Annotated in this window: 55 protein-coding genes, 1 pseudogene and 1 riboswitch (2 of these 57 running past the window's edge); of the genes and pseudogenes, 28 read left to right on the forward strand and 28 right to left on the reverse strand. The window is 66.8% G+C overall.

Translation table 11 applies throughout. The features are described from left to right. Positions 1-1,205, reverse strand: partial view of a DUF1329 domain-containing protein gene (locus NAV27_RS06740; RefSeq protein ID WP_102827556.1) — the 5' portion only. The gene continues 157 nt to the left of window position 1, outside the view; only the first 1,205 of its 1,362 coding nucleotides appear in the window; its start codon is at positions 1,203-1,205; its stop codon lies beyond the left edge, outside the window. Positions 1,206-1,504: 299 nt separating this feature from the next. Further along, positions 1,505-2,671: a 1-acyl-sn-glycerol-3-phosphate acyltransferase gene (locus NAV27_RS06745; protein WP_102827555.1), complete on the reverse strand. Its 1,167-nt coding sequence runs from the start codon at positions 2,669-2,671 to the stop codon at positions 1,505-1,507. A 214-nt stretch (positions 2,672-2,885) separates the two neighbouring features. Between NAV27_RS06745 and NAV27_RS06750 the strand changes: the two genes are divergently transcribed. From NAV27_RS06750 to NAV27_RS06765, 4 genes are all read left to right on the forward strand, one after another. Further along, positions 2,886-3,068, forward strand: coding sequence for a CPXCG motif-containing cysteine-rich protein (locus tag NAV27_RS06750; RefSeq protein ID WP_102827554.1), 183 nt, complete (start codon positions 2,886-2,888; stop codon positions 3,066-3,068). Next, entirely contained in the window at positions 3,068-3,328 is a 261-nt protein-coding gene (locus tag NAV27_RS06755) for a putative signal transducing protein (protein ID WP_003287235.1), read from the forward strand. Before NAV27_RS06750 ends, NAV27_RS06755 begins: the two co-directional genes overlap by 1 nt. A gap of 11 nt (positions 3,329-3,339) precedes the next feature. Beyond that, positions 3,340-3,960, forward strand: a complete 621-nt coding sequence (locus NAV27_RS06760) for an SOS response-associated peptidase (RefSeq protein ID WP_102827553.1) — start codon at positions 3,340-3,342, stop codon at positions 3,958-3,960. A 119-nt stretch (positions 3,961-4,079) separates the two neighbouring features. Further along, positions 4,080-4,892, forward strand: coding sequence for a M48 family metallopeptidase (locus NAV27_RS06765; protein WP_102827552.1), 813 nt, complete (start codon positions 4,080-4,082; stop codon positions 4,890-4,892). A gap of 18 nt (positions 4,893-4,910) precedes the next feature. Here NAV27_RS06765 and NAV27_RS06770 read toward each other — a convergent pair whose 3' ends face one another. From NAV27_RS06770 to NAV27_RS06785, 4 genes are all read right to left on the reverse strand, one after another. Next, a complete protein-coding gene (locus tag NAV27_RS06770) occupies positions 4,911-5,354 on the reverse strand; it encodes an ester cyclase (protein ID WP_037019936.1) in 444 nt (147 codons plus the stop codon). Positions 5,355-5,434: 80 nt separating this feature from the next. Then, on the reverse strand, positions 5,435-6,022 hold the full coding sequence (locus tag NAV27_RS06775; RefSeq protein WP_102827742.1) for a TMEM165/GDT1 family protein: 588 nt from the start codon (positions 6,020-6,022) through the stop codon (positions 5,435-5,437). Between the two features lie 27 nt (positions 6,023-6,049). Continuing rightward, positions 6,050-6,231, reverse strand: a riboswitch (yybP-ykoY riboswitch). A gap of 41 nt (positions 6,232-6,272) precedes the next feature. Further along, positions 6,273-7,277, reverse strand: coding sequence for a methyltransferase (locus NAV27_RS06780; RefSeq protein ID WP_102827551.1), 1,005 nt, complete (start codon positions 7,275-7,277; stop codon positions 6,273-6,275). 63 nt (positions 7,278-7,340) lie between these two features. Continuing rightward, positions 7,341-8,303: a 2-hydroxyacid dehydrogenase gene (locus NAV27_RS06785; RefSeq protein ID WP_102827550.1), complete on the reverse strand. Its 963-nt coding sequence runs from the start codon at positions 8,301-8,303 to the stop codon at positions 7,341-7,343. A gap of 71 nt (positions 8,304-8,374) precedes the next feature. Here NAV27_RS06785 and NAV27_RS06790 point away from each other — a divergent pair, with 71 nt between their 5' ends. The 6 genes from NAV27_RS06790 to NAV27_RS06815 all read left to right on the forward strand — a co-directional run bounded on the left by NAV27_RS06790 (position 8,375) and on the right by NAV27_RS06815 (position 19,085). Then, the gene (locus NAV27_RS06790) at positions 8,375-9,001 is read left to right on the forward strand and encodes a LysE family translocator (RefSeq protein ID WP_043295861.1); all 627 of its coding nucleotides are present in this window, start codon (positions 8,375-8,377) and stop codon (positions 8,999-9,001) included. A 102-nt stretch (positions 9,002-9,103) separates the two neighbouring features. Next, the gene (locus NAV27_RS06795) at positions 9,104-10,786 is read left to right on the forward strand and encodes a fatty acid--CoA ligase (RefSeq protein WP_102827549.1); all 1,683 of its coding nucleotides are present in this window, start codon (positions 9,104-9,106) and stop codon (positions 10,784-10,786) included. 67 nt (positions 10,787-10,853) lie between these two features. Continuing rightward, the gene (gene dsdA, locus NAV27_RS06800) at positions 10,854-12,203 is read left to right on the forward strand and encodes a D-serine ammonia-lyase (protein WP_102827548.1); all 1,350 of its coding nucleotides are present in this window, start codon (positions 10,854-10,856) and stop codon (positions 12,201-12,203) included. 138 nt (positions 12,204-12,341) lie between these two features. Further along, positions 12,342-12,995 (forward strand): YiaD family glycine zipper/OmpA-like lipoprotein, encoded by a 654-nt coding sequence (locus tag NAV27_RS06805; protein WP_102827547.1) that lies wholly within the window; start codon positions 12,342-12,344, stop codon positions 12,993-12,995. Positions 12,996-13,149: 154 nt separating this feature from the next. Further along, entirely contained in the window at positions 13,150-16,857 is a 3,708-nt protein-coding gene (locus tag NAV27_RS06810) for a CHASE domain-containing protein (protein ID WP_102827546.1), read from the forward strand. A gap of 104 nt (positions 16,858-16,961) precedes the next feature. Further along, positions 16,962-19,085, forward strand: a complete 2,124-nt coding sequence (locus NAV27_RS06815; protein ID WP_043295866.1) for a two-component system response regulator — start codon at positions 16,962-16,964, stop codon at positions 19,083-19,085. 7 nt (positions 19,086-19,092) lie between these two features. Here the strand turns inward: NAV27_RS06815 and yihG are convergent, their stop codons facing one another. The 3 genes from yihG to NAV27_RS06830 all read right to left on the reverse strand — a co-directional run bounded on the left by yihG (position 19,093) and on the right by NAV27_RS06830 (position 23,540). Beyond that, positions 19,093-19,998 (reverse strand): 1-acylglycerol-3-phosphate O-acyltransferase, YihG family, encoded by a 906-nt coding sequence (gene yihG, locus NAV27_RS06820; protein WP_054093618.1) that lies wholly within the window; start codon positions 19,996-19,998, stop codon positions 19,093-19,095. A 129-nt stretch (positions 19,999-20,127) separates the two neighbouring features. Further along, positions 20,128-22,224 carry a phosphate acetyltransferase gene (gene pta, locus NAV27_RS06825; protein WP_102827545.1) on the reverse strand — a complete coding sequence of 699 codons (2,097 nt, stop codon included), beginning with the start codon at positions 22,222-22,224 and terminating at the stop codon, positions 20,128-20,130. 128 nt (positions 22,225-22,352) lie between these two features. Next, positions 22,353-23,540, reverse strand: a complete 1,188-nt coding sequence (locus NAV27_RS06830; protein WP_043295869.1) for an acetate kinase — start codon at positions 23,538-23,540, stop codon at positions 22,353-22,355. Positions 23,541-23,782: 242 nt separating this feature from the next. On the opposite strand from NAV27_RS06830, the gene NAV27_RS06835 reads away from it, so the two are divergent. From NAV27_RS06835 to NAV27_RS06850, 4 genes are all read left to right on the forward strand, one after another. Then, a complete protein-coding gene (locus NAV27_RS06835; protein ID WP_043295870.1) occupies positions 23,783-24,268 on the forward strand; it encodes an FKBP-type peptidyl-prolyl cis-trans isomerase in 486 nt (161 codons plus the stop codon). Between the two features lie 106 nt (positions 24,269-24,374). Continuing rightward, positions 24,375-24,857, forward strand: a complete 483-nt coding sequence (locus NAV27_RS06840; RefSeq protein WP_043295871.1) for a glutathione peroxidase — start codon at positions 24,375-24,377, stop codon at positions 24,855-24,857. A 141-nt stretch (positions 24,858-24,998) separates the two neighbouring features. Next, on the forward strand, positions 24,999-25,595 hold the full coding sequence (locus NAV27_RS06845; RefSeq protein ID WP_102827544.1) for a TetR/AcrR family transcriptional regulator: 597 nt from the start codon (positions 24,999-25,001) through the stop codon (positions 25,593-25,595). A 44-nt stretch (positions 25,596-25,639) separates the two neighbouring features. Then, positions 25,640-26,749 carry an NADH:flavin oxidoreductase gene (locus NAV27_RS06850; protein ID WP_102827543.1) on the forward strand — a complete coding sequence of 370 codons (1,110 nt, stop codon included), beginning with the start codon at positions 25,640-25,642 and terminating at the stop codon, positions 26,747-26,749. Positions 26,750-26,818: 69 nt separating this feature from the next. On the opposite strand, the gene cysZ is transcribed toward NAV27_RS06850, so the two are convergent. From cysZ to NAV27_RS06880, 6 genes are all read right to left on the reverse strand, one after another. Next, positions 26,819-27,577, reverse strand: a complete 759-nt coding sequence (cysZ, locus tag NAV27_RS06855; protein WP_102827542.1) for a sulfate transporter CysZ — start codon at positions 27,575-27,577, stop codon at positions 26,819-26,821. Positions 27,578-27,807: 230 nt separating this feature from the next. Further along, on the reverse strand, positions 27,808-28,146 hold the full coding sequence (locus NAV27_RS06860; protein ID WP_009867883.1) for a HopJ type III effector protein: 339 nt from the start codon (positions 28,144-28,146) through the stop codon (positions 27,808-27,810). After that, entirely contained in the window at positions 28,143-28,436 is a 294-nt protein-coding gene (locus NAV27_RS06865) for a DUF1244 domain-containing protein (RefSeq protein WP_102827541.1), read from the reverse strand. The genes NAV27_RS06860 and NAV27_RS06865 overlap by 4 nt, the downstream gene beginning before the upstream one ends. A 105-nt stretch (positions 28,437-28,541) precedes the next feature. Beyond that, positions 28,542-28,916 carry a dihydroneopterin triphosphate 2'-epimerase gene (gene folX / locus NAV27_RS06870; RefSeq protein ID WP_003287200.1) on the reverse strand — a complete coding sequence of 125 codons (375 nt, stop codon included), beginning with the start codon at positions 28,914-28,916 and terminating at the stop codon, positions 28,542-28,544. A 20-nt stretch (positions 28,917-28,936) separates the two neighbouring features. Further along, entirely contained in the window at positions 28,937-29,647 is a 711-nt protein-coding gene (gene folM / locus NAV27_RS06875) for a dihydromonapterin reductase (RefSeq protein WP_102827540.1), read from the reverse strand. 60 nt (positions 29,648-29,707) lie between these two features. After that, a complete protein-coding gene (locus NAV27_RS06880) occupies positions 29,708-30,322 on the reverse strand; it encodes a PilZ domain-containing protein (protein ID WP_009867878.1) in 615 nt (204 codons plus the stop codon). A 204-nt stretch (positions 30,323-30,526) separates the two neighbouring features. On the opposite strand from NAV27_RS06880, the gene NAV27_RS06885 reads away from it, so the two are divergent. Then, positions 30,527-30,979, forward strand: coding sequence for a flavodoxin (locus tag NAV27_RS06885; protein WP_009867876.1), 453 nt, complete (start codon positions 30,527-30,529; stop codon positions 30,977-30,979). Between the two features lie 9 nt (positions 30,980-30,988). Here NAV27_RS06885 and NAV27_RS06890 read toward each other — a convergent pair whose 3' ends face one another. The 3 genes from NAV27_RS06890 to olsB are packed head-to-tail and all read right to left on the reverse strand — an operon-like array spanning position 30,989 to position 33,114. Next, on the reverse strand, positions 30,989-31,564 hold the full coding sequence (locus NAV27_RS06890; RefSeq protein WP_003287194.1) for an acyl carrier protein phosphodiesterase: 576 nt from the start codon (positions 31,562-31,564) through the stop codon (positions 30,989-30,991). A gap of 33 nt (positions 31,565-31,597) precedes the next feature. Continuing rightward, complete coding sequence (locus tag NAV27_RS06895; RefSeq protein WP_102827539.1) at positions 31,598-32,368, reverse strand: lysophospholipid acyltransferase family protein; 771 nt, start codon at positions 32,366-32,368, stop codon at positions 31,598-31,600. Then, positions 32,368-33,114: an L-ornithine N(alpha)-acyltransferase gene (olsB, locus tag NAV27_RS06900; protein ID WP_102827538.1), complete on the reverse strand. Its 747-nt coding sequence runs from the start codon at positions 33,112-33,114 to the stop codon at positions 32,368-32,370. The genes NAV27_RS06895 and olsB overlap by 1 nt, the downstream gene beginning before the upstream one ends. A 175-nt stretch (positions 33,115-33,289) precedes the next feature. On the opposite strand from olsB, the gene NAV27_RS06905 reads away from it, so the two are divergent. From NAV27_RS06905 to NAV27_RS06920, 4 genes are all read left to right on the forward strand, one after another. After that, the gene (locus NAV27_RS06905; RefSeq protein WP_102827537.1) at positions 33,290-34,228 is read left to right on the forward strand and encodes an acyl-CoA dehydrogenase middle domain-containing protein; all 939 of its coding nucleotides are present in this window, start codon (positions 33,290-33,292) and stop codon (positions 34,226-34,228) included. Between the two features lie 210 nt (positions 34,229-34,438). Beyond that, positions 34,439-35,596 (forward strand): phospholipase D-like domain-containing protein, encoded by a 1,158-nt coding sequence (locus NAV27_RS06910; protein ID WP_178099744.1) that lies wholly within the window; start codon positions 34,439-34,441, stop codon positions 35,594-35,596. A gap of 60 nt (positions 35,597-35,656) precedes the next feature. Continuing rightward, complete coding sequence (locus tag NAV27_RS06915; RefSeq protein ID WP_009867865.1) at positions 35,657-36,238, forward strand: DJ-1/PfpI family protein; 582 nt, start codon at positions 35,657-35,659, stop codon at positions 36,236-36,238. A 59-nt stretch (positions 36,239-36,297) separates the two neighbouring features. Continuing rightward, a complete protein-coding gene (locus NAV27_RS06920) occupies positions 36,298-36,519 on the forward strand; it encodes a VF530 family protein (RefSeq protein WP_009867864.1) in 222 nt (73 codons plus the stop codon). Between the two features lie 63 nt (positions 36,520-36,582). Here the strand turns inward: NAV27_RS06920 and NAV27_RS06925 are convergent, their stop codons facing one another. After that, positions 36,583-38,106, reverse strand: a complete 1,524-nt coding sequence (locus tag NAV27_RS06925; protein WP_003287184.1) for a fumarate hydratase — start codon at positions 38,104-38,106, stop codon at positions 36,583-36,585. Positions 38,107-38,302: 196 nt separating this feature from the next. Here NAV27_RS06925 and NAV27_RS06930 point away from each other — a divergent pair, with 196 nt between their 5' ends. Together NAV27_RS06930 and NAV27_RS06935 are read left to right on the forward strand one after the other, a co-directional pair. Then, positions 38,303-39,430 (forward strand): GGDEF domain-containing protein, encoded by a 1,128-nt coding sequence (locus NAV27_RS06930; RefSeq protein WP_054093630.1) that lies wholly within the window; start codon positions 38,303-38,305, stop codon positions 39,428-39,430. Continuing rightward, a complete protein-coding gene (locus NAV27_RS06935) occupies positions 39,423-40,373 on the forward strand; it encodes an iron-sulfur-binding ferredoxin reductase (protein ID WP_102827535.1) in 951 nt (316 codons plus the stop codon). Before NAV27_RS06930 ends, NAV27_RS06935 begins: the two co-directional genes overlap by 8 nt. Positions 40,374-40,453: 80 nt before the next feature. Here the strand turns inward: NAV27_RS06935 and pyk are convergent, their stop codons facing one another. Then, positions 40,454-41,908, reverse strand: coding sequence for a pyruvate kinase (gene pyk, locus NAV27_RS06940; protein ID WP_102827534.1), 1,455 nt, complete (start codon positions 41,906-41,908; stop codon positions 40,454-40,456). A 156-nt stretch (positions 41,909-42,064) separates the two neighbouring features. Between pyk and NAV27_RS06945 the strand changes: the two genes are divergently transcribed. From NAV27_RS06945 to NAV27_RS06955, 3 genes are read left to right on the forward strand one after another with little or no spacing between them, the layout of a single operon-like run. Then, entirely contained in the window at positions 42,065-42,442 is a 378-nt protein-coding gene (locus tag NAV27_RS06945; RefSeq protein ID WP_102827533.1) for a tetratricopeptide repeat protein, read from the forward strand. Between the two features lie 35 nt (positions 42,443-42,477). Next, complete coding sequence (locus NAV27_RS06950; RefSeq protein WP_102827532.1) at positions 42,478-42,900, forward strand: DUF4124 domain-containing protein; 423 nt, start codon at positions 42,478-42,480, stop codon at positions 42,898-42,900. 48 nt (positions 42,901-42,948) lie between these two features. Next, entirely contained in the window at positions 42,949-43,377 is a 429-nt protein-coding gene (locus NAV27_RS06955; RefSeq protein WP_102827531.1) for a PilZ domain-containing protein, read from the forward strand. Between the two features lie 9 nt (positions 43,378-43,386). Here NAV27_RS06955 and NAV27_RS06960 read toward each other — a convergent pair whose 3' ends face one another. The 6 genes and pseudogenes from NAV27_RS06960 to NAV27_RS06985 all read right to left on the reverse strand — a co-directional run. Next, positions 43,387-44,718, reverse strand: a complete 1,332-nt coding sequence (locus tag NAV27_RS06960) for a DUF58 domain-containing protein (protein WP_102827530.1) — start codon at positions 44,716-44,718, stop codon at positions 43,387-43,389. Positions 44,719-44,749: 31 nt separating this feature from the next. Beyond that, positions 44,750-45,751: an AAA family ATPase gene (locus tag NAV27_RS06965; protein WP_102827529.1), complete on the reverse strand. Its 1,002-nt coding sequence runs from the start codon at positions 45,749-45,751 to the stop codon at positions 44,750-44,752. Beyond that, positions 45,748-46,905, reverse strand: coding sequence for a DUF4350 domain-containing protein (locus NAV27_RS06970; RefSeq protein WP_102827528.1), 1,158 nt, complete (start codon positions 46,903-46,905; stop codon positions 45,748-45,750). The genes NAV27_RS06965 and NAV27_RS06970 overlap by 4 nt, the downstream gene beginning before the upstream one ends. Beyond that, on the reverse strand, positions 46,902-48,425 hold the full coding sequence (locus NAV27_RS06975; protein ID WP_102827527.1) for a DUF4129 domain-containing protein: 1,524 nt from the start codon (positions 48,423-48,425) through the stop codon (positions 46,902-46,904). The genes NAV27_RS06970 and NAV27_RS06975 overlap by 4 nt, the downstream gene beginning before the upstream one ends. Continuing rightward, positions 48,412-49,392 (reverse strand): stage II sporulation protein M, encoded by a 981-nt coding sequence (locus NAV27_RS06980; protein WP_232249177.1) that lies wholly within the window; start codon positions 49,390-49,392, stop codon positions 48,412-48,414. The genes NAV27_RS06975 and NAV27_RS06980 overlap by 14 nt, the downstream gene beginning before the upstream one ends. 9 nt (positions 49,393-49,401) lie before the next feature. Beyond that, a pseudogene (locus NAV27_RS06985) lies at positions 49,402-50,094 on the reverse strand (RDD family protein); the annotation flags it as partial. Between the two features lie 133 nt (positions 50,095-50,227). On the opposite strand from NAV27_RS06985, the gene sbcB reads away from it, so the two are divergent. Continuing rightward, a complete protein-coding gene (gene sbcB / locus NAV27_RS06990) occupies positions 50,228-51,664 on the forward strand; it encodes an exodeoxyribonuclease I (protein ID WP_102827525.1) in 1,437 nt (478 codons plus the stop codon). Between the two features lie 74 nt (positions 51,665-51,738). On the opposite strand, the gene mvaT is transcribed toward sbcB, so the two are convergent. Further along, entirely contained in the window at positions 51,739-52,119 is a 381-nt protein-coding gene (mvaT, locus tag NAV27_RS06995; RefSeq protein WP_054093637.1) for a histone-like nucleoid-structuring protein MvaT, read from the reverse strand. Between the two features lie 372 nt (positions 52,120-52,491). Between mvaT and purU the strand changes: the two genes are divergently transcribed. Genes purU through NAV27_RS07010 form a run of 3 tightly spaced genes read left to right on the forward strand, consistent with a single transcriptional unit; the run spans position 52,492 to position 55,089 of the window. After that, positions 52,492-53,343: a formyltetrahydrofolate deformylase gene (gene purU, locus NAV27_RS07000; protein WP_102827524.1), complete on the forward strand. Its 852-nt coding sequence runs from the start codon at positions 52,492-52,494 to the stop codon at positions 53,341-53,343. A gap of 13 nt (positions 53,344-53,356) precedes the next feature. Further along, on the forward strand, positions 53,357-53,581 hold the full coding sequence (locus tag NAV27_RS07005; protein WP_102827523.1) for a hypothetical protein: 225 nt from the start codon (positions 53,357-53,359) through the stop codon (positions 53,579-53,581). Positions 53,582-53,613: 32 nt separating this feature from the next. Then, positions 53,614-55,089, forward strand: coding sequence for a helicase HerA-like domain-containing protein (locus NAV27_RS07010; RefSeq protein WP_102827522.1), 1,476 nt, complete (start codon positions 53,614-53,616; stop codon positions 55,087-55,089). Between the two features lie 94 nt (positions 55,090-55,183). On the opposite strand, the gene NAV27_RS07015 is transcribed toward NAV27_RS07010, so the two are convergent. Beyond that, positions 55,184-55,256, reverse strand: the 3' end of a protein-coding gene (locus tag NAV27_RS07015) for a hypothetical protein (protein WP_009867834.1). It continues 140 nt past the right edge of the window; only the last 73 of its 213 coding nucleotides appear in the window; its start codon lies off the right edge, out of view — the gene reads right to left on this strand; the stop codon is at positions 55,184-55,186.

The following is a 55,256-nucleotide window of genomic DNA, read 5'->3' on the forward strand; positions in this document are numbered from 1 at the left end:
ACCTGCACGTTGTAGACCTGCTGCGCATGCGCCTCGGCAACGCGCCACAGCTGGTTGCGGCCGTCGTAGTGGTCGATCACCGCGGCCTGCCAGGTGTCCTCGTCGATGAACAGGTGGCGCTTGGCGTAGATGTGGCGGTCGCCCGGCTTGAGCGTCGCCTCGACTTCCCAGACGCGGTGCAGCTCGTAGCGCGTCAGGTCCTGATTGATATGGCCGGGCTTGACGATGTCGTCGTACTTCAGCTGCGGCGAGTCCAGGCGGTAGGAGTTGTAGGGAATGTACAGCTCGCGCTTGCCGACCAGCTTCCATTCGTAGCGATCCGGCGCGCCGTTGAACATGTCCAGATTGTCCGCGGTGCGCAGTCCGTCGGCCGCCGTGCCGGGGCCGTCGTAGGCCACCTGCGGAGCGCGGCGCACACGGCGCTGGCCGGCGTTGTAGATCCAGGCCATGCGCGGTTCTTTCACCTGATCGAGGGTCTCGTGCACCAGTAGCACATTGCCCGCCAGGCGCGAGGGCTCGGTCACCTGCTGCTTGAAGTAGAACAGCACGTTGCCATGCTTTTCGGCGTTGTAGTCGGTCAGGGTATTGGCGTAGACCACCTCGTCGATGAATTTGACGAGGCTGTAACTACCGTTGACCTGCGGTGTGGCCTGTGCGATCACGCGGCGCACGGAGGCACCGCGATAGCGGGTGATGTGGTTCCAGACCACCTGCAGGCCGTCCTGCGGGATCGGGAAGGCCAGTGCCGTGTCGAAGTTCTCCAGGCCGTTGCCGCCACGCACCAGCGTGGTGTTGCGCGCGTTGCGCGCCGCGGCATCGTAGATGTGCTGCGGCAGCGCGGCGCTGCGGCGGGTTTCGTATACCGGCAGGCGATAGGTTTGCGGATAGCGCTTGAGCATGGCGATCTGGCCGGGGCTCAGGTTGTCCTGATACTGCTCGTAATTCTGTGCGGTGATGGTGAACTTCGGCTGGTCGGCGGCGAACGGATCGCCGACGAAACCCTCGGCGCTCACCGGCGCGGCATCCACGGAAAGACCGCCGGTCCAGACCGGAATGGTGCCGGCGGCATTGCCGGCGCGCTCGGCGCCCACCGGGGTCAGGCTGTCGCCGAGCTTGGCGGCGTCCGCCTCGGATACCGCCGCGCTGGCGCTGCCGGCCAACAGGGCGAGTGAAAGAGTCCCCAATTTGAAAAGTGTCGTGCGCATCGTTGTGGTCCTGTGATCCTTGTTGTTGTGTCCCGGCGAAATGCCTGCGCAGTGCCGCATGCGAACCCTCATCGCGCGCGGCGCAGGCTGGTGGCGGGCCCCTCGAATTGCCTTCGCCGCCTGGGCGGAGGCTCTAGTTCGCCGCTTCGGGGGTATTCGGAGGGTGAGGGTGGGGAGCCCCCCACGTCAAGCCGATCCGGCGAAGGGCGGAGCATCAGCGGCATCAATAATGCAGCCGTGCCTCTTGCCAATTGGCACGGCACGGCATGGACAGCGGGAGCGCCGGCGCGGCGCCCCCTTCAGAGGGGCAGGCCGGCGTTCAGACGGTACTGGTTGCGGACCGGGTTGGCGTACTGCTGGATCAGGTAGGGTTGCTGCTCGGGCGGGCAGGCGGCCAGGCGCGCGCCCCACTGCGCCTCGGCGCGTTGCAGCTCGGCCGGTTCGAACAGCTCGGCCGCGCTTGGCACGCTGATCGCGGGATCCTGCGCGTCCCACATGCGGTACGCCAAGTAGTGCACCGGAAACAGCCGGTAGCCGCAGAGAATTTCGCGGTCGAGGGCGGCGGCCAGCTCCTTCGGATCATCCGCCACCTGGCTCATCGGTGCGCCGAAGTGCACGTGTACCCGGCCCTTGTAGCCGGTGATGCCGAGCGCGATGCTGGCGTCGTCCTCGCCCGGCGCCTTGGTGTAACTGCCGGTGGTGGCGCGGGTGTAGAGCTCGCGCGCCTTGGCCAGGTCGCAGGGGTCGTATTCGTAGCTGATCGCCACTGGCGTCGGTTGCAGCGCCGCCAGCACCTCGGCGAAGGGCTGGTCCTTGCGGCTCATGTGCACCATCTTGAGGATGGCCGAGTCGGTGCGATCATCACCGTCCTTGGCGCGTCCCTCGGCCTGGGCGATCCATACCGACTCGCCGTCCTCGCGGATGGAGTGGTTGATGTATGCCGAGAGCACCTGGTAAGCCGCGAGCTTCTCGCGTCGCGTGGTGATCGAGCGGCGCACGATGAAGCTCTTGTTCAGCCGCATCAGATCGCTGACGAAGGGGCGTTGCAGCAGGTTGTCGCCGATGGCGATGCGCGGGGTGCGGATGCCGGCGTGATAGACCGCGTAGTTGACGAAGGCCGGGTCCATCACGATGTCGCGGTGATTGGCGAGAAACAGGTAGGCGCGTCCGGGCTGCAGGTGCTGCACGCCCGAATAGGTCACCCCGTCGGTGGCCCGTTCGATGGTCCGGTCGACGTAGGCTTCGATCTTGTGCTGCAGCGCGTCGACCGAATCGATCGTGGCGAATTCCCGGCGCAGACGATGGGCGATGATCGGCTTGAGCAGCCAGCCGAAGGTGTTGGCCAGCCGCGGGAAGCGAAAGCGCAGCAGGATGTCGAGGAAGTCCCGATCGGTGAACAGGCGGGACATGACTGCCGGTACTTCGGCGTCGGCATAGGGTCGGATGGCTTCGAATTCGTCCATCATGCTCTCTGGTTGGAAGGAAACGGCGCAAGACCGCGCGACCTCACTGCGACACGGACGCGCTATACAGTAGGAAGGCGACGGCGCATGACCCGCGCCAACGCGGATGCGCCCCGAGCCTGCTGTCCGGCCGTGCCTGCCGGATTGTCACGGCGAGTTGCGGTAGTGGGCTGAAACTGGACGGCGATTATAGCGGCAAGTCACGAGGGAGACGTCCATGCTGGAATCACAGCTTTACCAATGTCCGTACTGCGGCGAATCGGCCGAGGCGCTGCTCGATCTGAGCGGCGGCGATCAGCAGTACGTCGAGGATTGTCCGGTGTGCTGCCGGCCGGCGGTATTCGATCTGAGCGTCGATGGCGAAGACTGGCAGCTGCAGGTTCGCCGGGAGGACGAGTGATGCAGCGCATCTACGAGCCGCGCGACCTGCTGGAGGCGCAGATGCTCACCGGCATGCTGGCCGATGAGGGCGTCGAGGCGTTTCTTGCCGGCGGCCATCTGGTCGGGGCGGTGGGCGAGCTGCCGGCGATCGGCCTGCTCGGGCTGATGGTGGCGGACCGTGACGCCGCGAGGGCGCAGCAGCTGATCGCCGCGTACAATGGCGCGCTGCCGCTGCCGGACGATGAACCGCAGAGTTATCCCGGCGAACTGATCTGCTGACGAGTGCCGTTATGTGTGGCCGCTATGCCTTTTTCCGCTGGAGCCCGGCGTTTGCCGCGTTGCCCGGGTTTCCCGCCGAGCAGGCGCCGCACTGGAACCTTGCGCCGGGCGCACAGGTGCTGCTGTTGCGTAGGTGTGAGGACGGCCTCAGGCTCGATCGCGTGCGCTGGGGGCTGACGCCTGCCTGGCTCAGCGATCTGACCCGCACGCCCGCGCAGGCGCGTGCCGAGACGCTGGCCGAACAGCCGATGTTCCGCGAAGCCTTCCGCCTGCGCCGCGGGCTGCTGCCGGCCAACGGCTTCTATGAATGGCGCGGCACGGCGCGCAAGCGGCCGTACTGGATGACCGCCGAAGGCTCGCTGATGTACTTCGCGGCGCTGTGGGAGGCCTATCCGGTGGAGGGTTACACCTACCTCAGCGCCGCGGTGGTCACCGTCGCGGCCGCCAACCAGCGGCGACCGCTGATTCTCGACGAGGCCGCGCAGGCTGCCTGGCTCGACCCGCAGGCTTCGCCGCAGACCCTGCAGGCACTGCTCGGTCAGGTGCAGCCAGCGCTGCGCGAGCGCCCGCTGGCGACGTTGGTCAACGACCCGCAACTCGATGCGCCCGAGTGCCTGACGCCGGCCAACTGAGGCAGTCGAACGATCGTCAGCCGGTTGTCGAACCGCCGCCGGCGGCCGCCCAACAGCCTCGGTTGCCTGAGCGTCGACGCCGCTCTAATCTACCGCGCAGTTTCCCCGGAGAACGCTCCATGCCCAAGCTGCAACCCTTGTCCGTGCTGATCGCCGCCGCGCTGCTGGCCGGCTGCCAGGCCGTCAACACCACCAGCGGCGGTGCCGTCGGCGTCGACCGCAAGCAGTACATGTTCAGCATGCTGTCGACCGAACAGGTCAACCAGATGTATGCCCAGTCGTATCAGCAGACGCTGAGCGAAGCCTCCAGCAAGGGCGTGCTGGCCAAGAGCGGGCCAATGACGCGGCGCGTCGACGCCATCGCCCAGCGCCTGATCGCCAAGGTCCCGGTTTTCCGCCCGGATGCGGCGCAGTGGGACTGGGCGGTCAATGTCATCGACAGCCCGGAACTCAACGCCAACTGCGGCCCGGGCGGCAAAATCATCTTCTACACCGGGCTGATCGAGAAGCTTCAGCTCAGCGACGACGAGATCGCCGCGGTGATGGGCCACGAGATCGCCCACGCCTTGCGCGAGCACGGCCGCGAGGCGATGTCCAAGGCCTATGGCGTGCAGATGGCCACCCAGCTCGGTTCGGCGATGGGTGTCGGTAGCGGCAGCCTGCAGCTGGCGAACATGGGCGTCGAATATCTGATGACGCTGCCCAACAGCCGGGGCAACGAGAACGAGGCGGATCTGATCGGTCTGGAGCTGGCCGCGCGCGCCGGCTACAACCCCAACGCGGCGCTGACCCTGTGGGAGAAAATGGCCTCGGCGGGCGGTTCGGCGCCGCCTGAGTTCATGAGCACCCACCCGTCCTCCAGCACGCGTACCGCGACGCTCAAGGCCAATATCCCGAAAGTGATGCCGCTATACGAGCAGGCGCGTCGCTGACTAGCGCCCGGCCGGCGCTCAGCTGGCCGGCAGAAAACCGGAGAGCGCGCTATGCAGCCCGAGCTGCAGGCGCGCATTTTCCAGATCGATCAGCGTGCTGATTTCCTCGATGTCGCCGGCGCTGTTCAGCGTCCAGGTGCTGACCGCCGCGATGGCGAGAATCTTGTCGCTCGCCGGCCAGCCCAGCAACGGTTGAGTCAGGGTGCCCATCACCGTGCTGGTGGTGATGACCTTGTGGCCTTCGCAGAGACACTCATCGACCATCACTTCCAGGTCCGGCATCGCGCCGCGAACCGCGCGCACCAGCTCAGCGAAGCCGGCCGCGTTCAGCGGCTGGCTGAGCAGCGAGCTCTTGTAGCTGAAATAGCGGCTCTGCAATTGCTCGGAAAGGGCCAGTCGGCCCTTGTTCCAGCTCAGATCGATATGAGTGCAGACTCGTTTCTTGCGTCCATCCGCTGACATGCAGCCGGTCTCCTCGGGGTGCTGGGTGCTGCGGCTGAGCACTCTAGCAGCTCCCCCGATTCGCGGATTTGCGCTGCGTATCAGCCTGAGAGCATGCCGCTGAGCTTCAGCGCCTCGTACACGGCATACAGCGCCAGCAGACCGAAGCCGGCGGCGGCCACGCGGCGGATCAGCGTCAGCGGCAGGCGGTCGGCGGCGAAGTGGCTGACCAGCACCACCGGCACGTTGGCGATCAGCATGCCGGCGGTGGTGCCGAGAATGACCAGCAGGAAATCCGGGTACTGGGCGGCGAGCATCACGGTGGCGATCTGCGTCTTGTCGCCCATCTCTGCAATGAAGAAGGCAATCACCGTGGCGACGAAGGGGCCATAGGGTCGGCCCAGCTTGGCTTCGTCTTCATCCAGCTTGTCTGGCATCAGCGTCCACAGCGCGACGGCGGCGAAGCAGGCGGCGAGAATCCAGCTCAGTGCGGCGGGCGAGAACAGCCCCGAAACCCAGCTGCCCACAGCACCGGCAGCCGCGTGATTGGCCAGCGTGGCGACCACGATACCCCAGATGATCGGCCACGGGCGCCGATAGCGGGCGGCGAGCAGAAGGGCAAGCAGCTGCGTCTTGTCGCCGATCTCGGCGAGCGCAACGATCAGTGTGGGGATGAAGAACGATTCCAAGCGATATTCCTCAGGGCGGGTCGACATGAACACCATGACATGCACGACCTGCCCGCCCCGGGCCAGGTGTTCATGTCATGGGTCTTGTCAAACCGACGGCGAAACGTGGTGGTCACGATCGCGCGGGTCGCATGCGCCATGATCTGCCGATCAAGTGTGTTGACGCATGCCAGGCGGGCTGGCGCTCGCCCGAGACTACTCCCCCAGGGACGGGCGCGAGTTTGCCCAAGCGCTACGGGTTTCGCAACCGCTACGGCTGATGTACGGCGCGGTAGATGCGAAAGCCGTCGGCCTCGGCGAGGGTCTGGCAGTGGCCCAGATGGGTCTCGATCAGCGGCGGATAGCGCAGAAAGGCGTTGGCCACCAGACGCAGCTCGCCACCAGCGGCCAGGTGCCGCGCGGCGCGTTCGAGCAGCGCTTCGCTGGCCTCGTAACTGGTGTGCACGCCGTGGTGGAACGGCGGATTGCTGACGATGGCGCTCAGCTCGAACGGCGCCGCGTCGATGCCGTCGCCGGCGATCAGCGTCGCCTCCAGACCGTTGGCGGCCAGGGTCAGGCGGCTGCTCTCGAGGGCGAAGGCATCCACGTCCAGCAGGAACAGCTCGCTCTGCGGATAGCGCCGCTTCAGGGTGGCACCGAGCACGCCGGCGCCGCAGCCGAAGTCCAGCAGTCGGCCGGTCGCGGGCAGGTCGTCGAGGTGTTCGAGCAGCAGGGCGCTGCCGCGATCCAGCCGGCCGTGGCTGAACACCCCGGGCAGACTGACCACCTGCAGCGGACCGTCCGCCAGCTCCAGCTGGAAGCGTTCGGCCAGCGCGCTCAGCTCGGGGTGGGCCGGGGTCTGCTCGACCTGCACCTGCCAGAGCTGGCAATGCCGCGCGCTGTCGAGCTTGCGTGCATGGCCGAAGGCGGCCAGCTGGCGCGCGGCGCGCTCCACGCCGGCGCGTTTCTCGCCGACCAGATACAGCGGGCGGCCGGCGAGGCGCGCGGCCAGCGTCTGCAGCAGGTACTCGGTCAGCTCGCGGGATTTGGGCAGGAACAGCACGGCGGCCTCGAAGTTGCCGGCCGGCGCATCGACGCCGAAGCTGCAGCGTCCGGCAAAACGCCGCTGCAGACGCTGCTGCTCGCCCGCATGCCAGCTCCAGCCGGACGCCTGCGGCAGCTGACCGAGCAGGTCGTCGGCCGGCAATCCGGCCAGCAGCAGCTTGCCGTCGAACAGCTGCGCCTGCCGCAGCATTACTTCGCTTCGCGGGTCCATGAGGCCTCCGGAAAAAGCGGCGAGCTTAACAGCCTTTACCCACCGCCATCAGCGCCCGTCGCTTCAGTTCACCTGCCGCGTCGGCGTGCCGGCGGCGAATGCCGTGGCGTTCTCCGCCAGCTGGCCGACGATGCGCTGGCGTGCCTCGCGGCTGCCCCACGCGCTGTGCGGCGTGACGATCAGCCGTGGCACATCGGCGGCCAGCAGCGGATTGTCATCGCTGGGTGGTTCGCTGGTCAGCACGTCGGTGGCCGCGCCGCCCAGGTGGCCACGGCGCAGGGCGTCGGCCAGCGCCTGTTCGTCGACCAGCCCGCCGCGCGCCGCGTTGATCAGAAATGCGCTGGGCTTCATCAGCTGCAGTTCGCGCGCGCCGATCAGGTTGCGGGTCTGCTCGGTCAGCGGGCAATGCAGTGTCAGCGCATCGACCTGCGGCAACAGCTCCTCCAGATCCAGGCGTCCCGGACGTGGCGGACGCCCCGGCAGGTTGCCGGTCAGGACGCGCATGCCGAAGGCTTCGGCCAGGCGCGCCACGGCGCTGCCGAGTTCGCCGTGACCAAGCAGGCCGAGCGTTTTCCCCTCCAGCTCGACGATTGGGTAATCCAGCAGACAGAACTGCCCGCTCTGCTGCCAGCGCCCGCGGGCGACGGCGGCCTGGTAGTCCGGCAGGCGGGTAGCCAGTGCCAGCAGCAGCATCAGCGTGTGCTGGGCCACGGTCGGCGTGCCGTACGCCTGGCAGTTGCAGACGGTGATGCCGCGCCGGCGCGCCGATTCCAGGTCGACATTGTTGGTGCCGGTGGCGGCGATCAGGATCAGCTTGAGGTCGGCGCAGCGGGCGAGCGTTTCGTCGGTCAGGGCGAGCTTGTTGACGATCGCCACCTGCGCGCCCTGCAGGCGCTCGACGATCTCCTGCGGCGCGCTCTGCGTGTGGCAGATCAGCTCGTCGAAGGCGGTCCGCAGCGGGGCGAGATCGAGATCACCCTGGTCAAGCGGGGCGAGATCGAGGAAAACGGCGCGATAAAGGGTCATCAACTGTACCTTTCGAAGTGGCACGGACTGGTCGAAAATACAGCCCGAGACGAATGAGCGAGGGATAGATCGTGTACTGGATGGAGTTTCTGACCGTAGCGCTGGTGCATCTGCTCGCCGTGGCCAGCCCCGGACCGGATTTCGCGGTGGTGGTGCGCGAGAGCGTGACGCAGGGGCATCGGATCGGCAGCTGGACGGCGCTGGGCGTCGGCTGCGGCATCTTCCTGCATGTCGCCTACTCGCTGCTCGGGATCGGCCTGATCGTCTCGCAGTCGATCGTCCTGTTCAACCTCTTCAAATGGCTGGCGGCCGCCTATCTGCTCTATCTGGGCTGGCGTGCGCTGCGTGCCCGGCCGCAGGCGCCGACCGACGTGACGGCTGCCGGTGGAACGGTACGTTCGGCCGGCAGCGCCTTCGCCATGGGCTTCGTCACCAACGGCCTGAATCCCAAGGCCACGCTGTTCTTCCTGTCGCTATTCACGGTGGTGATCAACCACGATACGCCGCTGCTGGTGCAGGCCGGCTACGGTGCCTATCTGGCGATCGCGACGATCTGCTGGTTCCTGCTGGTGGCCTGGCTGTTCAGCCGGGCCCGCGTGCGCGCTGGCTTTGCGCGCATGGGGCACTGGTTCGATCGTGCCACCGGAGCGGTGCTGATCGCGCTCGGCGCACGGCTGGCGCTCAGCGAAATTGGCTGAAGCGCCATGGCCGCTCGACGGAAAAATCCTACTTTGGACTGATTTTGCCCCGCTTGCGACGCTCTAGAGTGCACCTACAACTCCAAGAAAAAGGATGCCCTCATGCTGCAGACCCGCGTGATCAAGCCCGCCGCGACCGCCTATCAGTACCCTCTGTTGATCAAGCGCCTGCTGCTGTCGGGGCTGCGTTACGAGCGCAGCCGCGAGATCGTCTACCGCGACCAGCTGCGTTTCGACTACCGCACGCTCAACCAGCGCATCGCGCGACTGGCCAACGTGCTGACCGCTGCTGGCGTCAAACCGGGTGATACGGTGGCGGTGATGGACTGGGACAGCCACCGCTACCTCGAATGCATGTTCGCCATTCCGATGATCGGCGCGGTGGTCCACACCATCAACGTGCGCCTGTCGCCGGACCAGATCCTCTACACCATGAATCACGCCGAGGACCGCTTCGTGCTGGTCAACAGCGAGTTCGTGCCGCTCTACCAGGCCATCGCCGGGCAGCTGAGCACCGTGGAGAAGACCCTGCTGCTCACCGACGGCGAGGCCGTCACGACTGATCTGCCGGGCTGCGTAGGCGAATATGAAAGCCTGCTGGCGGCGGCCGAGCCGCATTACGACTTCCCCGACTTCGACGAGGATTCGGTCGCCACCACCTTCTACACCACCGGCACCACCGGTAATCCGAAGGGCGTGTACTTCACCCATCGTCAGCTGGTGCTGCATACGCTGGCGGCGGCGGTGACTGTCGGCTGTCGCGAGAATCCGCAGCTGATGGGCGCCGGCGACGTCTACATGCCGATCACGCCGATGTTCCACGTGCACGCCTGGGGCCTGCCATACGTCGCCACCATGCTCGGGCTCAAGCAGGTGTATCCGGGGCGCTACGACCCGGATTTCCTCATCGAGCTGTGGCGCCGCGAGCAGGTGACCTTCTCCCACTGCGTGCCGACCATCGTGCAGATGCTGCTCAATGCCAAGGCCGCGCAGGACGTGGACTTTGCCGGCTGGAAGATCACCATCGGCGGCAGTGCGCTGACGCGCGGGCTCTACGACGCGGCCCGTGCCCGCGGGATGAACCTGATCGCCGCCTATGGCATGTCGGAGACCTGCCCGCTGATCTCCGGTGCGCACATTAACGACGAGCTGCTCGCCGCCGATGACGAGACCCGTATCGCCTATCAGCTCAAGGCCGGCGTGCCGGTGGTGCTGGTGGACGCCGCGATCCAGACGCCGGATGGCCGCTTCCTGCCCGCCGACGGCGAAGCGCAAGGCGAACTGGTGCTGCGCGCGCCCTGGCTGACCCAGGGCTATTTCAACGAGCCGGAGAAGAGCGAGGAGCTCTGGGCGGGCGGCTGGCTGCACACCGGCGATGTGGCGGTGATCGACGAGATGGGCAACATCGATATCCGCGACCGCCTCAAGGACGTGATCAAGACCGGCGGCGAGTGGGTTTCCTCGCTGGCGCTCGAAGGGCTGATCAGCCAGCACGCGGCGGTCCGCGAAGTGGCGGTGGTGGGCGTGCCGGACGAGCGTTGGGGCGAGCGGCCGTTCGCCCTGCTGGTGCTGCGCGAAGGACAGACGCTGACTGCCCAGGCGCTGAAGACCTTCCTCGAGCCCGCCGTGGCGCAGGGGCATATCAACAAGTGGGCGGTGCCGCAGCAGATCGCGGTGGTCGGCGAGATTCCCAAAACCAGCGTCGGCAAGCTGGACAAGAAGCGCATCCGCCTGGATATCGCCCGCTGGCTGGAGGAGGGGCACGCGGCGATCTCGGCGCTCTGACGCTGCGGCTGACGCTGGTGGGTGGCTCCTGTTAGGGTCGGTACACACCGTCGACAGGAGCCCTCCGATGATTCACGGCAAGACACTCGAAGCCTGGTGCGCCAGCCATCCGCTGCTCAGCGAGCTGCTGGCCCTGCGCGAAACCACGTGGTTCAACCCGGCCATCGCACCGACCGCGACGGCACTGGCCGATGTCGGCCTGACGGCGGAGGACGTTGCCGCGGCCAGCGCCCGCCTGCAGCGCTTCGCGCCCTATCTGGCCAAGGTCTTCCCGGAAACCGCGGCGGCCGGCGGCATCATCGAATCGCCGCTGGTGCCGTTGCCGACGTTGGGGCGCCAGCTGCTGGACGAGATCGGCGTGGCCGCGGGCGGCGCGCTGTGGCTGAAGGCGGACAACCAGCTGCCCATCTCCGGCTCGATCAAGGCGCGCGGCGGTATCCATGAAGTGCTCAAGCACGCCGAAGATCTCGCGCTGCAAGCCGGCCTGATCCGTCCCGGCGATGATTACGCCGCGCTGGCCAGCGACGCCGCCCGGGCGTTCTTTGGCCGCTACCGTATCGCTGTCGGGTCCACTGGCAATCTCGGCCTGTCGATCGGCATTGTCAGTGCCCGGCTAGGCCTTCAGGCGACCGTGCACATGTCGGCGGACGCCCGCCAATGGAAGAAGGACCGGCTCAGGGCCAGCGGCGTGACGGTGGTCGAATACGCCTCGGACTACAGCGTCGCGGTGGCCCAGGGGCGCGAACAGGCGGCGGGCGATCCGAACTGCTATTTCGTCGATGACGAGAACTCGCCGCAGCTGTTCCTCGGTTACGCGGTCGCCGCCGAGCGCCTCGCGCGGCAGTTCGAGCAGGCCGGCATCCTGGTCGATACCGAACACCCGCTGTTCGTCTATCTGCCGTGTGGCGTCGGCGGCGGCCCCGGCGGGGTCGCCTTCGGTCTCAAGCTGGCCTTCGGCGATGCGGTGCATTGCCTGTTCGCCGAGCCGACCCACTCGCCGTGCATGCTGCTAGGCGTCTACAGCGGGCTGCACGATGCGGTCAGCGTGCAGGATTTCGGCATCGACAACGTCACCGCGGCGGATGGGCTGGCGGTCGGGCGGCCGTCCGGTTTCGTCGGCAGGGCCATGCAACGGCTGATCGACGGCTACTACACGGTCACCGACGAGACGCTCTCGCGCCTGCTGGTCAACGCCTGGGAGCTGGAGCAGGTGCGCCTGGAGCCTTCGGCGCTGGCGGGGATGCCGGGCCTGCAGCGCGTGCTGCGCGCGCCCGTTTACCTGCAGCGGATCGGCGTCGATCCGGCGCGGTTGGCGCGCGCGACGCATCTGGTCTGGGGAACCGGTGGCAGCATGGTGCCGGAGGCGGAGTTCGCGGCCTATCTCGCCCAAGGGCGGGCGCTGCAGCGGCAGGTATGAACCGGTGCGCCGCGCGCCGCGCGGTTCTGCTGCCTTGGTTGCAGTCCTGCGGCGCTGGCCGGTGTTAATCTAGCGCTGCGTTCGGGGAGCGCCGGCATGTTGCGCGCCCTGGTCACTGACGAAACGAAGGAAGTCCATATGAAAAAGCTGAACTTGACCGCCGCTGCGGTGGCCGTTGCCCTGCTGGTCGGTTGCACCACCAACCCTTACACCGGTGAGCGCGAAGCCGGCAAGGCGGGTATCTATGGCGGCATCGGGGCGGTCAGCGGCGCGGTGATCGGTGCGGCGACTTCCAGCAAGAAGGACCGCGCCAAGGGCGCGCTGATCGGCGCGGCAGTCGGTGGCGCGGCCGGTGGCGGCTACGGCTACTACGTCGACACCCAGGAAGCCAAGCTGCGCCAGACGCTGCAGGGCACCGGCGTACAGGTGCAGCGCGAGGGCGACAACCTGACCCTGATCATGCCGGGCAACATCACCTTTGCCAGCAGCTCGGCGGACATCTCCAGCAACTTCTATCCGACGCTGAATTCGCTGGTACAGGTGTTCAAGGAGTTCGACAAGAACGGAGTGGACATCGTCGGTCACACCGACAGCACCGGCTCGCTGCAGCTGAACCAGGACCTGTCCAACCGTCGCGCGCAGAGCGTGGCGTCCTACCTGATCAGCAACGGCGTGCCGTCCTCGCGCATTTCCGCCTCGGGTGTCGGCCCGAGCCAGCCGATCGCCAGCAACGACACGGCCGCCGGCCGCGCGCAGAACCGCCGCGTCGAGATCAATCTGCGTCCGCTGTAACCCCCCGCAATATCCGGCGGAGCCGCAATGGCTCCGCCGCTGCCGGAAAGCCGGCGTCATGAAATCCGCCCCTCCGTTCGTCGCACGGAACCTCTGTCCGCTTCGTGACTCTCAAGCACTTGAAGCACGCCAGTAATGGCGCAGAGGAGGTCGAATGGATGATCGTCCCGCTCTCCATTCCCGCAAGCCTTGGCTGCCTTTGTTCGTCACGCTGGCGTTGATGGCGGGGCTCGGTGGATGGATCGGCTGGCAATGGCATGCTCAGGAAACGCGCAACCGCATCGAGCAGGAACAGCGCTTCACCTTTGCCGTCGATGACATCGAGCACACGCTGCGCGAGCGCATGCGTGCCTATGAAATGGTCCTGCGCGGTGTCGCCGGGTTGGTCGCGGGCAGCGACAGCGTTTCCCTGGACGATTGGATGCGCGCGGCCGATCAGCTGCAGCTGCAGGATTTCTACCCGGGCATCCAGGCCGTGGCGCTGGCGCGCTATGCCACCAGTCAGACGATCGAGGCGCAACTGAAGGCGATCCGCAAGTCCGGACGCGAGCGCTTTCGCATGTATCCGCCCGGCGTGCGCGACGAATACCTGATCGTCGACTACATCCATCCCGTCGACTGGCGCAACCGTCGGGTGTTGGGATTCGACCTGTTCAGCGAGACGTTCCGCCGCGAGGCCGCTGCAGCGGCGCGAGATAGCGGCAATCCGGTCCTGACCGGGCCGTTGCGGCTCAAGCAGGAAACCGAGCAGAACGTGCAGACCGGCGTGCTGCTCTACCTGCCGCTGTACCGTACCAACGCGCCGACCACTACCGAGGAGGAGCGGCGCAGCGCCTTTGTCGGTACCTTGCATGGCGCCTTCCGGTTGACCGACCTGATGGAAGGCATCCTCGGTTCGCGCAGCAGCGCGCTGCAACTGCAGCTACGGGACGCCGCTGCACCCGACGTGCCGCTGCTCGCCGGGCGCCGGCCGGCCAATGAGGAGGCCGGCTTCCAGCGCACGCGCAACATCTACATGTATGGCCGCAGCTGGCAGCTGAAGGTGGCGAGCACGCCCGAGTACGAAGCGGTGCTGCGCCACAGCAATCGCACGTTCGATCTGGTGTCGCCGCTGCTCGCGGCTGCGCTGTTCTCGCTGTTGATAGGCGGCTATCTCTATCTGCGCGAGCGCGCGTTGCGGGCCAGCCAGCGGTTGAGCGTGCAGGCGCAGGAACGCGAGGCGCGCTTTCGCCAGCTCATCGAGCAACTGCCGGTGGCCACCCTGCTGTGCAATGCCGCCGGACGGATCGAGCTGGCCAACCAGAGCGCCGCCAGCCTGCTCGGCTCCAACGCCGGGCTGCTGGCCGGCGAGCGGGTCAGCCGCTACCTGCCGTTCCTGCTGGGCGGCGATTCGCTGGCCCAACGCAGCGGGCTCCATCAGCAGGAAACCCAGGCGCTGCGCGAGGACGCCAACCCGGTGCCGGTTGCGCTCAGCCTGACCAGTTTCAACCATGACGAGGCGCGCTACTACGTGCTCAACCTGCTCGACCTGCAGGCGCGCAAGCGCGACGAAGAGCGATTCCGCAACGTGGTCGAGGCGTCGCCCAATGCCTTCGTGCTGGTCGACAGCGAAGGACGCATTGTCATGGTCAATCGCCAGACCGAGTTGCTGTTCGGCTATGAGCGCGAGCAGCTGCTCGGCCAGCCGGTCGAATTGCTGTTGCCTGAAGCGGCGCGCGAGGCTCACCGCGGGGTTCGCCAGGCATATGTTGCGCATCCCGAACCGCGGCGGATGGGCGGCAACCGCGAGTTGTTCGGCCGCCATCGCGACGGCAGCCAGGTGCCGGTGGAGATCGGCCTGTCGCCGCTGCGCAGCGGCGACGAGCAATTGGTGCAGGCGGTGATCATCGATATCAGCCATCGTAAGGCGGCCGAGCGCCGCCTGCGTGACCAGGCCGACCAGCTGGTGGTCGCCAATCGCTACAAATCGGAATTTCTGGCCAACATGTCCCATGAGCTGCGCACGCCGCTCAACAGCATCCTGATCCTCAGCGACCAGCTGCGTCAGAACGGCGCCGGCAACCTCACCGACAAGCAGGTACGGCATGCCGACATCATCTACCGCGCCGGCCACGATCTGCTGCAGCTGATTAACGACGTGCTCGACCTGGCCAAGATCGAGGCCGGGCACCTGCAGCTCAAGCTCGAGCCGCTGAATCTGCGCGACCTGTTGGCCGAGACCGAGGCGGCGCTGGCGCCGATGGCGCAGCAGAAGGGCCTGAAGCTGACGCTGGAAGTGGCGTCCAACGTTCCCGAGCGGCTGGAAAGCGACCGCCTGCGCCTGCGGCAGATACTGCATAACCTGCTGACCAATGCGCTGAAGTTCACCGAGCACGGCGAGGTGCAGGTGCTGGTGCGTTGCCTTGCGCAGGGCGGCGCGAGTGGTGGCGATACGTTGCAGATCGAGGTGCGCGACACCGGCATCGGTATCGCCCGGGACCAGCATGAGCGGATCTTCCAGGCCTTCCAGCAGATCGATGGCTCGATCAGCCGGCACTACGGGGGTACCGGCCTGGGGCTGGCGATCACCCAGCAGCTGGTGACCGTACTGGGTGGCCGGATCGAGCTGCAGAGCGAGCCGGGACAGGGTTCGCGCTTCACCGTCGAGCTGCCGCTGCCGGAGCGTCGCCTGGCGCTGCCGAGCACCGAGCGGCCACGCGGCGACGAGCCGAGCCTGCTGATTGTCGAGGGCGATGGCGTGTTTGCCGCGCTGCTCGATGAAGTCGGCCAGAGCCACGGCTTCGTCAGCACGCGCTGCGCCACCGGCAACGAAGGACTGGCGATGCTGCGCGAACGGCGTTTCGCAGCGGTGATACTCGACATCCTGCTGCCGGATATCAGCGGCTGGCAGGTCTATCGCGAGCTGCGCGCCGACGAGCGTTTGCAGGGATTGCCGGTCGCGATCATTTCCAGCGTGCCGCAACCGGGCGACTGGCACGACGATGACGCGCGCTACCTGACCAAGCCGGTCGACCGGGTGACGCTCGAACAACTGTTCATCGAGCTGCGCCGCCAGGGCCACAACCCGCTGCGCCTGCTGCTGGTCGAAGGCGATCCGCAGCGGCGACGGGAGATTCGCGACTGTTTCGAGACGCTGGGCTACAGCGTGACGGCCACCGGGCACAGTGAGTCGGCGCGCCTGGCGTTCGCCCAGCAGGCGTTCAGTGCGCTGGCTATCGATTTCGATCTGGCCGATGGCAACGGCCTGGAGCTGCTCGAGGCGCTCGAGCGCCTGCGGCCGCTGCAGGGCATGCTGGTGCTGGTGAGCAGCCAGGCACCGCTGGACGACGAGCAGCTACAGCGTCTGCGGCGCTATTCGGCGGTGCTGCTGGCGAAATCCGACAGCCCCGAGCGCATCGGCGAGTTGGTGCGCCAGGCCTCGGCGACGGAGAGGTCCGAGACGATGCACCAGACTCCGCGCCCGGAACTGGGTCGTCAGGTGCTGCTGGTCGGCGACGACGTGCGGCTGATCTATTCGCTCAGTGCCGATCTCGATCAGCTGGGCCTGCAGGTTGAGCCGGTGACCAGTGCCGAGTCGGCGCTGGCACGGTTTGCCGAGGGTGCCTTCGATCTGGTGCTGCTGGACATGAGCCGAGCGGACGCAGAAGGTGTGATGTTGCCCGCCGCGCTCAAGGGCGAACACGGCTGCCAGGTGCCGATCATCGCCCTGGTCGAGGATGCCGGCGAGGAGCAGCGCCAGCGCTGTCTGGCGCTCGGCGCCGATGATGTGCTGGCCAAACCCGTGGAGCGCGCCGCGTTGGCGACGCTGTTGCAGCACTGGCTGGGCCTGCAGGCGGAGCAGGGCAAGGCTGAAGAGGAGTAGGGGAGCGGTGGGAGTAGACGCTGGATTGGCCGCAAACAGGTACGGCGCCGTGACGCGCGAGGGTGCCCGCGTGCACGTGCGCACAGCGATGCGGGGGGGCTTCTATGGGCCGAGCGCAGCTTAGAACGCAGCCGCGCAGCCGCACGCTGCTGGTGGTGGATGATCGCGAGGCCAATCTGGTCGCGATGGAGGCCCTGCTCGGCGACGGCGACTGGCAGGTGCACAGCGTCAATTCCGGCGAGGCGGCGCTCAAGGCGCTGCTCGAACTGGACGTCGAGCTGGTACTGCTGGACGTGCAAATGCCCGGCATGGATGGCTTCGAGGTCGCCCGGCTGATGCGCGGCAGCCCGCATACGCGCTACACGCCGATCATTTTCGTTTCGGCCATCGCGCACACCCGCGAGTCGGTGTTGCGCGGCTACGCCAGCGGCGCGGTGGATTTCATTCTCAAACCGTTCGATCCACAGGTGCTCAAGCACAAGATCAATACGCTGCTGGCACACGAACACAACCGTCGCGACCTGCAGTTGCTTTCCCAGCAGCTCGACAGTGCCCGGGCCTTCAACGCCTCGGTGCTGAGCAACGCCGCCGAGGGCATCCTGGTGGTGGGTGAGGACGGCTATGTCACGTTCGCCAATCCGGCCATCGCCGAGATGCTGCACGCCCGCGTGGAGGACCTGCAGGGCACCGCGCTGCTGGCGCATCTGGCGGTGCCGGAGGTGGGCGTGCCGTGGCGCGAGTCAGAGTTCTACGAGCACTGGCGCAACGGCGCGACCTACCGTCTGCACGAGGCGCAGCTCTACAAGAGCGACGGCTCGACGCTGCCGGTGGCGCTGTCCAGCTCGCCGTTGCCACGCCAGCAACGCTCGATGGTGGTCATTGCGCTGGATATGTCGGTGGTGCGCAACCTGCACGTGCAGCTGGAGACCCAGGCGGTGACCGACTCGCTGACCGGGCTGCTCAATCGCCGCGGTTTCCACCAGGCGCTGGAGTCGGCGCTGGCGCGGGTCGACCGCAACGGCAAGCGCATGGCGATCCTGTACATCGACCTGGACGGCTTCAAGCGCATCAACGATTCACTCGGTCACGACGCCGGCGACGAGATCCTCTGCAAGGTGGCGCGGCTGTTGGAAACCTGCATGCGGCCCTACGACATCATCGCGCGCATGGGCGGCGACGAATTCACCGCGCTGCTGGACTCGCTCGATCATCCGGAAGATGCGGCGCGCGTGGCGGAGAAGCTCATCGAGCTGATCTCGGTGCGTCACCGTGTCGAAGGCACCGAGGTCACCCTGGGCGCGAGCATCGGCATCGCGCATTTTCCCGACAGCGGGCAGAGCGTCGACGAGCTGCTGCGCTCGGCGGACATGGCCATGTACGAGGCCAAGCGTGCCGGGCGCCGACAGTATCGCTTCTTCTCCGACGAGATGAACGGCCGTGCCCACACCCGCCTGATGATGGAGGAGAACCTGCGCAGCGCCATCGAACGCAACGATTTTGAGCTGGCCTACCAGCCGCAGATCATGCTCGAGAGCGGCCGGCTGCGTGGTTTCGAGGCATTGCTGCGCTGGCCCAACGGGCAGAGCGGGCAGGTCGAGCCGGGGGTGTTCATTCCGCTGCTGGAGGAGACGCGGCTGATCGAGCGAGTCGGCGACTGGGTGCTGCGCGAGGCCCTGAATCAGCATCGCCTGTGGCCGCAGGCGCTCGACGAAGGGCTGATTCTCAGCGTCAACGTCAGCCCGGTGCAGTTTGCCCGCGCCGGCCTGCTGGACAGCCTCCAGCGCCTGCTCGATGAGTACCAGCTGCTGCCGGCGCAGCTCGAGCTGGAGGTCACCGAAGGCACGTTGATGCAGGATCTGGAGCAGAGCTGCGACAAGCTGCGGCGCCTGCGCAAGCTGGGGGTGCGCGTGGCGATCGACGATTTCGGCACCGGCTATTCGTCACTGGCCTACCTGCGCCACTTCGAGCTGGACACGCTGAAGATCGATCGCCTGTTCATCACCAACATGCTTGACTCTCCACGCGATGCGGCGGTGGTCAATGCCATCATCGACCTGGGACGCAACCTGGGGCTGGAGGTGATTGCTGAAGGCGTCGAGAGCCTGGCGCAGCGCGAGTGGCTGCTCGCCAATGGCTGCGATGTGATGCAGGGTTTCCTGGTCTCGCCGGCGGTCGCCCCGGCACAGGCAACCGCCTTTCCGGCGCGGGTGAGCTGGGAGTCGTGCTGAGACCGCCTCAGCGCGGCGGGAATTGCGCGTGCAGGCTGGCCAGCTGGGCATCCTTGGCGGTCCACAACTGGTTGACCCACTGCTGGAACGCCAGCCGATACGCCTCGTCCTGATCGTAATTGCGGCCGAGAAACTCGCCCGGAATCTCCCGTCGTTCGATGCGCAGCACCACCTGGCGGATGCGTCCGGCGAGCAGGTCCCAGAAGCTGGGGCGACCGTCGGGATAGTGGATGGTGATGTCGATCAGTGCGCTCAGCTGTTCGCCCATCGCGTCGACCACGAAGGCGATGCCGCCAGCGCGCGGCTTGAGCAGGTGGCGGAACGGCGAGTCCTGCTGGTCGTGCTTGGCGGGTGTGAAACGCGTGCCTTCGAGGAAGTTGAACACCGACACCGGATTGGTGCGGTAGCGCTCGCAGGCGCGGCGGGTGGTGGCGAGGTCCTCGCCGCGTTTTTCCGGGTGCTTGGCCAGGTATTCCTTGCTGAAGCGCTTCATGAAGGGGAACTCCAGCGCCCACCAGCACAGACCGATGACCGGCACCCAGATCAATTCCTGCTTGAGGAAGAACTTGAGGATCGGCATGCGGCGGCTGAGCTGGTACTGCAGCACCAGAATGTCGGCCCAGCTCTGATGGTTGCTGGTGACCAGATACGAATGGTGCATGTCGACCAGCTCGCGGCCTTGGACATTCCAGTCGATGGTCCGCGCCAGGTTCATCCAGAAGCTGTTCACCGACATCCAGGATTCGGCGATCCAGTGCATGCCGTAGCGCAGCGTGCGCTGGATCGGCGCGAAGGGCAGCACCAGCTTGAGCAGGGCGAGGGCGAACAGTGGCCAGCACCAGAACAGGGTATTGAGCGCGAGGATAAGCGCGGAAAGTACGCCGCGCAGCGGCGCGGGAAGGAAGCTAAGCATGGCTGGCTCGTCGATACGGCTGAGTCGAGTCGCCAAGAGTAGCGATTATGCAGGCATCTGTAACTATCTGAAGTGACAGTAAAAAGCCCGCCCGCGCGAGGCGCGGGCGGGCTTTTTGGGGCGCGGACGTCAGGCTTTCCGGTTGGCCGCCTGCAGTGCGGTGAGGGCGATGGTGAAGACGATGTCCTCGACCAGCGCGCCGCGCGACAGGTCGTTCACCGGCTTGGCCAGGCCCTGCAGCATCGGGCCGACGCTGAGGCAGTTGGCGTTGCGCTGCACAGCCTTGTAGGTGGTGTTGCCGGTGTTCAGGTCGGGGAAGATGAACACGGTGGCCTGACCGGCGACCTTGCTGTCCGGCGCCTTCTGCTTGCCGACGCTGAGTACCGAGGCGGCGTCGTACTGCAGCGGGCCGTCGATCGGCAGCTGCGGTGCGCGCTGTTGGGCGATGCGGGTGGCTTCGGCGACCTTCTCCACCTCGGCACCACTGCCGGAGCTGCCGGTGGAGTAGCTGATCATCGCCACGCGCTGCGGCACGCCGAGGGCGGCGGCCGATTCGGCACTTTGCAGGGCGATCTCGGCCAGTTCGGTGGCGCTCGGATTCGGGTTCACCGCGCAGTCGCCATAGACCAGCACCTGATCCGGCAGCAGCATGAAGAATACCGAGGACACCAGGCTGTAGCCCGGCGCGGTCTTGATCAGCTGCAGGGCCGGGCGGATGGTGTTGGCTGTGGTGTGCACGGCGCCGGAAACCAGGCCGTCCACCTCATCCAGCGCCAGCATCATGGTGCCGAGTACGACGGTGTCCTTGAGCTGCTCGCGCGCATCTTCGGGCGTCAGGCCCTTGGCCTTGCGCATTTCGCACATCGGCTCGACGTAGCGGTTGGCGATCAGATCCGGATCGAGGATTTCCAGGCTGGCAGGCAGGTTGATGCCCTGCTCGCGGGCGACCTGCTCGACTTCGGCCGGCTTGGCCAGCAGCACACAGCGGGCGATGCCGCGCTCCTGACAGATGGCCGCGGCGCGAATGGTGCGCGGCTCGTTGCCTTCCGGCAGGACGATGCGCTTGTTCGCGTCTTGCGCACGCTTGACCAGTTGATAGCGAAACGCAGCCGGCGACAGACGCGGCTCGGCACGCGGGACGCTGCAGCGGGTGTGCAGGAATTCGGGGTGCAGGTGCTTGGCGATGTAATCGGTGACCAGGCTGGCGCGCTCGATGTCGTCCGACGGGGTTTCCTTGTTCAGGCCGAACAGGTTGTTGGCCGTGTCATAGGAGTTGGTGCTCACCATCATCACCGGCAGGCCACCGGCCAGTGCGGTCTTGCACAGTTCGAGAATGCGCGGGTCCGGCGTGAAGTCGCCGGTCAGCAGCAGGCCGGCGAGCTTCTCGCCGTTGAGCGAGGCCAGGCTGGCGGCGAGGATGATGTCGTCACGATCGCCCGGCGTCACCACCAGTACGCCGGAGCGCAGCAGCTGCACGGTGTTCGGCACGGCGCGGGCGCACAGCACGATCTTGCCGACGCGGCGCTGATCGGCTTCGCCGGCGTTGAGCACCTGCGCACCGAGCAGTTCGACGATGTCACGGGTACGCAGCGCGTTGAGTTCTTCGGCGAAGGGAATAGCGCCGAGCAGCTGGAAGTCGGAGCTGCCGAGCAGCGGCAGATGTTCCTTGAGGCGCTCGACGAAGGCCGGCACGCCGTCCTCGCTCTTGACCTTGTTGAGGATCACGCCGAGCACCTTCGGGTCCTTGGCGCCGCCGAATTGCTGCGCCTGGATCTCGATGCGCTCGGCCATGCGCTTGATGCTGTCCTTGCCTTGGGCGGCGATCAGGATGATTTCGGCGTCCAGGCTCTTGGCCAGCTGGGTATTGATGCGCGAGGTGTAGTCGGAGCTGGTGGTCGGCACCATGCCTTCGACGATGACCACGTCCTTGCCGGCAGCGGCGTGCTGGAAGCGGCTGACCACTTCCTCGAGCATCAGGTCCAGCTCGCCGTCGGCCAGCTGTCGCTCGACCTGTTCCAGCGCCAGCGGTTCGGGCGAGGGCAGGTTGAGGGTTTTTTCGACGAGGATGCAGGAGCGCTCACGGCCCTGGTCGACCGGGAAGGGTTGTGCGATCGGCTTGAAGAAACCGACCTTCAGGCCGGCGCTTTCGAGCGCGCGAATCAGGCCGAGGCTGACGGAGTTCAGACCGCCGCCGAAACCGGTTGGGGCTAGAAACAGAGTGTGCATGGGTTCTCCTTCAGGGGAGCGGGGAGCTCTGGCTGCAGAATGCGGGGCCGCAGGCGGGACGAGCGAAGGCCCGGCGACCTTTCGGTCTCCGGGCCTGCGAGACAGGCATCCCGCCTGTCGGGGGCGAATCAGGCGTCGAGCAGCGCAAGGGTGTCCAGAGCGATCTGGCGCTCTTCGTTGGTCGGCACCACCAGGACGCGGCGGCTGCCTTCGGCCTGGATCTCGCCGGACACACCGCGGGTGCAGCGGGCGTTGGCCGCGTCGTCAAGCTTGAAGCCGAGCAGCTTGAGGTGCTGGAGGGTGCGTTCGCGCACGGCAGCGGAGTTTTCGCCGATGCCGCCGGTGAATACCAGGCCGTCCAGGCTGTCCAGGCCGCAGGACATGGCTGCCAGCGACTTGGCCAGGCGATAGCAGAACACCTCGAACGCCAGCACGGCGCCCGGATGACCGGCATTGCGGGCGTCGGCGAGGGTGCGCATGTCGTTGGACAGGCCGGACAGGCCCTTCAGGCCGCTTTCCTTGTTCAGCAGGTTGTCGATCTTGGCCAGATCCCAGCCGAGGGTGCGGTTGAGGAAATAGTGCAGGCTCGGATCGACATCGCCGCTGCGGGTGCCCATCACCAGGCCTTCCAGCGGGGTCAGGCCCATGCTGGTGTCGCGGCTCTCGCCGTTCTGCACCGCACAGGTGGAGCAGCCATTGCCCAGGTGAGCGACCAGCCAGCCGCTGTTCTCCACCGGCAGGCCGGTCATTTCGGCGGCGCGTCGGCTGACGAAGCGCAGGCTAGTGCCGTGGAAGCCGTAGCGACGCACGCCGTGCTCCTCATAGAGGAAGCTCGGGATCGCATAGCGATAGGCATGCGGCGGCATCGTCTGGTGGAACGCGGTGTCGAACACGCCGACCTGCGGCAGTTCGGGGAACAGGTTGATGGCTGCGTGGATGCCGCTCAGGTTGGCCGGGTTGTGCAGCGGTGCCAGCTGGATGTTGGCTTCGATGCTGGCCAGGGTTTCGTCGGTGAGCAGAGTGGAGGCGAAGAACTTCTCGCCGCCGTGCACCACGCGGTGGCCGATGCCGTCCAGATGACCGCCGGCGGCGTCTTCGACGCGCGGCAGGATCTGCGCGAGCGCGGCCTGGTGGTCGGCATTCGGTACCTTGACGCTTTCCTTGCCGGCGGCGCTCTCGAAGTGGATGACAGCCTCTGCGGTACCGATGCATTCGGCGAGACCTTGCAGCGGGAAGGTAGCTTGCGCTTCGTTGACCAGGGCGAACTTGATCGACGAGCTGCCACAGTTGATCACCAGGATGTTACGAGCCGGCATCGGTGCTCCTTGATTCACTGAAAGTTATTGATATGAAGTGACAAAAGAATCTCAGGCAGCCGGATTCTTGCATAACCATAGTAAAAGCGATGCCATCCAAAGGTTGTAGTCGGGCTGTCGATGGCACTACACGATTTGCTCATCGGGAACCACGCTGTCCGTTGCTCGGCCTTCGGTTCACATTCGGCCTGGCGCGCGGTTAGACTGTGTCGTCCATTTTCCCCAAGCAAAGGTTTGAGCCCATGCTGATCGCCGCTAACAAGGCTGTCTCAATCGACTACACCCTCACCAACGACGCCGGTGAGGTGATCGACAGCTCCGCCGGCGGCGCGCCGCTGGTCTACCTGCACGGTGCAGGCAACATCATTCCCGGCCTTGAAAAGGCGCTGGAAGGCAAGCAGGGCGGCGACCAGATCCAGGTCACCATCGAGCCGCAGGATGCGTATGGCGAGTACAGCCCGGAGCTGGTCGCCACCCTGAACCGCGCCATGTTCGAAGGCGTCGACGAGCTGGAAGTCGGCATGCAGTTCCATGCCTCCGGTCCGGATGGCGGCATGCAGATCGTCACCATTCGTGACGTCGAGGGCGACGATGTGATCGTCGACGGCAACCATCCGCTGGCCGGCCAGCGCCTGAGCTTCGACGTCAAGATCGTCAGCGTCCGCGACGCCAGCGAGGAAGAAGTGGCCCACGGCCATGTGCATGGCGAAGGCGGTCATCACCACTGATTGGCACGCCCGCGGCGCCGGTCGTTGCAGACCGCGCCAGGTCGAGCTGATCGTGTAGAAGGCGCTCCGGTTGCGGCCGGGGCGTTTTTTTGTCTGGAGGGAAGACATGAGCGCATTTCATCAATTGGTCCTGCCGGGGCTGGGTGGTCAGGAGCTGCCGCTGGCGTCGTTCGGCGACAAGCTCACGCTGGTGGTCAACGTTGCCTCGCAATGCGGTTTGACGCCCCAGTACGCGGGCCTCGAGCGACTGCACCAGCAGTATCGCGAGCGTGGCTTCAGCGTGCTCGGCGTGCCGTGCAACCAGTTCGCCGCGCAGGAGCCGGGCAGCGACGAAGAGATTCGTGCGTTCTGCAGCCTCAATTACGGCGTCAGCTTCCCGCTGACCGGCAAGCTCGACGTCAACGGGCCGCAGCGTCATCCGCTGTACCGCCTGCTGGCAGGCGAGGGGGCGGATTTTCCCGGCGACATCAGCTGGAACTTCGAAAAATTCCTGGTCGACCGCGACGGCCGCGTGCTGGCGCGTTTCTCGCCACGCACCAGTCCGGACGATCCGGCGCTGATCCAGGCGATCGAGGCGGCGCTGCCCTGATCCCCACACCCCGGCGCCTGCAACGGGCGCCGGGGTTGCGCGCTCGCCGGGCAGGTCGGTAGCGCCATCGTAAAACATCGCTGCCGATAAGCCTGGGTGATGATCCTAGGCTGGCGAGACGACCGGTCATATCCTCGCCGCATGACCACTCAAACCCGCAACGACAAGCACTCATTGATCCTCGCCAGGGGTGCCCAGGTGATGATTCGTCGCGGCTATCACGGCACCGGCGTGCAGGAGATCGTGCAGGCCGCGGGGGTACCGAAGGGCTCGTTCTATCACTACTTCGCCAGCAAGGAAGACTTCGCCCTGCAAGCGCTCGAGGCGTTGTATCGCCCGCGCCTCGAACGTTACCGGGTGGCGCTCAACGAGGCGCCCGGCACCCCTTGCCAGCGCATTCTCGCCTATTACCGCGAGCTGACCGCGCACTTCTCGCGCCAGGAAAAGCCCGAGTACCACTGCTTCATCGGCAGCCTGAGTTTCGAGATGGCCGAGCTGTGTCCGCCCATCGGCCAGAAGGTATTGGCGATTCTCGGGCAGTCGGTCGAGCTGCTGGCCGACTGCCTGGAACAGGCGCGCCGTCAGGCCGAAATAGCCGCCGACAGCGATTGCGCCGCCATCGCCGAATTCATCGGCAACGCGTGGGAAGGCGCGCTGCTGCGTATGAAGGTCAGCGGCAGCGTGACGCCGCTGCAGCGTTTTCTCGATCAGCTGGCGCGGCTGCTGGAGTGCCAATGAGCGTGCGCCCCGCACCGTCGCAACACACACAACAGGAGAGTCGCATGACCGCTACCGTAAATGCCTTGTTCCAGCCGTTCGAGCTGGGTTCGCTGCACCTGCCGACCCGCGTGGTGATGGCGCCGATGACCCGCTCGTTTTCGCCCAACGGCGTGCCGACCGCCGATGTGGTCGAGTACTACCGGCGGCGGGCGGCATCCGGGGTGGGGCTGATCATCACCGAGGGCACCACGGTCGGACACGCGGCCGCCAACGGCTATCCGCAGGTTCCGCGGTTCTATGGCGCCGATGCACTGGCCGGCTGGAAGCAGGTGGTCGATGCCGTGCACACCGCCGGTGGACGCATCGTTCCGCAGCTCTGGCACGTCGGCAACGTGCGCCGCATCGGCACCGAGCCGGAGGCGAGCGTGCCGGGGTACGGCCCGATGGAAAAGCTCAAGGACGGCCAGGTCGTCGTGCACGGCATGACCAAGCAGGATATTCAGGACGTCATCGCCGCGTTTGCCCAAGCCGCCCGCGATGCTCAGGCGATCGGCATGGACGGTGTGGAGATCCACGGTGCTCACGGTTATCTGATCGACCAGTTCTTCTGGGCCGGCAGCAACCAGCGTACCGACGAATATGGCGGCAGCCTGGCCAACCGTTCGCGCTTCGCCATCGAACTGATCCAGGCGGTACGCGCGGCTGTAGGGCCGGACTTCCCGATCATCTTCCGCTTCTCGCAGTGGAAGCAGCAGGACTACAGCGCACGGCTGGTGCAGACCCCTGACGAGCTGGGCGAATTCCTCGCGCCGCTGTCGGCGGCGGGTGTGGATATTTTCCATTGCTCGACGCGGCGTTTCTGGGAGCCGGAGTTCGAGGGCTCGCCGCTGAACCTCGCCGGCTGGACGCGCCAGTTGACCGGCAAGCCGACCATCACCGTGGGCAGCGTCGGCCTGGACGACGAGTTTCTGCAGTACATGGTCAAGACCGACAAGGTCGCCCAGCCGGCGAACATCGAAGGCCTGCTGGAGCGTCTGAACCGGCAGGAATTCGATCTGGTCGCGGTGGGACGTGCGCTGCTGGTCGATCCGGACTGGGCGCAGAAGGTGCGCGAAGGGCGGATGCAGGACGTGCTGCCATTCAGCCGCGAGGCGCTGAAGACGCTCGCCTGACGCATTCGTCGCTATGCAAAAAGGCCGGAACGCTTGCGGCGTTGCGGCCTTTTTCTTTTTCGCCCGGCGCTAGCTCGGGCGTTTGACCAACGCGTGACTTTGGCCACCCTCGCGGACCCACAGCAGCGTCGCCCCGGCGACCGCGGCCGGCATGATCAGCAGGTTCAGGCCGGGCACCAGCAGCGCCGCATAGGTCACCGCGCCGAAGCTCAGGCTCTGCCAGCGGCGCTGGCGCAGCCAGGTCAGCATCTCCGCCCAGCTCACCCGGTTGTTGTCCGCCGGATAGTCGATGTACTGCACCGCCATCATCCAGACGCCGAACAGCAACCACAGCGGCGCGGCGACGATGTTCAGCACCGGAATGAACGACAGCACCAGCAGCGCCAGTGCGCGTGGCGCAAAATAGGCCAGCTTGCGCGCTTCGCGGGCCAGGGTGCGCGGCAGCATGGCCAGCAGTTCGGCCCAGCTGAAGGGGGGCGCCGTATCCTCACCGCGTGCCACCACCTCGACCTTCTCCGCGAGGAAGCCGTTGAACGGCGCGGCGATGACGTTGGCGAGCAGGGTGAAGGTGAAGAACACCATCAGCACGACCAGCGCGACGAACACCGGCCAGAGCAGATATTCGAGAAAGGTCAGCCAGTCCGGCAGGCTCGGCATGAACGCCTCGACCCAGAGCCCGAACTGTCGCATGGCAAGCCAGATCAGGCCGACGAACAGCAGCACATTGACGGTCAGCGGTAGGAGCACGAACAGCCGCAACCCCGGACTGAGGACCAGTTTCAGGCCTTCACGAAGGTACTGCGGGCCGGAAAGGGCGGGCAACGACATGCGCAAGCTCCAGCAGAGGAAAACGACGGGACCATACCGGCTTTGCCCGGCGGCGCAAAGTCGCGGGCGAGCGATAGGCCAGGTCTATAGTGAGGATGCACGCGCTGAATTTTACCGGGCAGCGCGGGGCGCCTAGAGTGGCGCCATCGGTTTTCCCAAGGGCCATCCACTCACAGCCTTCCCCTAGCGCTTTGGGATGGCCCTTTTTTCTTCTGGCGACGACGCGGCGCTCAGCGCCGGCTGAGCGGCTGGCGGTCGAAGCGAACGCCTGGCAGACCGGTTTCCATCAGTGCGCGGATGTTGCGATGGTCGGAGCCGGTCGGCGAGGCCAGCACGGCCTGGTAATGCTCGCCGAAGGCCAGCAGCGCTTCCTCGGTGGAGAAGCCTTCCAGCAGCGCGAGGCCCAGCGTCTTGCAGGAACCCTCGTTCTCCCCCGCGGCGTTTTCCACGCCACCGTTGATGAAGCGGCTCGGCTGGTAGTCGTAGTGCTCAGCGATGAACGCCAGCGTGGCGCTGAACGGGTGGTTGCGGTTGCGCAGGCTGGCGCGAAAGTCCTTGAGGCTGCTCATGGCTTCTGGCCCTTGTCGAAGGCGGCCTGTTGCTCGGACGTCGCTTCCTTCTGGTAGCGCTTCTTCCATTCGGCGTAGGGCATGCCGTACACCTCTTCGCGCGCCTCGTCGACGCTGACGGCGACGTCGAGGTCGTCGGCGGCGGTCTTGTACCACTTGGACAGGCAATTGCGGCAGAAGCCGGCGAGGTTCATCAGGTCGATGTTCTGCACGTCCGGGCGGCTGCGCAGGTGCTGGACCAGGCGGCGGAAGGCGGCGGCTTCCAGTTCGGTGCGTTCTTGCTCGTTCATGTCTGCTTCTCGGCGTTGGCTGAGGTGGGCCGGATCATAACCTCGGTGTTGGGCAGCGACCAGCCTCGCCAGTGCCGGCTACGCGAGGCGCTGAGCCGTCGCGCTTCAGTCGCGGTGCGCGGCGAGGGTGATCGAGACGGACTCGGCGAAGCGCAGCGCGTGGGGCTTGTCGACTTCCACCTCGGCATAGCGCACCTGCGGGTGCTGCATGATCAGGTCGAGGATTTCCTGGGTGAGGCGTTCCAGCAGGGCGAAGCGGTTGTCCTCGACGTGACGGATGATCGCCTTGGTGATGGTGCGGTAGTTCAGCGCGTGGTCGATGACGTTGTCACGCACCGCATCGGCGGCGGGGTAGAGCATGGTCAGGTTGATCAGCACGTCCTGCTTGTTGAGGATCTCCTCTTCCTTGATGCCGATGAACGTGCGCAGGCGCAGGTCTTTGACGCGGATGCGTGCCATCGAGGGTTCCAGTCTGGGCATGGGGCCTCCTTGTGGGCGGGTCAGATCAGGTGGCGGCCGCCGTTCACCGTGAGGATGGTGCCGGTGACGTAGGGATTGTCGAGCAGATAGCGCAGACTCTGGTAGATCACCTCGGCGCCGGGCTCGATGCCCAGCGCCGATTTGGCCAGGGCCTTGCGCCGGTAGGCCTCGTCATCGTCGGGATTGAACTGGATCAGCGCCGGAGCGATGCCGTTGACCTTGATCTGCGGCGCCAGGCTGGCGGCGAACGACAGCGTGAGATTGTCCAGGCCGGCCTTGCTGGCCGCGTAGGCGATGTGCTTGCTGCTGCCGCGGCGGGTGACGTCGTCGCCGATGTGCACGATGTCCGCGGCGCCGCCGTGACGTAGCAGCGCGGCGCCGTGCAGGTTGATCAGGTATGGCGCGAGCATGTGCACGCTGAACATGCGCTGGAACAGCTCGGCTTCCTGGCCGGGCGTTTCGCTGTGCCATTCGGAAGCGTTGTGCACGATGGCACGCAGGCCGTCGGTGTGCGCCTTGAGCGTTTCGATGAAGGTCAGAATGCCGGTCGCATCGGCGAAATCGGCCGCCAGCGTGATCGCCCCGCGGCTGCGCAGATGGGCCACGCCTTCACGTTCGCGGCGGTAGCTGATGATGACGGGATGGCCGTCGTCGAGCAGACGCTCGGCGCAATGCAGGCCGATTCGCTGGCCGGCGCCGGTGATCAGGATGGGAAGCGGGGATTGGCTCATCGGGCGCCTCGGTCGGTCAGGCGCTGCCGTAATGCCGGTGCGCAGCGCTGGCCGGCCAGCTTACACCAGATCGGCGGACGACTCGGGATGCAGGCGTCGATGCTGGCGGTAGAGGAAGCTGCGGATACGTTCGGCATCCTGTTCGCCGTTGAACTCCACCTCGTAGGCCGCCAGGCCGTCGTCGACCTCGCGCACCCGGTGCGCCTCGACTTCCAGCGGCACGTCGTCGGGCAGTGCCAGACACAGGTGGAAGTGCTTGGGTGGTTTGCGCCCGCTGCCGGCCTTGACCAGCAACCCGTGCGAGGACAGCTCGCAAACGCGCAGCGGACTCGCCTCGCCGTCGCGCTTGAGCAGCGCCAGCGGTTGTTCGAGGTGCAGGCGCCAGGCCCGGTTGATCGGGCCGCGCTCGAAGATGACCGGCGGCGCCAGATGCAGATGCAGGCTGTGAAACTCGTCCTCCTTGATCTGCACCGGGAAGCTCATGCGGAACTCGGCGGTTTTCGCTTCGAGCGAAAGCTCTGCATGGGTCGCCAGCGCCAGCAGCAGTTCGTTGGACTGCGCTCCGCCGTCGAGGCGAAAGCCGGCAGTGCGCTCGCCATGGCCGTTGGCCGCGCGATGCATGAGCTTGTTGATGAAGGCCAGCTCATCGCTGGTCAGGACTGTCCGTTCGGCCATGTCACTTCCTCGAGGAGTCGGCGCGGCGGGCGCCGACGACCGCGGCACGGCGATCCGTGCCGGGCGGTTTGTTGCGCGCTGTGATCGTGATTTCCAAGAGTAGTTCAGTACGGTTGTCGGATTTTGGCGATTCGCTGCCCGGGATGTCCGACAGGCGAGCGCCTTGCGGCATAATGGCCGGCTTCAATTTGCGGAGATTCCCTCATGAAAGTCGCCATCCTTTCCGGCAGCGTTTACGGCAGCGCCGAGGACGTCGCTCGTCATGCCGAGCGCCAGCTCAAGGCCGCCGGTTTCGATGCCTGGCACGACCCGCGCGCGCAATTGCCACAGGTGCTGGAGTTCGCGCCGGAGGCGCTGCTGGTGGTGACCTCCACTACTGGCATGGGTGAGCTGCCGGACAGCTTCGTGCCGCTGTATTCGGCCATCCGTGAACAGTTTCCGGCCTGGCACGGGTTGCCCGGCGGGGTGATCGCCCTGGGTGACGCCAGCTATGGCGATACGTTCTGCGGCGGCGGCGAGCTGGTGCGCGAGCTGTTCGCCGAGCTTGGCGTGCGGGAGGTGCAGGAAATGCTGCGGATCGATGGCAGCGAGACGGTCACGCCGGAAGTCGACGCCGAGCCCTGGCTGGCGCGCTTCGCCGAAATCCTGCGCGGCTGAGACCGGCGCTCAGCCCGCTGCGCGGCGGGCGAAGGCGCACAGCTGCGGATAGAAGGCGCGAAAGTCATCCTGCAGCGGCGCGTACAGCTGCTGCAGTTCCTCCAGGCCGCCGGCGAGGCCTTCCGGGCGACTGAGCCTGCGGCTCATGCCCGCCAGCACCTGCTCCAGCACGGCGAACTCACGGTAGCTGCCCAGCCAGTCCTGCGCCGCCATGCGCGGTGCGATCAGCGCCAGCTTACCGGGCAGCTGCGGCTCGTTCTGCAGCACGCGGTAGACACGCAGGGTGAACTGCTCCAGCGGCTCGCTGGAATAGTCCGGCCAGTTGGCCGCCAGGCAGTGATCGAAGAACAGGTCCAGCAGGATGCCGGCGTAGCGCCGCCGCGCGGCCGGGAAGCGCGCCTTGGCCTGCAGCACCAGCGGATGGCTGTCGGTGAAGGCGTCGATCTGTCGGTGCAGGCGGATGCCGGCTTCGATCTGCGCCGGCCAGCGGCCCTGCAGCGGTCCCTTGACGAAGTCGCCGTAGAGGCTGCCGAGCAGTTCGGCCGGCTGGGCACCGCCCAGGTGCAGGTGTGCGAGGTAGTTCATCGGCCGAGCTTAACCAGTTGCCGGCCGCCGGCGCTAGGCTGCTCGCTGCAGTTGCGGGGTGTCGCCGAACAACGTCAGGGCGATCGCCTCCTGAGCCTGGCGTGCCAGTTCGCGCGGGCTGCGGTCGTGGCTGGAAATTGGCGGCAGCAGATGGATTTCCACCTGCGCCACCTCGGCGTCGAGCAGGCGCAGCAGGTGCGCGGGCAGCTCGTCGTCACCGATGAACGGCGCCAGCGGATCGGCCTGGCCGTCACGCAGATAGCGAATCGCAACAGGCTGAACCGGACAGCCGGATTCCACCGCGCAGGCGAACAGCCGCGAATGGAAGGTGCGCAGCGTGCTGCCATCGGTCGAGGTGCCTTCCGGGAATATCAGCAGATGCCGGCCGTGGTGCAGGTGGCCAGCCAGTTCGCGGCTGACCCGTCCCGCATCGCCGGCGCCACGACGGATGAACAGCGTGCCGACCTGCTGCGCCAGCCAGCCCAGCACCGGCCACTGGCGCACCTCAGCCTTGGCCAGGAAGGAGATCGGCAGCAGGGCGCCGAGCAGCGGGATGTCGCTCCAGGAAATGTGGTTGGCGACCCACAGCATCGGCTCGCGCGGCCGGTCGCCGATGATCCGCACGCGCAGCGGCAGTGCTCGCGCCAGACGGACGAGGAACCAGCAGGTCAGGCGCTGCTTGCGCGCCATCGAGGTCTGCACGCCGATCCGCCGGCCCAGCTCGATGGCGCTGGCAAGCACGAGGCCCGCCAGCAACACCGTGGCGATCCGTGCCAATCGCAGGTGGCGGCGCAGCCGCCGCATCACACCGCCGCCTTGAAGTGCCGCGCGTAACGCGGGCAGAGTTCGTCGCGCTTGAGCAGGATGAACACGTCGGCGACCTGGAAGTCCGCGTCCCAGCACGGCTCGCCGCAGATCTTTGCGCCCAGGCGCATGTAGGCCTTGAGCAGCGGCGGCAGCTGCGCGGTGACGTTCGCCGCCAGCTCCAGCGGCGGCAGCGGTGTCTTCGGTTCGGCGCGCAGCAGTTCGGTGCTCAGATGGCCTTCGCGCAAGCGCTGCATGATCGCCTGCGCCTGCACGCCGCCATCGCGCATGGAGATGCTGGCGCAGCCCATCAGGTAGCGGTAGCCGCCCTGCTTGAGCACCTCGGCCAGCTCGCCCCAGAGCACGGCGATGGTTGCGCCGTTGCGATAGGCGGGATCGACGCAGGTGCGGCCGATCTCCAGCACCGGCTCGTCCAACGTCGCCAGCCCGTGCAGGCTGAACTCCTGCTCGCTGTAGAAATGGCCGATGCGCCGCGCAGTGAGGTGATCGAGCAGGCGCGTGGTGGCAACCAGCGCGCCGCTGGACAGATCGCGCACGCCGATGTGGCTGCAATGCGCATCGTAGTCATCGATGTCCAGACCGAACTCGGCGCCTTGCAGGCGAGCGTCGAACTCGCTGCTGAACACGCGGTAGCGCAGCGCCTGGGCTTCGCGCAGGGCGGCGGTGCCGACCAGGCGTTCGGCCTGCAGTTGACGGGTGCTGCGGGGGTGAGCGATGGCGTTCATGCTGTCTACTCCTGTTCCGCCCGGCTGTGGCGGGTTGGTAATCGGCGGCGCCTGGTTGTTATGGTTGCGCTCGGTCGATCTGATGGCCGGGTCAGGCTAGGTAGCTGGCGTGTCACGCCTGTGACGGATCGGTGATGGTTGGGTGACGCCCGTAGCGGGCGGTTCGGGAGGCAATATGGCTTGGCATGAATGGCTGGGGCCGCTGGCGCGGCTGCCGGGAGACGGGTGTCTGGACGACTGGTACGCCGCGGTGCAGCAGCGCACGGCCGGCGCCGCACCCTTCGCCGGTGCGCTGCTGGGTGGCCGGTTGGCGGCGACGCCGGGGCTGGCCTTTCTCGCCGGCTACCAGCAGGCGTTGCGGGCACTGTGGGCGGACGCACCGGCGGGGCTCGGCGCACTCTGCGCCACGGAAAACCGGCGGTTGCGCCCGGCCGACATGACCACCCGCCTGCGCGACGGCCGTCTGGACGGCCGCAAGGATTTCGTCACCGCCGGCGATGCTGCCGCCTGGCTGCTGGTGCCGGCCCGCGAAGAACGCATCGGCGACGCGCCGCGGCTGGGCATGTACGTGCTCGCGGCCGACGCTGGCGGGGTGGTGCTCGAAGCCGGCGCACCGCTGCCGCTGCTGCCGGATATCGCGCATGGGCGGCTGGTGCTGGTCGAGGCCATCGGCGAGCGTTTGCCGGGCGACGGCTGGGCCGACTACGTCAAACCCTTTCGCACGCACGAGGACCTCTACGTGCTGGTCGCGCTGCTCGGCTGGCTGTACGGCGTGGCGCTGGAGCATCGCTGGTCGCAGGCGCTGCTGCTGCGCCTGGTCGGGTTGCTGGCCGGCGCGGCGGAAGTCGCGCGCCAGCCGGTCGAGGCTGCCGCCACGCACGTGCTGCTGGCGGCGTTGAGCGAGCAGTTTGCGGCGCTGCAGGCGGAACTCGAAGGCGCCCTGGCGGCGACGCCCGGCGAATGGTCGGCGATGTGGCTGCGCGATCGCGGTGTGCTCGGACTGGCGCGTGCCGCGCAGGCCGAACGACTACGCAAGGCCTGGCTGCGGCTCGGGCAGGCGGGCACGGAGGAAGAAATTCAGGGGAACTCGACTCGCGGCGGCGCGCCTATATAGACGGGCGGCGATATCTGCCGGACGACTCGCCAGCGCGCGTGCTGGGCCGGTGGCAGCTCTTTGCCGGGACCGGCGGACTGGTTAAGCTGCCCCGGCCTCAGTCACACCGCCATGGCCGTCCTCGCGGCGACTCCATCGGAAAAGGGATTTCATGTCACTGCTTCGTTTGCCTGCCCTTGCCGGCATACCCACCGAGACTGGTCGTCGATGATGCTGGCCGGTGCGGTATTTCCCTGGCGCAAGGCCAATCGTTTTCGCCTGCTGATCGACGGCCCGCAGTTCTTTCCGGCGATGCTCGAGGCCATCGCCCGAGCCGAGCGGCGGGTGGATCTGGAGCTCTATCTGGTCGAGGACGGCGGCTGCCTGGAGCGTCTGCTGGAGGTGCTACTGGCCGCGGCGGCGCGAGGCGTGCGGGTACGCTGTCTGTTCGACGGCTTCGGCTGCCTAAAGATGGGCCAGACGAGCCGCGACCGCCTCGCCGCGGCGGGCGTTGAGCTGCGGCTGTACAACCCGCTGGCGCTGCGCTTGAAGTTCCGCAACCTGCACCGCGACCACCGCAAGCTGTTGCTGGTCGACGGTTGCATCGGTTTCGTCGGCGGGGCAGGTGCGACCGATCAGTTCTGGAACCCGCAGCGCCCGGACGAGCATTGGCACGAGGTGATGGTCGAGATGAGCGGGCCGCTGCTGCAGGACTGGCAGACGCTGTTCGATGCGCAGTGGGTGAACTGCCAGCGTCGACGCATCTGGCAGCTGCCGCTGCCGCGCAAGATCCCGCGGATTCCGCTGCTGCCGACCGGCTCGGGTCTCGGTCGGGTGGCCTATGCGGCGGCACGCCAGCACACCGACATCCTGCACAGCCTGTTGCACAACCTGCGGCGCGCGCAGACGCGCATCTGGCTGGCTACCCCGTATTTCCTGCCTACCGGCAAGGTGCGCCGCGCGCTGATCTACGCGGCCCGGCGCGGGGTGGAGGTGCGCCTGCTGCTGACCAGCCGCAACACCGATCATCCGCCGGTGCGCTATGCCGGACAGCGGTTCTACCCGCGATTGCTGCGCGCCGGCGTGCGCATCCATGAATACCAGCCACACTTCTCGCACCTGAAGATGGTGCTGGTGGACGACTGGGTCAGCGTCGGTTCGTGCAATTTCGATCACTGGAACCTGCGCTGGAACCTGGAGGCGAACCTGGAAGCAATCGATCCGTCACTCACCGAGCAGGTCGTGCAGAGCTTCGAGCGCGACTTCCAGCAGAGCCAGGAAATCGATCTGCGCAGCTGGTATGCCCGACCGCTGCACATGCGTCTGTATCAGCGCATGTGGGGTTGGCTGGATCGCCTGCTGGTCAACATCTTCAACCGCGGCGGCTGATCAGCCGATGGCCGCCCTGCACCGGAGCGCAGCTCCCTATCTGGAAAAGAGGACGATCCAATGGCAGCGAAGAACATCCTGATGCTGGTCGGCGACTATGCCGAAGACTACGAGACGATGGTGCCGTTCCAGGCGCTGCAGATGGTCGGCCACCGTGTGCACGCGGTGTGCCCGGACAAGCAGGCCGGCCAAACTGTGCGCACCGCCATTCACGATTTCGAGGGCGACCAGACCTACAGCGAGAAACCCGGCCACAACTTTGCGCTGAACTTCGACTTCGCCGCCGTGCGCGCCGAGGACTACGACGCGCTGGTGATTCCCGGTGGCCGCGCGCCGGAGTACCTGCGCCTGAACGAGCAGGTGTTGGCGCTGGTGCGCGCCTTCGATGCGGCGAACAAGCCGATTGCCGCGGTTTGCCACGGCGCGCAGCTGCTGGCCGCCGCCGGCGTGCTCAAGGGCCGCGCCTGCAGCGCCTATCCGGCCTGCGCGCCGGAAGTGAAGTTGGCCGGTGGCGAATACGTCGACATCCCGGTGGATCAGGCGCACACGCAAGGCAATCTCGTCAGTGCGCCCGCCTGGCCGGCGCATCCGGCGTGGCTGGCGGGCTTCCTCAAGCTGCTCGGCACCGAGATAACCCTGTAGCATGCCGGGCCGCCGCCCAGCGGTGGCCAGGCTTTCGTCACCAACAAGGAGAACCGCAGGTGAGCAGCGCCCCAAACAATCCACTGCACGGCGTCACCCTCGAGGCGATGCTGGTCGAACTGCAGGCGCACTACGGCTGGGAAGGGCTGGCGCAGCGCGTCGATATCCGCTGCTTCAAGAGCGAGCCGAGCATCAAGTCGAGCCTGACGTTCCTGCGCCGCACTCCGTGGGCGCGGCAGAAGGTCGAAGCGCTGTTCGTGCAGCTGCGCCGCCGCGGCTGATCCGCGCGATGTGAAAGCAAAAAGCCCGGCACTAGGCCGGGCTTTTCGTTTCCGCTGAGGCGCTTACTGCACTTCCACCGCCAGGCTGTCGGCGATCTTCTGCTTCCAGATCGCCGGGCCGGTGATGTGCACCGACTCGCCCTTGGTGTCGACGGCCACGGTAACCGGCATGTCCTTCACCTCGAACTCGTAGATCGCTTCCATGCCCAGTTCGGCGAAGGCCAGCACCTTGGACTTCTTGATCGCCTGGGCGACCAGGTAGGCGGCGCCGCCGACGGCCATCAGGTACACGGCCTTGTTGTCCTTGATTGCCTCGATGGCGATCGGGCCGCGCTCGGACTTGCCGATCATGCCCAGCAGGCCGGTGCTTTCGAGGATCTGACGGGTGAACTTGTCCATGCGCGTGGCAGTGGTCGGGCCAGCCGGGCCAACCACTTCGTCACCGACCGGATCGACCGGGCCGACGTAGTAGATGAAGCGGCCCTTGAGGTCCACTGGCAGCTCTTCGCCCTTGTTCAGCATGTCGACCATGCGCTTGTGCGCGGCGTCGCGGCCGGTGAGCATCTTGCCGTTGAGCAGGATGGTTTCACCCGGCTTCCAGCTCTGCACTTCTTCCGGGGTGATGGTGTCGAGGTTGACGCGGCGTGCACTCGGACCGGCTTCCCAGACGATTTCCGGGTAGGCGTCCAGCGACGGCGCTTCCAGGCTGGCCGGGCCGGAGCCGTCGAGCACGAAGTGCGCGTGGCGGGTGGCGGCGCAGTTGGGGATCATGCACACCGGCAGCGAGGCGGCGTGGGTCGGGTAATCCATGATCTTGACGTCGAGTACGGTGGTCAGGCCGCCGAGGCCCTGGGCGCCGATACCCAGCTGGTTGACCTTCTCGAACAGCTCCAGGCGCAGCTCCTCGATACGGTTCTGCGGGCCGCGGGCCTTCAGCTCGTGGATGTCGATCGGGTCCATGAGGACTTCCTTGGCCATCACCGCGGCCTTCTCGGCGGTACCGCCGATGCCGATGCCGAGCATGCCCGGCGGGCACCAGCCGGCGCCCATTTCCGGCACGGTCTTCAGCACCCAGTCGACGATCGAGTCGGACGGGTTGAGCATGGCCATCTTCGATTTGTTCTCGGAACCGCCGCCCTTGGCCGCGACGTCCACTTCCACCTTGTCGCCGGGAACGATGGAGTAGTGGATGACGGCCGGGGTATTGTCCTTAGTGTTCTTGCGGGAACCAGCCGGGTCGGCCAGGATCGAAGCACGCAGCACGTTTTCCGGCAGGTTGTAGGCGCGGCGCACGCCCTCGTTGATCATGTCGTCCAGGCTCATGGTGGCGCCGTCCCAGCGCACGTCCATGCCGACGCGGACGAACACGGTGACGATGCCGGTGTCCTGGCAGATCGGCCGGTGACCGGTGGCGCACATGCGCGAGTTGATCAGAATCTGCGCCATCGAGTCGCGCGCGGCCGGCGATTCTTCACGCAGGTAGGCTTCGTGCATCGCCTGGATGAAGTCGACGGGGTGGTAGTAAGAAATGAACTGCAAAGCGTCGGCGACGCTTTGAATCAGGTCGTCTTGCTTGATCACGGTCATGCAGCGCGTCCTCTTGACGGGGCGGGGATTCGGCGCGTCGAGCGTGGCAGCCGGCGTGCCGAGTGAAAAAGGCGCGGCAGTATAACGCGTCGGGCTGGCGGGTACACGGATGGACCGGGAGCGAAGGGATGTTGGCTAGGTTTTTGAAATTTGCTCGCGTAGAGTGCGACCCATTGCCACGGCGGGATGGATCCCTATGAGTGCGCGTGTCGAGCTTGATCAGCAGGCGTTGCAGCAGTTGGTAATGAAACGGTTCGCGCTGGCGGCGCTGACCTACGGGCTGGCGTTGCTGCTGACCTGGGTGTCGGTTGCGGCGGGTTTCTATACCGCGCCGGTCTCCGTCGCGCTGGGCAGCTCGCTGCTCATCGTGCTCAGCCAGCTGGTGTTCCTCGCGCTGTTCTGGAGCGGCTTCAACCAGCGCTTCCGGGACCCGAGCCTGACCCAGCCGCAGGTGCTGGTGGCGCTGCTGTGGCTGACCTGCCTGCTGTTCAACCTGGGTAGCGCTCGCGGTTCGCTGCTGGTGCTTTACCTGCTGGTGCTGATGTTCGCGGTGTTTTTGCCGCCGAGAATCTTCATCCGCTATGCCGTGCTGGCGTTTCTCAGCTTCGTCGGGCTCACCCTGCTGGACTTCCACCTGGGGCGCCTCGCCGAGCCGGCGGCGTTCCTGCTCGAGGCGTCCGTACTGCTGGTGACGCTGGTGTGGATGTGCCTGTTCGTCAACTACGTCTACCAGCTGCGTCAGCGCATGCGCCAGCGCCGCTTTGCCCTGCAGGTCCACCAGGACACATTGCGCGGCATGTTGCGCCAGCTCGAGGATCTGGCGTCCACGGACGAGCTGACCGGCCTCTACAACCGCCGGCGTTTCCTGCGCATCGCCGAAGGTGAGCTGGCGCGGCTGCGCAAGGGGCATCAGATCGGCCTGGCGCTGATCGATCTCGATCATTTCAAGCGGATCAACGATGTGCACGGTCATGCCGCAGGCGACCGGGTGCTGCAGACCTTTGCGGCGATTGCGCGGGCCTGCCTGCGCGACGGCGACGTGCTGGCCCGCTACGGCGGCGAGGAATTCGTGCTGTTGCTGCCGGATACCGACGCCGAACAGTTCGGCATCTGCTGCGAACGCTTGCGCGAGGCGTTCGCCAACGCCCAGCCGGTGGACCCGGGCATCCCGGTGGGGCAGCTGAGTCTGTCGGTCGGGCTGACGCTCCTGAACGCCGGCGACGATCTCGATGCCTCCCTGCAGCGCGCCGACGAGGCGCTGTATCGCGCCAAGCGCGGCGGGCGCAACCGCTGCGAGGCGGCCTGGACCTCCGACAATGCCTGAGCTGGCGTGTGCCGGTCGGCGCTGGACGGTGGCGACCGGCAGCAATCTGCTCGATGCGCTGAATGCGGCTGGACTGCGCGTGCCTTACAGCTGCCGGGCGGGCAGCTGCCAGGCCTGCATGGTGCGCTGCCGCGGTGGCGAACCGCTCGATGAGCGTCCCGAGGCGCTGCCGGCCACGCAGCGCGAGCAGGGCTGGCGATTGGCCTGCCAGTGCCGGATCGATGGCGATCTGCAGGTGGAGCTGTTCGATCCCGTCCGCGATGGCCTGGCGGCGCAGGTGCAGGCGGTCGACTGGCTGCGGCGCGACGTGCTGCGCCTGCGCCTGTTGCCCGAACGACCGCTGCGCTACCGCGCCGGCCAGCATGCGCTGCTGTGGACGCCGGACGGCATTGCCCGCCCCTACTCGCTGGCGAGCCTGCCGGACGACGATCGTTGGCTGGAATTCCACCTCGACTGTCACCGCCCGGGTGCCTTCAGCGAGGCGGCGCGCCGCTTGCGCCCTGGCGATGGCCTGCGGCTGGGGCAGCTGCACGGTGGTGCGTTGCATTACGACCCGGACTGGGCGGAGCGCCCGCTGTTGTTGCTTGCCAGCGGTACGGGCCTGGCGCCGCTCTGGGCGGTGCTGCGCGAGGCGCTGCGCCAGGGCCATGCCGGGCCGATCCGCCTGCTGCATCGCACGCACGGCACCTCCTACCTGGCCGAACCGCTGCTGCAGCTCGCGCAGCAGCATGATCTCGACGTGCAGTGGCTCGACGCGGATCAGCCGTGGAACGATCAGACACTGCGAATCGCGTCGCGACAGGAGATTGCGCTGGTCTGCGGTCATGCCGATTTCGTTGCCGCGTGCTGCCGACGGCTGTTTCTGGCCGGCCTGCCGCGTGGACAGGTGTTCAGCGACACCTTCATCGAGCGGAACGTGAGCGGGGGATTGAGCGGGGGCTGAACGCCCGGCCGAACTGCGATGGGCAGCGGCCATGCGTTGCAAGGGAAGGCGCGAGCCGGCGGGCCGGCTCGCGTGGTCGATCAGTTCAGCGGAGCGCCGACCTGAAGGATCTTCAGCGTGTTGGTGCCGCCGGTGCTGTCGTGGTAGCTGTCGCCCTTGGTCAGGATCACCCAGTCGCCGGGCTGCACCATGTTGCGCTTGAGCAGCTCCTCGACCGCCATCTGGCTGACCTTGTCGGCCGGCAGCACGGCCGGATCGAAGGGGATCGTCTGCACGCCACGGAACAGCGCCACGCGGGCCTGGGTTTCGCGGTGCGGCGAGAAGGCGAAGATCGGCACCGCCGAGCGGATGCGCGACATGATCAGCGGGGTGTAGCCGCTTTCGGTCAGGCTGATGATGGCCTTGACGCCCGGGAAGTGGTTGGCGGTGTACATCGCCGCCAGCGCCGTGCTCTCGTCGCAGCGGCTGAAGGTCTGCCCCAGACGGTGACCGGACTTGGTACTGGTCGGATGCTTCTCGGCGCCGCAGCACACGCGCGCCATGGCTTTGATCGCTTCCACCGGATACTCGCCGGCAGCGCTCTCGGCCGAGAGCATCACCGCGTCGGTGTAGTCGAGCACGGCGTTGGCCACGTCGGACACTTCGGCGCGGGTCGGCATCGGGTTGTGGATCATCGACTCCATCATCTGGGTGGCGGTGATCACCACCTTGTTGTTGCGCCGCGCGTGCAGAATGATCTTTTTCTGAATGCCGACCAGCTCGGCGTCACCGATTTCCACGCCCAGGTCGCCACGCGCGACCATCACGCCGTCGCTGGCGCGGATCAGGCCGTCCAGGGCTTCATCGTCGGCGACCGCTTCGGCGCGTTCGATCTTGGCGATCAGCCAGGCGCTGGAGCCAGCCTCGTCGCGCAGGCGGCGGGCCAGGTCCATGTCGGCAGCGTCGCGCGGGAAGGACACGGCCAGGTAGTCGAGTTCGAGGTCGGCAGCCAGTTTGATGTCGGCCTTGTCCTTGGCGGTCAGCGCCGGTGCGGTGAGGCCGCCACCACGGCGGTTGATGCCCTTGTTGTCCGACAGCGGACCGCCGATCAGCACGGTGCAGTGCAATTCGTCGGCGGTGGCGGCATCGACGCGCATGACCACGCGGCCGTCGTCGAGCAGCAATTCGTCACCGACGCTGCAATCCTTGACCAGATCCGGGTAGTCGATGCCGACCACTTCCTGGGTGCCGGCATCACGCGGGTGGGTGACGGAGAAGCGGAAGCGGTCGCCTTCTTTCAGCTCGATGCGTTTGTTGGCGAATTTGGCAATGCGGATCTTCGGGCCTTGCAGATCGCCCAGCAGCGCGACGAAGCGGCCGTGGCGGGCGGCGATGGTGCGCACCAGTTCGGCACGGGCGCGATGCTCATCGGGCGAGCCGTGGGAGAAGTTCAGGCGGGCGACGTCCAGCCCGGCGAGGATCATCTTTTCCAGGACTTCGGGCGAGCTGCTTGCCGGGCCCAGGGTGGCGACAATCTTGGTACGACGCGGTGTCATTCGATGGCTCCTTTTTCAGTCTGGCCGCGAGGCTACTATGCTCGTTCGCTGTAGTCATCGTTATGCGGCACTACTCTTTTACCCGCGCGAAAGGCCGCCGGACGGCCTGCAGTTTTTCGCCCCGCGGTCGATAAGCCGGCTCCGGAGGAGCCATCCATGCGTACCCTGATCATTGCCTGTCTGACCCTGTTCACCGTTGGCTGCAGCAGCCAGCACGCCGTCGACCGCCAGCTCAACGAGGCCTACAGCCGTTACGAGGCTGGCGACTGCGGGGGCGCCATGCTCGCCCTGTCGCAGGCCGAGCGCCGCACGCGCGGACGTGGCGAGGTGCAGCCGGAAATCTCCCTGCTGCGCGGCCAGTGCCTGGAGCGTCAGGGGCTGTACGTCGATGCAGCGCAGACCTACCGCTTCATCCGCGTGCGCTACCCGGCCAGCGAATACGCCTACCGCGCCGCTGCGCGACTGGAGACGCTGCGCCAGCTCGGGCACTATGAGCCCGCCGAACCCGCGATCAGCCATCCAGTCCGACCCTGAGGCGCATCGCGAACAGCTCATCCACGGAGGGAATGATGCGCGTGCCTTTATTGCTACTGGCCCTGGCGCCCGTGCTGGCGACGGCCGAGATCTACCGCTGGACCGACGCTCAGGGCCAGGTGCACTTCGGTCAGCGACCGGCGACGGGCGCCGAGCGGGTCGACGTGCGACCGCAGGTGGTCGAGCGCGACGAGGCGACGCGACAGCGCGAACAGCGCAGCGAGAAGTTTTTCGAGGCGCGGCGCGAAGAACGCCAGGTCGCCGGCGAGCGGGCCGGACAGCAGCGGGCGCAGCGCGAGCGTGAATGTCAGGGGCTGCGTGAGGAGCTAGAGGTGCTGCAGCGTGGCGGGCGTTACTTTCGTACCGATGCAACGGGTGAGCGCGTCTACTACAGTGAAAACGACATTGAGAAAGCCCGGCAGCAACTGGCCAGCCGTATTCGCGAACGATGTGACTGAGCGAACTGGAAGCAGTGGCAGGGGCGTGCGCACAGGCAGGCTCGAACCATGAATATCTCGAATCAGCGTCGCATCCAGCGGCACCAGCTGCCGTACTACCTGAACGTGTTCAATCGCCATACCGACAAGCCGCTGGGCTTCATTGGCAACCTCTCCGAGGGTGGCCTGATGCTGATCAGCCGCTACCCGATGATGCTGCAGGAACGTTTCGACATGCGCCTGAAGATTCCCGGACAGGTCGGTCAGCTGCGCTTCGTGGATTTCAGCGCCATCAGCCTGTGGTCGCGCGAGGACGTTACCCCCGGCAGCTACGACACCGGCTTCGAGCTGATCACGCCGCCGGCCGAGATCATGGAGATGATCGCCGCGCTGCATCATTACTTCAGCTTCCAGCCGAGCCCGCATGCGCCGCTGATCCAGCCGCCGCCCTTCGCGGCTGATCGCTCGCCCGATCACGACTGCTGCTGCGGGCGCTGACGGCGCGGTTCAGAGCACGCCGGCGCGTTTCCAGGCCAGGTAACGGCCGACCAGCTCCGGCGCCACCTCGCGCGGACGTGCGTCCAGCACGTGCAGGCCGTGCGCGATCAGGCGCCAAGACAGGGCCTCGCGCCGTTCCAGATGCGCCAGCGTTGCGCAGTAGCCGAGGGCGTCGTCGAGGTTGGTCACCGGCTGCTGACGCACGCGGTCGAGGACGTCCTCGCGCAGGCTGACCAGCAGCACCCGATGCCGACGCGCCAAGCGCTGCATGGCGGTTAGCAGTTCGTCGTCATCCTCGTCGCGCAGGTTGCTCAGCACGATCACCAGCGCGCGCCGCCGCTGGTGCGCGAGCACCTGATCGGCCGCAGCGGCGAAGTCGGCCGGCTGCAGGGTGCATTGCAGATCGTAGACGCTATCGAGCAGCTGGCTGAGCTGGGCCTGGCCCTTGGCCGGGGCGACACGCCGTGGCATATCGCTGGCGAAGGTCTGCAGCCCGACCGCGTCGCCCTCGCGCAGCGCGGCATAGGCCAGCAGCAGGCTGGCATTGAGCGCATGGTCGAAATGCGCCAGTTCGTCGTCCTGGCTGCGCATACGCCGACCACAGTCGAGCAGCAGGATGATCTGCTGGTCGCGCTCGTCCTGATATTCGCGCGCAATGGGCGTGCGCATGCGCGCGGTGGCTTTCCAGTCGATCTGCCGCAGGCTGTCGCCGTCGCGGAATTCGCGCAGCTGATGGAACTCCAGGCCGAGGCCGCGGCGTGGCTGCTGGCGCACGCCGAGCCGGCTCAGCCAGTGATCGACGCCCTGCAGGCCGGCGCCGTGCAGCTGCACGAAGTCGGGGTAGACGCGGGTGCCGCCGGGCAGTTCCAGCAGGCGCCGGCCGCGCCACAGGCCGAGCGGCGACTGCAGACGGATCTCGCAGTGGGCGAAGGTGAATTGCCCGCGCTGCAGTGGACGCAGCCGGTAACTGAACGCGCACCGCTCGCCGGACCGCAGCGAAACGTGCCGCGGCAGCTGGTCGAAGGCCATCTGCGCCGGCGGGTGGTCGAAGATTTCCAGCTGCAGTGGCGCGACGCCGCGATGCTCTAGCTGCAGGCGTACCTCGCTCCAGTGTCCCAGCGGCAAGCGCGCCGGTAGCAGGCGTTCGACCTGCGGCGTGGCAATACGCCGTAAACGCAGCGCATCGGCGGCGGCGAGCAGGCCGAGCGCCAGCAGCAGCCCCCACCACAGCGAGCGCCAGGCGCTGGCCGGCGCATGGCCGAGGGCATCGAGCACGCCCAGCGGCAGCCCCGCTATCAGCAGCACGGCGACAGCAGCGAGCAGACGCACGGACGGGTTCACGAGCGCACCCGGCAGGTCGCAGACGGGCGATTCACAGGCGCGGCGCCGCGACCTGGTCGAGCAGCTGGCGCAGCACGCGTTCCACCGACAGCCCCTCGATATCCATCTCCGGCGTCAGCCGCACGCGGTGGCGCAGCACATCCGCCGCGCAGCCCTTGACGTCGTCCGGCGTGACGAACTCGCCACCGCGCAGCAGCGCCCGCGCCCGTGCGCCGCGCACCAGGGCAATCGAGGCGCGTGGCCCGGCACCCAGCGCCAGCCCCGGCCAGTCACGGGTGGCGCGCGCCAGGCGCACGGCGTAGTCGAGCACCTGATCGTCCAGCGGCAGGTCGCTGGCAATCTTCTGCAATGCCAGCACGTCCTTGGCGGTGAGCTGCTGACGCAGCGCGCTGACGTCCAGCATGTCGGCGCGGGCCGAGCGGGTCACCTGGCGCACCAGCCGCAGCTCCGCATCGGCGTCGGGATAGTCCATGCGCAGCATGAGCATGAAGCGGTCCAGCTCCGCTTCCGGCAGCGGGTAGGTGCCTTCCTGCTCGATGGGGTTCTGCGTGGCCATCACCAGAAACGGCTGCGGCACCGCCAGCGCGCGCCCTTCGAGCGTCACCTGGCGTTCCTGCATCACCTCCAGCAGGGCCGCCTGGGTCTTGGCTGGGGCGCGGTTGATCTCGTCGGCCAGCAGCAGGTTGGTGAACACCGGCCCCTTGCGCAGCTTGAACTGCTCGCTCTGCAGGTCGTACACCGCATGGCCGGTGACGTCGCTGGGCATCAGGTCCGGGGTGAACTGGATGCGGCTGAACTCGCCGGCGAAGCAGCGGGCCAGGGCGCGCACCAGCAGGGTCTTGCCCAGGCCCGGCACGCCTTCGACCAACACGTGGCCGCCTGCGATCAAGGCGGTCAGCACGCCGTCTATGACTGCGTCCTGGCCGATCAGAGCCTTGCGCAATTCCTCGCGCAGCGCCTGTGCCAGCTGGCTCGCACGTTGGCGTGGGCTGGCGGTGGCGCCGGGAATGGGGTCGGCATGGGATTCGCTCATAGGGCATTCCTGAGTGCTTGCAGGTCGGCGACCTGCCGGGTGAAGTCGATGGCGCTGGCGTCCGCCGCCGGGCGCATGGCCTGTTCGATGGTGCCGGCCGGCAGTCCGCTCAGTGTGCCGAGCAGCTCGTGCTGCTGCGCGGCCGGTAACTGGTCGAAACCGGCATGACGGCGGCCGGCGCGCTGCAGGATGTCCTGCTGCAAGCGCTGCAGCAGCACCGCGCGCCCGCCGTGGCGCTGAATGAACTCCGCCGAAGCCAGCAGGTGCTCCTGCAGCCGACGGCGGGCACTACCGGCCGGCGCTCGCAGCGGGCCGTGGCGCTGGCCGAAGTGCCAGGCGCTGAGCAGGACGAGCAGCACAAGGGCGGTCAGCATCTCGGGAAAGTGACGCAGCAGCAGACTGGGCAACCCCGGGTGATCGGCGCGGTAGACCAGGGTGACCTGGCTGTCCTGAGTCAGGTACCACAGCAGCCAGGCATGGTCGTATTCGCCGATGCGGTCGTTGTGCCAGATCCAGGCGTCGGTCAGGGCGGTGACCAGCCCCTCGCCGTGACGCAGCTGCAGCATGTGCGTGGCGCCGGCGCTGTTGGCCCAGGCGTGGGCGCGCTTGTCCGCATCGTAGAGGTGGAAGCCGGTATCGAAGGCGAGAAAGGCCGGGCTGGCTTCGTTGTCCAGATACAGCCGCGTCAGTTGCGGCTGCTGCTCGTCGCTGGTCGATTCGCCCTGGGCGTTCGCGGTATCGCGATTCTCGCTGGTGTACTGCTGCAGATTGAGGCGGTCTGCCAGCAGGTCGCCGCTCTTGCCGTCCGCTTCGTTCCATAGGCGCTCGGCGACGAACAGCAGGTGGCCGCCGCGCGCAGCCCAATCGAGCAGGCGCTGGGTCTGCCGCGGCGTCAGCTGGCCGCGATCACCGAGCAGCAGCAGGCTGTGCCCCTTGGCCGGAGCCTGGTCGAGCTCGGCCAGGTGCTCGCTGTGGCTGACCGGGCGGCCGATATCGGCGAGGAAGTGTTCGGCTGCCAGAAAGGGGTTGGCGCGTGCCTGCGACGCCGGGCCGCGGTCGACGACTTCGTCGTAGGGCTGCAGCGCAGTCAGCAGGTCCGCGCCGGCCAGCAGCGCCAGCGCCACGCCGAGCAAGATCAGCAGGCGTCGTTTCATGGCCGCGACTCCCGTTCGAACAGCCGGCGCCAGCCGGCGCACAGCGCGGTCCACGCCGCGTCGTCGGGTATCTGCCGGCCATAGGCGAGGCCTTGCCAGTGGTGCGTGAGGGTTGCGGCGAAGGAGTTCAGCTCGGGCTGCGCCAGGGTGCGCACGGCGTCCAGCACTTCGCCTTCGGTGTGACCGGCCACGAGCGGCAACCGATGGTCATGCAGCAGGCGGCTGAGCATGGCGCAATAGAGCAGGCCGAGCGCCTGGCGGGGCTGCGTCGGCCAGAGCCGTTCGGCCGCGCTGGCGACGTCGTCCGGCAGGCTTTCCGGGGTCACGGCAAGGCCGAACAGCTGTGCCGGCGGCTGATGACGTCTGCCACGTCGCGGCAGGCGCCGACCGAACGCCTGCAGCCAGTCGCGACGGTGCCATAGCAGTAACGCGACCAGCAGTGCCAGCGCGCCCCACAGCAGGGTCTCGATCAGCAGCGTCAGGCGTTCGCGACCGTGCCAGAACGAGTCGAGCCGCAGCAGATTCTCCAGCAGGCGCGCCAGGATGCCGGGCTCGGCATCGGCTGGCGATTCGGCGAAACGCCAGCGGGTGACGGTTTCGCGCTGGGTGAAAGGCGGCTGATCGAGCAGCTCGCGCACCCGCTGGCGGGCATCGTCGCGGCTCAGCGGGGCGGTGGCGGTTGCGGGGGTGGCAGCGCTGTCGTTAGCAGCCCACGCGGGCGTGCTCGGCGACAGCAGGCAGAGGCCGAGCAGCAGCACCGGCAGTGCCGTCAGCAGATGTGCGCGCAGGCGGCGGAAGGCCAGTTCCAGGTCCCAGGCTTCGAGCCGGGTGCGGCGATTCAGGTAGAGGCTGAAGCCGCAGGCGACGTAGATCGGTTCCCAGACAATCAGCACCAGCACGTAGAGCAGGTTGGACAGGTGCTCCAGCCACAGCCATTCATCGTCCGCGCGCAGCAGATCCTCCCAGCTCCAGCTGTCGTAGGCCAGTTGCGCCGGCAGGAAGAAATACAGCAGCGCCAGCAGGCCGAGCCAGAGCGCGCCTTCCAGATGCATGCCGACCACCGTGAGCCAGCGCGCCGCGCTGCGCTCGCGCTGGCCGAGCACCGCCAGGCGGTGCTGGCGGGCCGCGCCAGCGAGCCCTTCGAGCTGCAGCACCGGCAGATCGAAGCTGCGCGTCGAGCTGAAGCGGCGCCAGGTCAGGCTGGCCAGCCACTGCGGGCGCAGCGCGCCGGGCAGCGCCCGCAGACTCTGACGCACGCCGGGCGTCTGGCCGAAGACCGCGTGCGAGAGAATATGCAGCGGCAGGCGTTCATAGAGCGGTTTCAGCCACCAGAACAGCAGCAACGCCAGGCTGGGCTGCTCCCAGCACAGCGCGCTGAGCAGGCCGAACACCGGCAGTGTCAGCGCGGCCCAGGCGAGCATCAGCACGCCGGCATGGCGTCGCGCCAGCAGCGTGCCCAGGTCCAGCGCTTCCCAGGCGCTGCGCGGGCGGATCGTCAGGTTCGCTTCAGCCGGACGCATGGCGATTCCTGCCGGCGAAGAGGAAATAGAGCGCCACCAGCAGCCAGAGCAGGGCCCCGACCGCGTACTTGACGCCGGCCGGGCCATAGGTCATTGACGACCAGTACGCTTCGATGAACGCGGCGATCAACAGCATCAGCGTGGCGCCGGCAACCAGCCGCACGCCGCGTTCGGCAGCCTGGCGCAGTGCCTCGCCGCGGCGCAGTCGACCGGGAGCGAGCAGCGCTGCGCCGAGCTTCAGGCCCGCCGCACCGGCCAGGGTAATGGCGGTGAGCTCGAAGGCGCCGTGACCGATGACGAACGACCAGAACGGCTGGTGATAGCCGATCTCGCTCAGGTGCCCAGCCACCGCGCCGATGGTCAGGCCGTTGAACATCAGGAAGAACAGACTGCCGACGCCGAGCAGCAGACCGCCAGCGAAGGTCTGGAAGGCGATGCCGATGTTGTTCATCACGTAGTAGCCGAACATCATCCAGTCCTCGGCCGAGCCGCGCTCGCCGAAGCGCCCGAGCCGGCTGGCGTCGGGGTCGTAGAGGGTTTCCATCTCGGCGACCTGCTCGGCCGACAGCACGCTGTAGGCCAGCTCGGGGAACGCATAGACCAGCACGCCCATGCCCAGCAGGCTGCCGTAGAAGAGCAGGCTGGCGGCGAGTACGCCGCGCCACTCCTCGCGCGTCAGGCGGGCGAAGCCGCCAAGAACGAAGCCCAGCAGGCGGCCGAGCAGCGGACTGCGCTGGCGATAGAGCTGCTGATGGCCGCGCAGCACCCGCCGGCGCAGCTGTTCCAGCAATGGGCTGCTGTAACCGCGCGCGTCGGCCAGGGCCAGCTGCTGGCATAGCCGGCGGTAGGCGGCGGGGAAGTCCATGGCCTCGTCGGCGGCAGACCGGCCGCGTTCGAGCGCGTCCAGACGGGCATCGAAGCGCTCCCATTCGGGCTGGTGCCGCTGCTCGAAGGCTTCCTGCTTCAGCGTCACGCGCAGCAGCCCCTGGGCCATTGCGAGCAAGCCGGGTACGGCCTGCGCGGCGGGCAGGCGCAGGGGCTCGGCCAGCAGCGCGGCCAGCTCCTGGGCACGCTCCGGGCTCAGTGATGCCTGGCGTTCGGCGAAATCGAGCAGCGCGCGCTGGGCGTCACGATCCAGTTCGACCGGTGGCCGCTGTGCTTCCACCATCGGCAGGGCAGGGCGCGCGCTGGGGCGCTCGGCGTAGACCACCAGCGTGCCGGCGGCCAGATCGCCGAGGCGCTTGAATGCCGGGTGCGCCAGGCAGCTCAGGGCGCCGAGGAAATAGCCGAACGGCAGCATGTCGACGAAACGCAGCAGGTTGCGCGTAAGCGAAGCGGCCCAGCCGACCGGAGTGCCGTCGTCGTGCACCACGCGCAGGCCCAGCCACTGCTTGCCGGGCGTGCGTCCCTGGTTGAGCACTTCGAACAGCACCATGTACCACCACTGCACCAGGAACAGCAGCAGCGCGCTCAGTCCGCTGCCGAACTTGCCCAGCAGGCCGAAACCCAGGAACAGCGCGAGCAGGATCGCCGCTCGCAGCGCCAGGTCCACGGTGAACGCCAGGGCGCGTGGCACCAGCCCGGCCGGCCGCAGCAGCAGGTCGATGCCCTCGGGCGTTTCGACCCGATGGCGGTTGTCCAGCGGCGAGGATGGTTGGGTGGAGGGCAAGACGTGGGCTCGGTGCGCGCGGCGGAGGCTGATGCTATGCGGCAATCGCCCGCCGGATCAATGCGCGCCGGCTGCGGCTGTGGCGCGCGTGGCACTGTTAGACTGGCGGCCGATGACTGAGAAGGACCTTCGCGTGAGCCCGAGCATCTACTGGTACGACTACGAAACCACTGGCATCTCGCCGCGCCGCGACCGGCCGCTGCAGGTCGCGGGCATTCGCACCAACGAGGCGTTGGAGGAGATAGGCGAGCCGCTGAACCTGTATTGCCGCCCCGCCGACGACATCCTGCCGCACCCGGCGGCCTGCCTGGTGACGGGCATCACGCCGGGCGTCTTGCAAGAGCGCGGACTGTGCGAAGCCGAATTCATCACGCGCCTGCATCAGGAGCTGGCGCTGCCCGGCACCTGCGGCGCCGGTTACAACAACCTGCGCTTCGACGACGAGATGACGCGTTACAGCCTGTATCGCAACTTCTTCGATCCCTACGCGCGTGAGTGGCAGGGCGGCAACAGCCGCTGGGACCTGATCGACCTGGTGCGCACCGCCTATGCGTTGCGTCCGGAGGGCATCGAATGGCCGCAGGAGAACGGCCGGGTGACCCTCAAGCTCGACCGCCTGACGGTCGCCAACGGGCTGGAACACCTGCACGCGCACGATGCGCTGTCCGATGTGCGCGCCACCATCGCGCTGGCGCGGTTGTTGCGCGACCGGCAGCCGCGCCTCTACGACTATCTGTACCAGTTGCGGCGCAAGCAGGCGGTGCTGGACCAGATCGAGCTGCTCAAGCCGCTGGTGCATGTGTCCGGGCGTTTTTCGGCCGAGCGTCATTATCTGGCCGTGGTGCTGCCGCTGGCCTGGCATCCGCTCAACCGCAATGCGCTGATCGTCTGCGACCTGCAGGCCGAGCCGGCGCTGCTCTGCGATGAAAGCGCGCAGACCCTGCGCGAGCGTCTGTATACCCGCCGCGACGAGCTGGCCGCGGGGGCGCTGCCGGTGCCCTTGAAGCTGGTGCACGTCAATCGTTGCCCGGTGCTGGCGCCGTTGAGCGTGCTGCGCGAAGGCGATCTGGCGCGTCTGCAGCTCGATCTGACGCAGTGCCTGCAGCGCGCCCGCTGGCTGTGCGAAACCCGGGAGGCGTGGTTGCCGAAACTGGGACAGATCTACGAACAGGAAGCCTTCGAGGAATGCCTCGATCCCGAACAGCAACTCTACGATGGCTTTCTCGGTGACCGTGATCGGCGGTTATGCGAGCAGGTGCGCAGCCTCTCGGCGGCAGAATGCGCCGCGCGCCGCTGGCCATTCGATGATCCGCGTCTGGCTGAGCTGCTGTTTCGCTACCGCGCACGCAACTTTCCCGAAGCGTTGTCGGCGGCCGAGCGGGAGCAGTGGGCGAGCTTCTGCCGGCAACGCTTGATCGAGGCGCGGTATGGTGCGCCGAATACCCTGCAGCAATTCGAGGAAGGGCTTCGACAATACGCGGCCACGGCAACTGCGGCGCAGAGCGAAGTACTGGAGCAGTGGCGCAGCCATGTCCAGCAGCTGCGCGAGCGCTATGCAATAACCGACTGAACTGTTTTGGCAGGAAAACAAAAACGCCGCAGCCCAGTGAAGGGATGCGGCGTTCTGTTATTTCGTCCGAGAAATCAGTCGAGCAGAGTTGCCCAGCTTTCCACGGTGTCGGCGCCCCACTTGGCTTTCCACTCTTTCAGAGTCTTGTGGTTGCCGCCTTTGGTTTCGATAACTTCACCGGTATTCGGGTTCTTGTATTGCTTGACGCGGCGTGCGCGCTTGCTGGCGGTCGGCGCCTTGGCTGCACCGCGCGGAGCCTTGGTGCTGCGCGCGTCCGGATCGAGCAGGGCGATGATGTCGCGCAGCGACTTCTGGTATTCGCCCATGAGTTCGCGCAGTTTGCCTTCGAACTCCAGTTCCTTCTTCAGCTTGTCATCGGCAGAGAGGGATTTCAGCCGCTCTTGAAGTTCCTTGATGGCTTCTTCCGTGGCGCGGTATTCACTAATGAGAGACATATGGCTTCCTTGGGATAGGGTGTACGCAAGTGGCGTCAATCATAGTCATGCACAATCTGCAAGTAAATATAGCCGCCGGTGGAAAATGTATTTTTTATTTGTATATAAATCATTCTTCGCGGCGCGCGTTGCTGCCAATAAAAAGGATGCGTACAACTCAAGGCGTGCGGCGAAAAGCTAAGCACCTTTGATAATTGCCTTAACGCGCCGAGGCAGATTCGCTAGTTATAACGACTATGCGCTTACCAATCGGCGAAGCGATCCGGCCGGGCGCATGGCTGACGGCTGATATTCCATCGATTGTCCCGATGGGCGCCAGTTGGCGGCTGGGCTAGAATGCCACGTCTTTTGTTTAGAGCGGAGTCATCTCTAATGCGCACTTTCAGGCTGGTTATTGCCTGTCCCGACGGCGTCGGCATCGTGGCCAAGGTCAGTAATTTCCTCGCGACCTATAACGGCTGGATTACCGAAGCCAACCACCATTCGGATCATCAGAGTGGCTGGTTCTTCATGCGCCACGAGATTCGCGCCGACTCGCTGCCGTTCGATCTGGACGGTTTCCGCCAGGCCTTCGCGCCGATTGCCCGCGAGTTCTCGATGGAGTGGCGCATCACCGACTCCGAGCGGCGCAAGCGCGTGGTGCTGATGGCCAGCCGCGAATCGCACTGCCTGGCCGATCTGCTCCATCGCTGGCACAGCGGCGAACTGGATTGCGACATCCCCTGCGTGATTTCCAACCACGACGATCTGCGCAGCATGGTCGAGTGGCACGGCATTCCTTATTTCCATGTGCCGGTCGATCCGGCCCGCAAGGAACAGGCATTCGCTGAAGTGACCCGACTGGTGCGCGAGCATGAGGCGGACGTCATCGTGCTGGCGCGCTACATGCAAATTCTGCCGTCGGAGCTGTGCGAAGAGTTCGCCCAGCGCGTGATCAACATCCACCACAGCTTCCTGCCGTCCTTCGTCGGTGCCAAGCCGTACCACCAGGCGTCGCTGCGTGGCGTGAAGCTGATCGGTGCGACCTGTCATTACGTGACCGAGGAGCTGGACGCCGGCCCGATCATCGAGCAGGACGTGGTGCGCGTCAGCCACCGCGACAGCATCGAGGACATGGTGCGGCTGGGCAAGGACGTGGAGAAGATGGTGCTATCGCGCGGCCTGCGCTATCACTTGCAGGACCGCGTGCTGGTCCACAGCAACAAGACGCTGGTATTCAACTGATCGAGGAGCAGCCATGACCGACCCGCTCGCACGCGCCACGGCCGAGGCGCCGCCGATCATCGGCAGTGGCTGTACGCAACGCTACGATCCCGCTGTGCTGGGCACCGAACTGGGCACCGACTTTCCCGGCGCTGCCGAACTCTGGGAGCGCCTGCGCGCCGCAGATGAGCAGGCACCTGCCGATGTCTCGCGTGGCACCTGGCGACCGGCTGGTCGCAACCACGACGCGCTCGACTGAGCGCGCGTTTCCCCGCCTTGGAGAACCCCTTGATGGAAGCATTCGCCGATCATCTGGTACTGGGCGCCGATGCCCACGGCCAGCCCAGCCTCCACCCGCTGCGCCTGGCCAACCGCCACGGGCTGATCGCCGGCGCCACCGGAACCGGCAAGACGGTGACGTTGCAACGCCTGGCCGAGCAGTTCAGTGATGCGGGGGTCTCGGTGTTCGCCGCCGATATCAAGGGCGACCTGAGCGGTCTGGGGGCAGCCGGTGCGCCGACAGGCAAGATCGCCGAGCGCATCGCCAGCATGCCCTGGCTGGGGCACCAGCCGCGCGCCTATCCGGTGACGCTGTGGGACGTGCAGGGTCGTAGTGGCCATCCACTGCGTACCACGCTCAGCGAGATGGGGCCGCTGCTGCTGGGCAACCTGCTGGAGCTGACCGACAGCCAGCAGGCGGCGCTCTACGCGGCGTTCAAGGTGGCCGATCGTGAAGGTCTGCTGCTGCTCGATCTCAAGGACCTCAAGGCGCTGCTCGGGCACCTGCGCGACCATCCCGAGGTGCTCGGTGAGGAACGTGCGCTGTTCACCGGCGCCTCGTCGCAGGCTTTGCAGCGGCGCCTGGCGACGCTCGAACAACAGGGCGCCGAGGCGCTGTTCGGTGAGCCGGCGCTGCAGCTGGAAGACCTGCTGCAGCCGGACCGCGACGGTCGCGGGCGCATCCACCTGCTCGACGCCAGCCAGCTGGTGCACGAGGCGCCCAAGGTTTATGCGACGTTCCTGCTCTGGCTGCTCGCCGAACTGTTCGAGCAGCTGCCCGAACGCGGCGATCAGGACCGTCCGCTTCTGGCGCTGTTCTTCGACGAAGCGCACCTGCTGTTCAACGACACGCCCAAGGCGCTGCAAGAGCGTCTGGTGCAGGTGGTGCGGCTGATCCGCTCCAAGGGCGTGGGGGTCTACTTCGTCACCCAGTCGCCGGGCGACCTGCCGGACGATGTGCTGGCCCAACTCGGCCTGCGCGTCCAGCACGGCCTGCGGGCGTTCACGGTGAAGGAGCAGAAGGCACTGCGCTCGGTGGCCGACGGTTTCCGCGAAAATCCGGAATTCTCCGCGCTTGAAGTGCTCACCGAGCTGGGTATCGGCGAGGCGCTGGTCGGCGGTCTGGAGGCCAAGGGCACGCCGGCGATGGTGCAGCGGGTCACGGTAGCGCCGCCGCAATCGCGCGTGGGCGTGCTGAGCGAGGCCGAGCGTGCCGAGCTGATCGCGCACTCGCCGTTGCGTGGCCGTTACGATCAGCCGGTCGATCGCGAATCGGCCTACGAGATGCTGACGGCGCGGGCACGCCAAGCCGCCGAGGCGTCACCCGAGCCTGCGCCGGCAAACGCTGGCAAGCGCGGCCGCGAAGGCGGTGCGGTCGGCGACTTCGCCGGGCGGGTACTCAAGAGTGCCTTGAATCAGGCGGCCAGCCAGATCGGCCGGCAGATCGTGCGCGGCCTGCTTGGCTCACTGCTGGGTGGCAAGCGCTGAGTGACGGTGGCCGCTGATTACTCGCGGCGGGTACTCAGCGGCTATCGATGTCCGGCACGCGGTTCCGGCTGTGTATTGAAAGTCGTCGGGCTTATCAGCTTTGCGCGTCTGCTTCCTGCCGGGCTTTTTCTTTTTCCATCTTCTGCAGTTCTTCCTGGAAAACCCGA

Origin of the sequence: Stutzerimonas degradans (assembly GCF_024448505.1) — a bacterium.
GTDB classification, from domain to species: domain Bacteria; phylum Pseudomonadota; class Gammaproteobacteria; order Pseudomonadales; family Pseudomonadaceae; genus Stutzerimonas; species Stutzerimonas degradans.

Bases quoted from the DNA above. Each gene is read 5' to 3' on its own strand.
- NAV27_RS06745 (WP_102827555.1), bottom strand. From the start codon at position 2,671: ATGATGGACGAATTCGAAGCCATCCGACCCTATGCCGACGCCGAAGTA.
- NAV27_RS06750 (WP_102827554.1), top strand. From the start codon at position 2,886: ATGCTGGAATCACAGCTTTACCAATGTCCGTACTGCGGCGAATCGGCC.
- NAV27_RS06755 (WP_003287235.1), top strand. From the start codon at position 3,068: ATGCAGCGCATCTACGAGCCGCGCGACCTGCTGGAGGCGCAGATGCTC.
- NAV27_RS06760 (WP_102827553.1), top strand. From the start codon at position 3,340: ATGTGTGGCCGCTATGCCTTTTTCCGCTGGAGCCCGGCGTTTGCCGCG.
- NAV27_RS06765 (WP_102827552.1), top strand. From the start codon at position 4,080: ATGCCCAAGCTGCAACCCTTGTCCGTGCTGATCGCCGCCGCGCTGCTG.
- NAV27_RS06770 (WP_037019936.1), bottom strand. From the start codon at position 5,354: ATGTCAGCGGATGGACGCAAGAAACGAGTCTGCACTCATATCGATCTG.
- NAV27_RS06780 (WP_102827551.1), bottom strand. From the start codon at position 7,277: ATGGACCCGCGAAGCGAAGTAATGCTGCGGCAGGCGCAGCTGTTCGAC.
- NAV27_RS06785 (WP_102827550.1), bottom strand. From the start codon at position 8,303: ATGACCCTTTATCGCGCCGTTTTCCTCGATCTCGCCCCGCTTGACCAG.
- NAV27_RS06795 (WP_102827549.1), top strand. From the start codon at position 9,104: ATGCTGCAGACCCGCGTGATCAAGCCCGCCGCGACCGCCTATCAGTAC.
- dsdA (WP_102827548.1), top strand. From the start codon at position 10,854: ATGATTCACGGCAAGACACTCGAAGCCTGGTGCGCCAGCCATCCGCTG.
- NAV27_RS06805 (WP_102827547.1), top strand. From the start codon at position 12,342: ATGAAAAAGCTGAACTTGACCGCCGCTGCGGTGGCCGTTGCCCTGCTG.
- NAV27_RS06810 (WP_102827546.1), top strand. From the start codon at position 13,150: ATGGATGATCGTCCCGCTCTCCATTCCCGCAAGCCTTGGCTGCCTTTG.
- NAV27_RS06815 (WP_043295866.1), top strand. From the start codon at position 16,962: ATGGGCCGAGCGCAGCTTAGAACGCAGCCGCGCAGCCGCACGCTGCTG.
- yihG (WP_054093618.1), bottom strand. From the start codon at position 19,998: ATGCTTAGCTTCCTTCCCGCGCCGCTGCGCGGCGTACTTTCCGCGCTT.
- pta (WP_102827545.1), bottom strand. From the start codon at position 22,224: ATGCACACTCTGTTTCTAGCCCCAACCGGTTTCGGCGGCGGTCTGAAC.
- NAV27_RS06830 (WP_043295869.1), bottom strand. From the start codon at position 23,540: ATGCCGGCTCGTAACATCCTGGTGATCAACTGTGGCAGCTCGTCGATC.
- NAV27_RS06835 (WP_043295870.1), top strand. From the start codon at position 23,783: ATGCTGATCGCCGCTAACAAGGCTGTCTCAATCGACTACACCCTCACC.
- NAV27_RS06840 (WP_043295871.1), top strand. From the start codon at position 24,375: ATGAGCGCATTTCATCAATTGGTCCTGCCGGGGCTGGGTGGTCAGGAG.
- NAV27_RS06845 (WP_102827544.1), top strand. From the start codon at position 24,999: ATGACCACTCAAACCCGCAACGACAAGCACTCATTGATCCTCGCCAGG.
- NAV27_RS06850 (WP_102827543.1), top strand. From the start codon at position 25,640: ATGACCGCTACCGTAAATGCCTTGTTCCAGCCGTTCGAGCTGGGTTCG.
- cysZ (WP_102827542.1), bottom strand. From the start codon at position 27,577: ATGTCGTTGCCCGCCCTTTCCGGCCCGCAGTACCTTCGTGAAGGCCTG.
- NAV27_RS06860 (WP_009867883.1), bottom strand. From the start codon at position 28,146: ATGAGCAGCCTCAAGGACTTTCGCGCCAGCCTGCGCAACCGCAACCAC.
- NAV27_RS06865 (WP_102827541.1), bottom strand. From the start codon at position 28,436: ATGAACGAGCAAGAACGCACCGAACTGGAAGCCGCCGCCTTCCGCCGC.
- folX (WP_003287200.1), bottom strand. From the start codon at position 28,916: ATGCCCAGACTGGAACCCTCGATGGCACGCATCCGCGTCAAAGACCTG.
- folM (WP_102827540.1), bottom strand. From the start codon at position 29,647: ATGAGCCAATCCCCGCTTCCCATCCTGATCACCGGCGCCGGCCAGCGA.
- NAV27_RS06880 (WP_009867878.1), bottom strand. From the start codon at position 30,322: ATGGCCGAACGGACAGTCCTGACCAGCGATGAGCTGGCCTTCATCAAC.
- NAV27_RS06885 (WP_009867876.1), top strand. From the start codon at position 30,527: ATGAAAGTCGCCATCCTTTCCGGCAGCGTTTACGGCAGCGCCGAGGAC.
- NAV27_RS06890 (WP_003287194.1), bottom strand. From the start codon at position 31,564: ATGAACTACCTCGCACACCTGCACCTGGGCGGTGCCCAGCCGGCCGAA.
- NAV27_RS06895 (WP_102827539.1), bottom strand. From the start codon at position 32,368: ATGCGGCGGCTGCGCCGCCACCTGCGATTGGCACGGATCGCCACGGTG.
- olsB (WP_102827538.1), bottom strand. From the start codon at position 33,114: ATGAACGCCATCGCTCACCCCCGCAGCACCCGTCAACTGCAGGCCGAA.
- NAV27_RS06905 (WP_102827537.1), top strand. From the start codon at position 33,290: ATGGCTTGGCATGAATGGCTGGGGCCGCTGGCGCGGCTGCCGGGAGAC.
- NAV27_RS06910 (WP_178099744.1), top strand. From the start codon at position 34,439: ATGCTGGCCGGTGCGGTATTTCCCTGGCGCAAGGCCAATCGTTTTCGC.
- NAV27_RS06915 (WP_009867865.1), top strand. From the start codon at position 35,657: ATGGCAGCGAAGAACATCCTGATGCTGGTCGGCGACTATGCCGAAGAC.
- NAV27_RS06925 (WP_003287184.1), bottom strand. From the start codon at position 38,106: ATGACCGTGATCAAGCAAGACGACCTGATTCAAAGCGTCGCCGACGCT.
- NAV27_RS06930 (WP_054093630.1), top strand. From the start codon at position 38,303: ATGAGTGCGCGTGTCGAGCTTGATCAGCAGGCGTTGCAGCAGTTGGTA.
- NAV27_RS06935 (WP_102827535.1), top strand. From the start codon at position 39,423: ATGCCTGAGCTGGCGTGTGCCGGTCGGCGCTGGACGGTGGCGACCGGC.
- pyk (WP_102827534.1), bottom strand. From the start codon at position 41,908: ATGACACCGCGTCGTACCAAGATTGTCGCCACCCTGGGCCCGGCAAGC.
- NAV27_RS06945 (WP_102827533.1), top strand. From the start codon at position 42,065: ATGCGTACCCTGATCATTGCCTGTCTGACCCTGTTCACCGTTGGCTGC.
- NAV27_RS06950 (WP_102827532.1), top strand. From the start codon at position 42,478: ATGCGCGTGCCTTTATTGCTACTGGCCCTGGCGCCCGTGCTGGCGACG.
- NAV27_RS06955 (WP_102827531.1), top strand. From the start codon at position 42,949: ATGAATATCTCGAATCAGCGTCGCATCCAGCGGCACCAGCTGCCGTAC.
- NAV27_RS06965 (WP_102827529.1), bottom strand. From the start codon at position 45,751: ATGAGCGAATCCCATGCCGACCCCATTCCCGGCGCCACCGCCAGCCCA.
- NAV27_RS06970 (WP_102827528.1), bottom strand. From the start codon at position 46,905: ATGAAACGACGCCTGCTGATCTTGCTCGGCGTGGCGCTGGCGCTGCTG.
- NAV27_RS06975 (WP_102827527.1), bottom strand. From the start codon at position 48,425: ATGCGTCCGGCTGAAGCGAACCTGACGATCCGCCCGCGCAGCGCCTGG.
- mvaT (WP_054093637.1), bottom strand. From the start codon at position 52,119: ATGTCTCTCATTAGTGAATACCGCGCCACGGAAGAAGCCATCAAGGAA.
- purU (WP_102827524.1), top strand. From the start codon at position 52,492: ATGCGCACTTTCAGGCTGGTTATTGCCTGTCCCGACGGCGTCGGCATC.
- NAV27_RS07005 (WP_102827523.1), top strand. From the start codon at position 53,357: ATGACCGACCCGCTCGCACGCGCCACGGCCGAGGCGCCGCCGATCATC.
- NAV27_RS07010 (WP_102827522.1), top strand. From the start codon at position 53,614: ATGGAAGCATTCGCCGATCATCTGGTACTGGGCGCCGATGCCCACGGC.